Genomic DNA, 57,671 nt, shown 5'->3' with positions numbered 1-57,671 from the left:
TATAACCAAACGCAGCGAGCAATAATCCCATCAGCCCTGGTACTAGCGGTAAAAAGCTGATAAGAACAGTCAGTAACACGATCAGGTTAAACGTGAATGAGGCGACTGACTGTTTGTTCAATGTGCAGAGTTTAGCGTTCAATTAGTGTCCGTAGCGTTTTTGCCATTCAGCTTCAAGCGCGGTTTGCCAGCTTGGATGTGGTTCTGGAATCGATTTAAATAGCTTGGTCTTTTTGGCGGAGCCAGTGATGTGTTGCGGTGCTAATACCGTCGGATCACCCCAAATCGCTAAGTCACCTTTACGCGACTGTGCTTCTGGGCTTAACAGAAAGTTAATCGCCACTAATGCGCCTTCTTTTGCGGATGCATTCCAAGGTATTGATAGAAAATGAATGTTTGATAACGCACCTGCTTTCATCGCATACGCAACAGTCGTTTCGCTAAGCTTACCACTTTGTTGTGATGTCGTCGCTTCGTTAGGGTTAAATGATATCGCAATATCGAGTTCACCATCGTCTAACAACTGAATTGTTTCCGCAGCGCTGGCTGGGAACTGTTTACCCTGGCGCCATGCTACAGAATGAAACTTGTCGAGATAATCCCATAACGGTGCTGATATAGCAGTAAACGTCTTGGTGTCTACCGCTTTATATAATGGCCTATTATCGTTCGTTAATTCTAATAATGCGGCTTTTAGGAAACTGGTACCATGAAATGAAGGTGGTTTCGGGTAGCTCAGTTTATTCGGATGTTTAATTGCGTAAGCAAGCAGTTCGTTAAAGCTTGCTGGTGGCTTGGTTAATGTTTGAGTATCGTAAATAAACACCAGTTGGCCGACACCCCAAGGAGCTTCTAGCCCTAAGGTCGGTTCAGAAAAGTCGCTATCAACGGGTAACGTTTTATCAACATATTGCCAGTTTGGTAATTGCGTCGCGAATGAATCGGTGATCAGGTTATAGCGCTTCATTGATTTGAAGTTTTCACCGTTGACCCAGACCATATCAACACTGCCATTAGTGTTCTTTTGTGCGGTTTTTTCTGCGGCTAAACGGGTAATTGCTTCGGCGATATCACCGACTTTAACGTGTTTTAGACGCACGCCGTATTCTGTGTTCAAACGTTTATCTGTCCAGCGTAAATAGTTGTTTATTTCTGGACTACCACCCCATGCATAAAAATAGACAGTTTGTCCTTTGGCTTTTTCTTCAACGGCTTGCCAATCTAATTTAGCTGCTTGACTGAAGGTACTGACAAGTAATAAGCCAAGACCAACGAATAATTTACGCATGAAATATCCTTTTCTTAGATAAACCCACATTACAACCTGTAATGTACATGAATTTAATTATAACTGATTGTATTTATATTCATATATTAATATACCCAAGTAGCTTGGGTATATTGTCATCTTAGCCGTCACTGGGTATAGCTCTAAAAAGAACAGAATTATCTATGGCTAATTTTGGTGTAATATAATGCTTCATTTTGGGTAATAGTATTGAAAAGAAAAAGCATGACTAAATTTAAACCGGCGTTAGGGTTGAGTAATAACCATCTTCAATCAATGTTGTCTAGCTCAGGCCCTCGAACGTTTTTGGAAAAGCGACGCGCTACCCAATTACTTCGCCTAGCTAAGCAGCATATTATCACTACACCGCAAGGGGTGACGTTAGAAGGTTTTCTAACCCTACATAACTCGGCTACGCCATCCGCTAAAGGACTTGCCATTATTCTCCATGGTTGGGAAGGGTGTGCTGATTCGTTATATGTATTATCCAGTGGGCAAAAATTACTTGATGTTGGCTATGATGTGTTTCGGCTTAACTTTCGTGATCATGGCGATACCCACCATTTAAACCCTGAACTCTTTAATTCAGCTCGTTTAGAAGAAGTTGCAGAAGCAGTTAAATACCTGTGTGTAGAGTTTGGTGGCAAACATAATCTGTTATGCGGCTATTCGCTCGGTGGGAATTTTTGTTTACGCGTGGCTAACATCGCTAAGACGGCGAACATTAACTTACACCAAGCTATCGCCATTTGTCCGGTATTACACCCGCCTACCACAATGGCTGAATTAAGTTCTGGCTTTCCATTATATGAACAATATTTTGTCGCTAAGTGGAAACGTTCGTTAATCAAAAAATTGCGTCATCACCCGCAGTTAGGGTATGGCAGGGCATTGAAAAAACTAAAAACACTCGACGACATGAACTTATTTTTTGTTGATGGTTTTACCGATTTTGCTAGCCGAGATGACTATTTTGAAGCTTACTCAGTCATTGATAATGGGTTAAGTCAGCTGGCTATTCCAACCACGATCATTACCTCCGAAGATGATCCGATGATCCCCGCGAAGCACCTTAATAGCTTGCATCAATCAAGGTGGTTAAGCATCGAATTACAAGCCAAGGGGGGACATTGTGCATTTATCAAAAATTGGAAGTTTGAAAGTTGGGCTAGTGATCGTATTGCCGAGCTAGCAAGCTAACCAACGAAATAAATAACCGTATTTATGTGACTAACGGCTGTTCAGAACATGGATTACTTTCTCTTGAGCAATGCGCATTAATACTCGCCATAAAGTTAATTAATGAGGGAATATTGTTCGCGATCAGCGGTAGACCCGTATTGAGTAACGACACTGAAATATCGCGTTCTGGATCGGCCCACAGCAGTTTATTAATTAAACCTAAATGACCAAAGGCTTGAGCACTGTGTGAGCCCCACAGGCCTACTGGTTCGCCACCTAACATGAGTCCAGCGCTGTAGCGCATTGGGATCATCAGGGTACGGTCACATTCTAGCGAACCATATTCTCGGGTTAGTCGTCGCACTGTCATTGGCTGACAGATTTGTTTCCCCTCCCAAATACCATCATTTAATAACATTTGATAAAAACGTCCCATTTCTTCCGCTGTCCCCATTAAGTTAGCCGATGGAATGATGGCATTATGATATATTGCGGTATTACTTGCTTTTGCCACACGTTCAAACGAAGCACCCAAGGCGCGCTTAATAAAGTACGAAATCGGAAATACAGGCTTAAATCCGGTTGCATAATTATCTGCTAAATCACAGGCTTGTTTTGGTGGTAATCCATAACGAAAATATTTCATCTTCATTGGTTTTCGAACACGTAGATCGAGGAACGCTTGTATACTCATATCAGTGACTTTGTTGATTATACGCTCTAAAATATAACCACCAGTAAGCACATGATAAGCAAGCTTACTTGTTTGTGCTTCAGGGATCTTCATTGCACACAAGTGTTGCCAAATTTCATCATTATCTGCAAGTGAGTCAATATGAAGTGCGTCGGGCATCTTTTCCATGCCGCTGCGATGCGATAAAACCTGATGGATACTGATATGTTGCTTACCGTGTTGGCCAAATTCAGGCAGGTAGAAACTCACTGGATCGTGTAAATCAATCAGCTTATCTTCATTTAATAAATGGATCAAAAAGGCGGTGATGGCTTTGGAACCCGAAAAGTAACAAACTGGCGTTTCTGGCTGCATTAGCTTTTGGATTTTATCATCTGTTGCACTTGGCCCATTACCACTTGCATGACCAATGGCTCTGTTTAAAATAATTTTTCCCTGACGACGAAAGCACAATGAAATAGCTGGATGGGTCCCTGTCCGGTAAATTTCTTCAACGGAGCGCCAGATAGCTTCCACCCCTTCTACCGTCATGCCGACGGATACTGGGTCTACTTCATCGGTATGCTTGATGCTCGTCACTGTCGCCAGTGATTTTGGTATTCGGATGGTCTTGCCAATGCGTAGGTGTCTATTTACGCGAACTAAACTCTGTAATCCAAAATCGATAATCATATGACGGCCTAGGTATTGTGAATAAGTATTGGTGAATAGATAATGACGATAGAGTTATATTTTAGAATAAACAATTAGATCATTGTTTATTTCACTTTAATCATCATCGGCTGACCAATACTGCCAATTTGAAATACCAGCAGTTTAACCGAATTATAGGTGCTGATATTTTTAGCTATCATGGCGGTATTAATATCTTCGGCATATAAATTACCGGCTTTAAAGGTTTTTGCACCACCCTCCAACTGAACTGTCAATTCACCTTCCAGCACATACACATAAACAGGCCCCGGATGCATGTGTTTACCGCCCTCAAACTTGGCTGGCAGCGCAAGATGTTTAACGATCATCTCTTTGCCTTGCAAACCTGGTATTGGTGCTTGATAGAGTGTTTTCACTTGTGCTTTTGAGACATACTCTTTCGCGTTTACGGGGTTAACCATGCAGACACAGACTGTGATTACGAATAGGCTGGTTATAAAGATATTATCGGATAGGCGTGCTTTGATGTTCATGATTCGACCTCTCAATAAATGATTTTTGCAGAGATAAGCTGAGATCAATCCATGGACTTCTGGCTAAACTGCCACGCTGAAATAATGGTTTTAGAATACCTAAACCTTAGCAGTAAAGTGATAATAATCCATGTTCAGTTTAGATCTTCTGTGAATAGTAAATAAATGCGTCAGTTATACCAGTAAATACAATTTGAATAACTTTGAACTAGCACCTTGTTTGCGGTTATGAAGAACAATATACTCGATGAGATAGCGCTGATTATCATGTTGAAACAAACAACAAGTAAAGGTGTTTGATAATAAAGGAAATTATTAAAATATAACGGAGTCAGTATGGAAAAAAGAACACAAAATTATCTTGATGAGTATTTAGCAACATTAACTGATCCGGAGCGTAAACGTTATACCTCATTTAGTGCAGACTACTTCTGCGCGGATGAAATCAATGCCAACCTGTGTGCAGATTTAATTAGTAAGGGCATCAAAACCGCCACTTGCAGTATGAAGTATTGGTATGATTCTGGCGAAGAAACGATGCCACAAACAGGTCATCTACTTGTCGTGACAGACTGGCTCGGTGAACCAACGTCAATCGTCGAGATAACGGCGGTGAGTGAATGTAAATACTCGGAGGTCACGGCCGAATTTGCTTATGCTGAAGGTGAGGGCGATCAAACGCTTGATTGGTGGCGCGCTGCACATTGGGATTTCTTTGCGCGTGAATGTAATGAGATTGATATGGAAGCCAATGAAGACATGGTGCTGGTATTAGAGCATTTTCAAGTTGTGCATGGTGCGGCTGTAGTATGATAAAAACACTGATATTCACTCTTTTATTCATGTCACCACTGGTGACTAGCGCCAGTGATTTCTTCTCGCTGTCAGCGTTAAAAGCAGCGGATAAAAAGCCGTTATCTCCACTCCAATATGTCAAAGCAACAGATGACCTGTTGTTGGCTTATCGTCCTTATTTTCCGCAGCAAGCGCAAGCCGTGTTGATCTTTTTACACGGTGGCGGCGCACATAGCGGACTGTCATATAATCATATTGGTGTGGGTCTACGCGATGATTTTAATATCGCGGTGTATATGCCTGATATCCGTGGTCATGGCAGCTCTGAAGGCGCCCGCGGTGATGCGCCGAATAAAGAACAGGTCTGGGCGGATATAAATACCATAGTGCAACAAGCAAGACGCAGATATCCGCAACAGCCTATTTTTGTTGGTGGCCATTCAAGTGGTGCCGGACTGGCATTAAACTATTCTAGCTGGCAGCAACGTGCCGAGATTGACGGTTATGTGTTTCTTGCGCCTTATTTTGGCTATAAATCAGAAACTAATCACGATGACGATAAGAGTGAACGCGTGGGATTCTCTAGCGTGAAGACGGTTAAATTCATACTTAACACGGTGTCTTTTGGATTACTCGCGGGACACGATAAGGCCGTGATATTTCATTTTCCTGAGCAAGTATTGAAAAATAACCCAGAGATAGTGACGTTTAATACGGTCAATATGGCTAATGCATTAACGCCGAGTTCACCTGATTCACAGTTAGCTGATATCGGCCAATTTGGTTTATGGATAGGGGCTCAAGATGAAGCTTTTGATGCCGTAAAAGTAACCGCGTTTGCGCAAGAGCATGCAGGTAAAGATCGTAACGAAATAAAAATGTTACAGGATGAAAATCATTTTTCGATTATCTTATCCGGCGCTAAATACATTGGCCCTTGGCTTGTTCGGTCACGTTAGCAGTATTAGCGACATTAACGTAACCATATTCTTGTCTATAATACTAAGTTATGCACTTAAACACTTACTCACTTAATTTTGCACATCCAATCTTTTAAGGAGTCTAGAATATGGTACTACTCATTATTGGTCTGTTGTTGTTTTTGGGGATGCATTCTATTTCAATTTTTGCCCTGGATTTCCGTAATCGACAAATCGAAAAAAATCATCTGGCTTGGAAAGCGGGTTATAGCATTATTGCATTAATAGGCTTTTTTCTGATCGTGCAAGGTTACGGACAAGCCAAACTGGCACCGACGTTGTTATATGTAACACCGTCTTGGTTAGGGCATGTGAGTGCATTATTAATGTTGCCGGTTTTCATTTTGTTTATTGCGCCTTATTTCCCCGGGAAGATCCGTGCGATGACCAAACACCCCCAATTAATAGCCGTGAAACTGTGGGCGGTAAGTCATCTATTAGTCAATGGCATGTTGGCTGATGTGATCTTATTTGGGGCGTTTTTAGTTTGGGCAGTAGTGGATAGAATTTCAATGAAAAAGCGCACTTCACGACAGGTACATCATTTACCTCGAGCCCTTATGAATGATGTGATTATTGTGGTATTGGGACTTGGTTTTTACGGTGTTTTTGCTATGTATTTACATCAACGATTAATCGGTATAGCGCCGTTTGTGATGAATTAATTGATAGCCATATGATTAATTAAAGTAAAATTGTACCCAGTAATGAGTGTTATATAATACAATACTTCTCAATATTGTATTATAACTTGCATTGGAGCAACAAGGCATATACATTCAGTTAACAATTTCGCTGGATTTAGTAATGATGGTATTAACGGCTGTTTCGCGTATGGCTAATGACTATAATCCGTTGTGTAATAAATCAGTAATGGATTATAAGGCTATAAAATGCAGTTTAAAAATTTTTCTATTCGAGTCAAAATTGGCTTGATGTTTGCCACTATTTCCCTAATCGCGTTAGTGGTGAGTTTTTCCCTTAGTCGTGGGATGAATAAGATCCAAGGCAGTCTCGAAGATATAACCGAGACGTCTATACCTCATTTAGTGCTAGTGAATAATTTACGTGCCGATTTTATTACTATACGTAAAGAGCAATTTGTATTCATCGCTAACATTGATGATCCTTTGATTAATACTTGGTTGGAAAATTTTTCTCAACTTACTGCGCAGATTGATACACGTTTAACTGCTTACAAAGCCCAGTTGGCAGATGAGCAAGGTCTGCAATTGCTTAATTCAGTGACACAAGCCTGGCTTGGATATAAACCGCCTATTATGACATTCATCACTGCGATTAAAGCCGGTGATGTTATTAATGCCAATCGTATTGCTTATGACAGTTATCTAGATTTTCAAAATATAACTCAGTCAATGGATGAATTATTGGCGTTAAAATTAGCCAATATAGAGCGTGACCGGAAACAAAGTAACGACGTTGTCGATTCTGTTTATAAGGAAATGATGTTCGGCACGCTTGCGATGATCATTGCCTCTATTCTTGCAACGATATTGTTGGCGAGGCAGATTTGTCGGCCGTTAAATAAAACCCTTACTCTAGCGACGCATATAGCTGAAGGTGACCTGACTTACCATTTGAGTATTGACGATATTGGTGATGACGAAGTAGGAAAATTAGCGCATGCTTGCACTGTAATGCAAACCAATTTGAGTACATTGATTGTTGATATATCGAGTGCAACTTCGCAGTTAGCTAGTTCGATTGAAGAAGTAAGTACTGTGTCTGAGCAGTCTGCGAAAAACATGGCATCCCAACAAAATGATATTCATGCAGTAGCAACAGCCATCAATCAGATGCAAATAACCGTCTCTGAAATGTCTAAGCGTACAGAGGATGCTTCCGTGTCTGCACATACTGTTACAGAACGTTCATCTCGGAGCTCTGATGTCATGCAGCAAAATATTACTGAGATCTCGAATGCATCTTTAGTGATGGCGAAAGCGGGAGAAATGGTATCCAAATTAGAAGATGATTCACGCAGTATTAATATGGTGGTGGAAGTAATCAATAGTATTTCTGAGCAAACTAATTTACTGGCGTTAAATGCGGCAATTGAAGCCGCTAGAGCGGGTGAACAAGGACGTGGCTTTGCCGTTGTTGCAGATGAAGTACGTACTCTTGCTGGACGAACTAAGGATTCAACCGGAGAGATCTTGGGGATCATTAATCAATTACAAGCGCGTTCCAAAGCCGCTGTCGTTGTCACTAACGAAAGCTGTGATTTGATTGGGAATTGTGTAGACCGCTCTCAAGAAACGGGTACAGATCTCAACCTGATCATAGATAACATGACTGAAATTGCAGACATGAATAGACAAATTGCGGATGCTTGTCATGAACAAAATAGTACCGCAGAAGAGTTGAATCGTAATATTGAGAGTATTAATTTATCGGCGTTGGAAGTCGCGTCTGGGGCAGACCAAACCGCGCAAGCTTGTGTTGGGTTGAGTGAAATGGCGAGTAATTTACAAAAATCAATCGGTCAGTTCAAGTTAGCTTAATTCAATAGGGAATACTTGCCAAACCTACTTGCCAAAACTAATTGGCAAGTATTCTCAATTTTTTAGTTTTAATGCAATCAGCGCTGAAATGAATATAAATAACGCGGAGATCCACAAGCACATTTCCAAGCCATAAACTTGAAATATCCAGCCCGATAATACCGTACCTATCAGCCGTCCCATTGCGTTAGCCATATAGTAAAAGCCAACATCCATGGAGACGCCGTCACTGCTGGCGAAACTCACAATTAAGTAACTGTGCAGTGATGAGTTGATGGCAAACAAGCCACCAAAGATTAATAAGCCGACGATAATCGAGAATTGCACATAGAATTGATAATGCAGTGCAATGGCGATCAATACCGGAATAACAGCAAGATAGCCTGCCCAGAGAGCCGCTGAACGTGGGGAGGGGGTTTGACCTGTGAAACGAGGGGCGATTGATTGCACCATGCCATACCCGATAACCCAACTCGCCATAAAGCCGCCAACCCACCAATGGTCCCAATTAAAAGTTGTTGCTAAGAACACTGGCAGGGCAACCACAAACCACACATCTCGGGCACCAAATAAAAACAACCGCGCTGCAGAAAGTAAGTTTATCGAGCTACTTTTAGAAAAAATTTCGGTAAACTTAGGTTTGTTTTTGGCTTTGCCGAGTTCGGCTTTTAAACTGAACAAGCTCCACATCCAGACGAATAATAGCATTACCGCCATGAGCTGAATTGCGCCTTTAAAGCCAAATGTGGTGAGCAGTACACCACCCAAGAAAAAGCCAACGCCTTTTAACGCATTCTTAGATCCCGTTAAAACCGCGACCCATTGGTACAATTTGTTATTACTACCAACACTGCCTTTTGGCACCAACAGTTTAATGGCACTTTTGGCGCTCATCTTATTCAGGTCTTTGGCAATACCGGATAATGCTTGTGCGATCATCACATAAACAACTGTAAGCATATCAGCGGGTACGGTTAACATCATTAAGGCGACAATTTGCATCCCCAGACCAATGTTCATGGTTTTATTTAACCCCCACCGTGCGCCTAGCCAACCACCAATTAAGTTGGTGATGACACCGAATACTTCATAAAACACAAACAACATAGCGATATTAATCGGGCTGTAACCAAGCTGGTGGAAATACAGCACAACCAACATGCGCAATGCGCCATCCGTTAAGGTGAACGCCCAATAATTACCGGTAATGATCAGATATTGTTTTATTTGTGGGGAAATACCCGCTAACGCTTTTATCATTTGTCTGAACGACCGACCATACGTGCTAATTCAGCTGCGCGATTTGCATAACCCCATTCATTGTCATACCAAGCATATATTTTCACTTGGGTACCATTAACAACCATCGTTGATAAGGCATCAATAATGCTTGAACGCGGATCGGTTTTATAATCAACCGATACTAATGGGCGTTCTTCATAACCAAGGATGTCTTTAAGTTCGTTTTCTGCTGCTTGCTTAAAGTAACTGTTCACTTCTTCTGCTGTTGTTTCACGTTCTACTTCAAACACACAATCAGTCAGCGATGCATTCGCTAATGGTACGCGGATAGCATGGCCGTTTAACTTACCGGTTAATTCTGGGAAGATATTGGTAATTGCGGTTGCAGAGCCTGTCGTTGTTGGGATCAATGACGTTCCACAAGCGCGGGCACGACGTAAATCGGCATGCGGTGCATCAAGAATTGTTTGGGTATTCGTGATGTTGTGGATCGTGGTCATTGAACCATGTTTAATGCCTATTTTTTCGTTTAATACTTTAACCACAGGCGCTAAGCAGTTTGTAGTGCACGAAGCTGCTGTCACAATCGGGTGCAGGTCTTTGTTGTAAAGATCATCATTAACCCCCATCACAATGTTTAACACACCTTCTTCTTTGACTGGGGCGGTGACAACTACACGCTTAACACCTTGGTCTAAATAACCTTGCAGCAGCGCGGATGTTTTCATTTTCCCAGATGCTTCCAGTACTACGTCACACTGAGACCAGTCGGTATCGGAAATGGCTGTATTGCGAGTACAAGGGATAAAACGGTCGGCGATGATCATTTGATCGCCAAGAAATTCAGCTTGGTGTTCCCAGCGGCCGTGAATAGAGTCAAAGTTAAGTAAATGTGCGAGCGTCTCTGCATTACCTGCAGGATCATTAATTTGTACAATCTCAATATCATCCCAATTAAAGGCTGCACGCATTGCTAGACGACCCATACGGCCAAATCCATTGATACCGATTTTAATAGTCATTTCATTCTCCAAAATACAGGTTATTTCAATTTATGTGTTTATTTCATTACTGCGTAGATTACTCTTTTTATTAACGTAAGTTTAGTCACTAAGGCTTTGAATAGTTAAAAGAACCTTGGCTACGATTAATAATGGCGACGAGCGATAGCATGATAGGCACTTCGACAAGCACACCAACCACAGTGGCAAGTGCCGCACCAGAATGTAGACCAAATAACGAGATAGCAACGGCGACAGCGAGCTCAAAGAAATTTGAAGTGCCAATTAAACAAGCCGGACCAGCGATATTGTGCGGTAGTTTAAGGCGTTTGGCGGCGAAAAAAGTAATCGCAAAGATCATGTATGTCTGTAATGCCAGCGGAATAGCGATGAGTACGATAGTCTTAGGATCGTTAAGCAAAGTGTTAGCCTGAAAACCAAACAATAAAGCAACCGTGGCGAGTAGGCCTAAGATAGACCAAGGCTTTAGTTTCGCGAGTGCATGCTGAACTGCTTCTTTGTTAGTTGATTTATTTAATGTTCTACGTGTCAAGATACCTGCAATCAATGGCAGGACAACATAGAGCAAAACAGATAACAGCAAGGTTTCCCAAGGTACATTGATATCACTGACTTCCAGTAAAAATGCAGCGATAGGGGCAAATGCAAAGACCATAATAATATCGTTCACGGACACTTGCACTAAGGTATAATTTGCATCCCCTTTGGTGAGTTGTGACCAAACAAATACCATTGCAGTACAAGGTGCGACGCCAAGTAAGATCATTCCGGCGATATATTCTTGTGCAGAACTGGGGTCGACCATGTCAGCGAAAAATACTTTAAAAAATAACCAGGCAAAAATAGCCATAGTAAAAGGCTTAATGATCCAATTAATGAATACGGTGAGGAATAATCCTTTTGGATTTTTGCCGACATCTTTAATGGCTGAAAAATCGATTTGCACCATCATTGGATAAATCATTATCCAGATAAAGACGGCGACGACTAAGTTAACATGTGCAATTTCTAAATCTGCAATTAACTGAAAAACGTCAGGTCGCCAAGCGCCTAAAATGACACCTGTGGTGATAGCCAGTGCTACCCAGACTGATAAATACCGTTCGAATATACCCATGTTCGTTCCTACCCGCAGTGTTGCTGTGTTCTTTCAGGGCGTTTACCCATGTCGTTTAATCGTTGTATGTCTGCATTGATTAAGTTGTCATTTTGCTGTGCGCTAAGCGCTATAATTGATTTTTTCCATTCGGCTAATTCAGGGTTAATGGCATAAAAGACCCATTGTTTATACTTCCTATCAACTAATAAACCAGATTTACGGAGTTGAGATAAATTACGGGAAATGCTTGGCTGACTTGCTGTTATAGCGGTGATTAATTCACATACGCAAAGCTCTTTTTCAATATCAATTAACATTAAAATTCTGAGGCGGGTTTCGTCAGAGAGTATTTTAAAAAGTTGTGTCGGTTCCATATTGTCTCACTATATATGATTTTTGTTATGTACCAAGTATATGTACAACTCGTTATATGTGTCAATTGTTATATATGATTTTTGTTATGTTTATTTACGGCTTAGGTATGGATATTAGTTATATGTAATATAAAATTAATACCTTAGTAGTATAAAGAGATTGTTCTATGCCATAAATTATCTTAAAATTAGCAAACTAATTTAATGGTTAATATTTTAAATCAGCAACAATAACTACTATTGTTTTGTTCATGATAAATACTTTATTTGGATTTTCTCAGTAGCTCGCTCACTTCATATAGGCCATTGCTAATGGATACGACTCTTATACTTTTTATTGCCACTGCATTCAGTTTTGGCATGCTTGTTAATCTGACCGGGTTACCACCTATGGTTGGTTTCCTATTGGCGGGCTTTGCGCTTAATTTTTATGGTTTTGAAGCGACTGAAGGACTACAGACATTTGCGGATCTCGGTGTAACCCTGTTACTTTTCTCGATTGGTTTAAAGTTAGATATACGTACCTTGTTTAAGGCTGAAGTATGGGGTGGGGCAAGTGTGCATATCTTTGCCAGTATTGCTTTTTATGCAGTGGTGTTATTTATTTTAAAGCAGGTTGGCTTAACTTTCTTTACTAACCTAGATACCTTCTCGCTGGTGCTTGTTGCCTTTGCGTTGAGTTTCTCTAGTACGGTATTTGCAGTGAAAATCCTAGAAGAAAAAAGTGAAACAAACTCGTTATATGGCCGTGTCGCGATTGGTATTCTGATCATGCAAGATATCTTTGCCGTGGTATTTTTAACGGTATCAGTGGGTAAAATCCCGTCATTATTTGCTGTTCTACTACTGGCATTACCATTAATTAGACCATTGCTGTTTAAATTGTTAGACCGAGTCGGTCACGGCGAACTGTTGGTTCTGTACGGTATTTTCCTTTCACTTGTGCTTGGCGCAGGGCTGTTTGAATCAGTAGGCATGAAAGCCGACCTTGGTGCCTTGATTGCGGGTATGTTATTAGCGGGTCACGCCAGTGCCAAACAGATGGCAAAATCTTTGTTTAACATGAAAGAGATGCTGCTTGTTTGTTTCTTCCTCAGCATTGGCTTAGGTGGACTGCCGACGGTTGATCACTTGTTTGTTGCCGGTATTTTAGCGGTCTTATTGTTTGGTAAAATTGCCTTGTATTTCTTTACGCTGGCTAAATTTAAATTACGTGCGCGTACGTCACTATTTGTGGCGTTTTCGTTGGCAAACTACAGTGAGTTTGGTTTGATTGTGGCGGCGTTAGCGACTTATAAAGGCTGGTTATCGCAGGACTGGTTAATTATTACTGCATTGGCGGTATCGATCAGTTTTGTTATTGCCTCGTTACTTAATAAGTATGCTGATGATATCTATAGCCGCTTTACCGGTAAATTAGCGCGTTTCCAAGCATTAGATTTACACATTGATGATCGTCCTGTGTCGCTTGGCGATGCCGAAATATTAGTGATGGGTATGGGTCGAATTGGTGCTGGTGCGTATGATGAATTGAAAACGCAATATGGTGATAAGGTATTAGGCCTTGATTATAATAACCAAAAGACCTTAGATCATTGTGCACTCGGTCGACGCGTGATCACTGCCGATGCGCTTGATACTGATTTTTGGAATAAACTGGAAATGACAGATAACATTAAATTGGTGTTATTAGCGATGCCTGATCATCATGGTAATCATTATGCCGCAGAGCAGTTACATAAAATGGATCGTTGTAGTTTCCAAGTCGCTGCACTGGCACATTTTAAGAGTGATGAAGAGGAGCTGAGAGCACTTGGCGTGAATCCTGTTTATAACATGTATCAAGAAGCGGGCGCTGGTTTCGCTCACCATGTTTGGACTGAATTACAGCTACGGGTTACTGACACGCAGACTAAGTAAGCATATAACAGGCTATGATTAATGAGAGGACTGTAGCGAATGGGTGATGAGTGTGGGTGATAATGGTATTCAACTTACGGTTTATTTTGATGGCGCCTGCCCGCGTTGTGTGAAAGACCGTGATAATTATCTGAAATTGGCAGGTAGTAAAGCGAAGCAGGTATATTGGTTTGATATTACTGGCCAAGAGCAGGTATTGCTCGCGCTGGGTATTGATCCGATAAAAGCCTTAACCGAACTGCATGTTAAAACCAGTGACGGCCGCATCCTTTCTGAACTTGATGCTTATATTGAGCTGATGCTGCGGGTGTCGTTATTGCGACCTTTGGCTTACCTCATCGGCCTGCCACTGCTCAAACCTATGCTGGCTCGCTATTATCATTACTTGGTGACAAGAAGGCTTAAACGCACTGGTCGTTGGCCGCACTAACTTGATTTATTCTAAATACGAAGGTAACGAGCATGGCTTAATTTGTTGCTCGTCACCTTCGTCATCACTTGTGCGTTAAGTTGCCACTCACGTTAAACTACAAACTAAGCGTCTCCCGCATCAATGCGTTTTTGATTCGCACCAATCATGTTGTAAATATCATATCGCCAAAACCCAATCCATTCGTGCAATGCAAAATCAGTCAGTGCAAAGTTATACCCAAGTGGGATGAATGATACGGTTGCCGACATATAATCCGCTCTGATCGGGGTTGCACGTACACCAAAATGTTCAAAATACAATTGACTACGTTTGATGTGTAATCCTGATGAAATTAAGACGCTATTATCGAAATCACCCTTGCTGAGTATGTCACTGGTAAATTGTGCATTCTGCCATGTGTTAAGGCTGTTTGGTTCGGTGATAATATCAGCAGCATTAATGCCAATAGATACTAAGCGGTTTTTATAAACAGCGGCTTCTGTGTCCCCTAGTTTTTGCGTATCACCACCGCTGACAATGATTTTACATTGTTGTTCAGTGCCAATACATTCATTATAAAGTCTTGCCGCTGCGTAGATCCGGCTAAAAGCATGGAAGGGCGGTTCAATACTATCAACATTATTAATAGTATCACCAACTTTTTCGAGGCCAGCACCCAGCAAGATAATGGCGTTATTGTCCTGCCAATGGATCGGGGCTTGCGCCACATAATCTTGCTGTAATTTATCCAGTAAATATTTAGGAATGACCCCGATGCTGATAAGCACGGTAAGTAAAATTGTGCTGCATAATAGGACTGACTTGGCACGATGAAAATTAAAGAAACGTAATACTAAGAAGATAATAATAAGTAAAATTATAAGCAGCAGGCTCATTGATTGTCCTTGTTGAGGTACGAAAACACAGAATTTCATCGCAGTATAAAGTAATAAAATAATTTATCATTGTTTAAACTGCTGGTCGGATGCTTATAAATAATTGAAATTTAATATTAATATATACGCATTACTTTTATACTGCTCGCTATAAGCTTAACAAGAGATAGATTATGGAAGATTCAACACGGCAGGGGTATTTAGCGGCATTTGGCGCAGTACTGATCTGGTCGGGATTTATATTAGTGTCACGCATGGGCGGGATCAGCCCGTTATTGTCCTATGATGTCATTGCCATTCGTTATGCAACCTGTGCGGCGTTGGTATTACCGATTTGGTGGTTTAAGTTTCGTTTTAAGTTGTGGCAACCTAAGTTTATTATTTGCAGCCTGTTTGGCGGCTTAGGGTATGCGTTATTTGCCTTTCAAGGATTTGAAAACACACCGGGTTCACAGTCAGCAGTATTGTTACCAGGCTTGATCCCCGTGATGATTATTGTTTTGTCTGTGGTGATAAGTAAACAGGGGCATCCGTGGAGTAAGTGGCTGGGGGTTGGGATCATCACATCGGGAATTGCGGTACTCTTTTTACAAGAGTTCCTCGCTCAAGGGGAATTGTCTGTTGGTCATTTAAGTCTGGCTGGTGCGGCATTTTGCTGGGGCATATTTTCAGTATTACTGAGCCGTTGGCAGATCACGCCATGGCAAGCTACAGCCAGCCTCGCGATAATTACCTGCAGTATTTACATGCCGATTTACTTGATTTGGTTACCTACTAATATCAGCCTTGAATTGATTAACGCAGGATTGTGGCGCGATATGTTATTACAAAGCTTTTACCAAGGGTTCATGGCGACCATAGTTCAAATGCTGTTGTATGTGCGCGCGGTGCAGATTATTGGCGCTGCTAACATGGGGACTATGATGGCGATGGTGCCAGTTATTGCCGGTATCAGTGCGTTATTTGTATTTGATGAACCTGTTAAGTTAAGCCTTATCATTGCCATGGCAGCTGTGAGTATTGGTGTCTGGTTTGCTAACACGCAGTATTTTAACCGTAAATAGCATGTGGTGGGCTGAATTTTGATATATGTAACATGTTAAACTTAGGCTATTTAAGATGGTGTTAAGAAAATGAACCAGTTAATCACGAGGAATAAAGATGGAAATTAGCATCGACGCTATTAAGAATATGGAGATAGACATAGAGAATCTACCGCCGATAGCGGTACAAGAGAATATAGTTGAAGACATCGAACGGTTAATGGCTGAAGGTAAAAGTCAGGCCGAAGCGATTCACTTAGTATTTTCATATTCTAAAATGGGTAGCAAAGTTAGCTAAAATCGCGATGTTTACATGTCCATATTCGTGTCAGAATGACCTCAGCTGACACGAAGTTGCTCCTTTCCTTGTTAGAGTTTCTACTCATTCGTATTTTGTTCATGACAATTAACCATACATTTTATCATGTGATAAATGGGAGTGATTTATCATACAAAATAATTTACAGGAGTGAATCGAAAATGGCGGTCAGTATTACTTAGCCACTACGGGATTAATTCGCAGGATATTTTTCCTCTTTACGTAAAGTTAGGACATCATAACCTGAACTTGTCACTAATATTGTGTGCTCAGACTGAGCTGAGAGTTTCTTATCTCGAGTAACTACTGTCCAGCCATCTTTTTTGTTTTTGATTTTCGCTGTGCCTTGGTTCACCATTGGTTCAATGGTGAATACCATGCCTTCCTTGAGTAGAAAACCTTGGTTTGGAGAACCATAGTGAAGGACTTGTGGTTCTTCATGCATTTCTCTGCCAATACCGTGGCCACAATATTCTCTTACTATGCTGTAACCATAAGACTCAGCATAACGTTGAATAGCATATCCTACATCGCCAAGTCTGGCTCCTGGTTTTACCTGTTTGATACCAGCCCACATTGCGTCATACGTGACTTCAACAAGTTTTTTAGCTAAAGGAGATGCGTCTGGCATAACAAACATTTTGCTTGAATCAGCAATAAAACCATCCTTTTCCAAAGTAACATCTAAGTTGATGATATCTTTACTTTTCAGTATTTGAGTTACTTTAGGTACGCCATGACATACAACTTCATTGATAGATGAATTTAAAACATACTGATAGTCATATTGGCCCTTACTGGCAGGGCGAGCATTTAAATCATTAACAATAAAGTCTTCAACTTTGTTATTGATATCCATTGTTGAAATACCTGGCTTAATATAAGAATCCAGCATATGAAAAACTTGGGCCAGTAACTTTCCTGAATTACGCATTAGTTCTATTTCAGTCGTTGTTTTAATACTCACGGTATTATTCATCATTCGATCCTTCGACTGCTGTTAGATTTGAAATAGATACTTCTGCTGACTTCATAAGATCAGCGATGATTTGATTGAATGAAAGTTGAGGGTGAAGCTCTGCTAGCATGCCAATTTTCATCCAAAATTCGGCTTGTGAATTAATAGAACGTGACATAACTGAACTGGCTTTTCTTACTTCTGCATGAAGCTCATCTGATATTTTTACAATGCCCATTGATATATGATTCGTATATAAAACGTATATGTATTGTATGCCCGTACTCTTTGGTGAGTCAAGGTTAGTTTATAATACTCGAAGAATATTCCTGTTGGATTTGTAATAGAAACGTTATCCAAAGCTATCTTATTGGAGTATAAGCACTAAGCCGAAACTGCCCCATTGTGAGTTAGATTAACTACTCTACTGCAATGTATTCATATTTATTTTCCATACATTTGCTCATGTGAGGAATTTGTCATATCCCAACAGCACACGCGAACCCTATTGCTAGTTCAATTGTGATCCAGCCTTGGCTAGATTAGATATCATGCAAAGGCGCTCTACCTCCTATAGTGACTTGTGTCCCATATTGCAAAAGCATTTCAATTAGAATCGACGCGAAAGGGATATTCACTAAGACCGTGCAAAATGATCCATCCAGAATTACGGATTAAAATAGGTTTTAAAGGGGTAAAATAAGCGTTAGAGAGGACTTTTTTCCTGAGTAGTGAAATGAAGCTGCGCATTATCACCTTTATGTTCAGTAGGTCGCATATCGACGATTTTATCTCTAGATCAAGAAAGCCTACAACTAGGAGGCGGCATTTACTAAACAACCATAAACAGCTATAAACAAAATTATGCAAGTATATGTTTTTTGATTAAAACGGTACAATAACACCCTGTACCACAGGGTGTCGTATAAAAGAGGTATTAACACATGTATTCGTACGTAGCCAGACAACCGATCTTAGATACCGATAAAAATACGATTGGTTATGAACTGCTATTTCGAGATGGTCCAAAAAACTCGTTTCCCGATATGGATGCGGAACAAGCAACCAGTCGCCTGCTATCAGAGCAGTTTATGAATTCATGTAGCAATACGACTGGGAATAAGCTTGCTTTTATCAACTTTCCATACAGCAGCTTAATTAGGCTCATACCAACGTTATTCCCCAAAGATAAACTTATTATTGAGATTCTGGAAGGTTGCGAACCGACAGATGAACTGCTACAAGCGGTAGTAATTATGTCTAAAAAAGGCTACAAACTGGCCCTCGATGATTTTATCCCTGACTCTCGCTGGGAGCGTTTTCTACCTTATATCGATTTTATTAAGTTTGATATCCAAGTTTTCCCACTCACTGAGGCGAAGTCTTTTATTCATCATCATCTCAATTATAAGATCAAATTCTTAGCTGAAAAAGTAGAAACCTACGAAGAGTTTCAACAAGCGAAAAAAATTGGATTTGATTACTTTCAAGGTTACTTCTTTAGTAAACCAGAAATGTTACAACAACGGGTCATTGCACCATCAGAACTGGTCACATTGCAATTGTGCAAAGAAATTTCCACTTCTGAACTGAACTATGCTGCGATAGAGAAATTGTTAGCCAGTGATGTTACTTTGTCTTATAAACTTCTTAAATATGTAAATGCATCATCTTTAATTATCAAAACCATCACCTCATTTAAACATGCACTTATTTATCTAGGGCAGGATAAGTTACGCCTATTTATTTCTTTAATGACCGTCGCTCATGCCAACCAATATAAACCTCAGTATCTATATGTTCTGTCAATCCAACGAGCGCGGATTTGTGAACAGCTAGTTACTAAAGGATCATTTAAAGCAGAACCAAGCGAAGCCTTTTTAATGGGAATGTTCTCTTTGCTGGATGCGTTACTGGATAAACCTCTGCCTCTGCTTCTAACCAATTTGCCTCTCAGTGATGAACTTAAACTGGCATTAAACGATGGGAAAGGAGAACTTGGGAATCTACTTAATGCAGTAAAAGCTTATGAGAACGCCGACTGGGAACAAGTCAATCGTTATTGTAATGTACTCAACATTTCAGAAGAACTCTTCGCCAGTCAGTATGCAGAGTCTGTCAAATGGGGCGATGATTTCACCATCGACAGTTGATTGGATTAATCACTAAACTATGCAATTATAACCTTGTGAGCACTAATCTATATTCTGCTCACTGCGTATAACGCATGTTATGGTTAGTTAGAGTGAAGGGTTCCGCCAGCTCCCTTTACTCACCTTACAAAATATAATGCGTAGCACCTCGGTTAGTGTAAAAAATATAACACGTTTCTGTCCAGTTCTGGCTTGGTGCAATAACGCTAAGCCGAATTTACCCCAAAGTAGCTTAGAGTTGTTACTCACTAAAAATGTGAACGTTTCGGTTTTCCATAGATTTCATAATGCGAAAAATGGGGTAGGTTCATACACACAATATGTTCATAACAATTTGCCATTCATTTACGGGTTATATGAGGAATGGGAGTAGTTTGTCATATCTCATGATTTACAAGAATGAATCGGCCTTTGTGGTGAGAATGGTGTGTTCCATACCTCTGTATTTGATAGTCCGCTGTTCTCCAAGCCATTGATATAAAATTGGTAACATAAATAGTGAAGGGCATTATACTTGGATAGATTTAGAACTGGCTTGATTTAGGGTGGGGGTACTGAATTGGCTCTAACTTATTTTGTTATCTTCGTTTAGCTTGCTAAGCAATATCTGCAACAGATTTTAGGACAATAAAAAGGCTCAAGAAAATTTGAGCCTTTTAAAAAATCAGTATTTTAACTTTCGAGAATAGCTACACACCTTGCTTATTAAAAAATGCAACTGCGTCGTCTATTGTTTCAGTTGAAAAACCAAGACTCGCATCTACTGTGATTTTTCCTTCTGGTGTTTGCGTCGTTGTGAAACCGCTAATACCAAGTGCTCGTTCAAAAGCTACAGATTTTTTAGCAGTCTTTAAGTTAATAATCGTAATTTTTTTCAAACCAGATTCCTGTGCTATAGCATATGATCCTTCAGGTGTATTAAACCAATACACTTTCCAGAAGTAATGCCTGAGGTTTTTAGAACCATTTGGCTCAAATAACGATTCTCGAGACTCAGATTTAGCACATTCATTTACAATACTGTTCTTCTTTTTACACTCTGATAGAACATTTATATTTTTTCCACTAGTACGAATATTTAGAGGTACAACGCTACCAGTTTTAATATTAGCTAGAAGATATTCGAACGCTTCATCTTCAATAATGCCTATACTACCTGCAAGGCTACTGAAAGAATCCATTAAATTAGCAACAGAATCGGTTTCAGGATCTTTCTCTAATAAGATATAACCCGTTGAGGATACATCGCCATTTTGGTATCTAGCAATGTGATAGCCGTCCGCAGCAGAGAAGCTATTAAGTCCATCACGCGGATCAAAATTAAATGCTGATGAGTCCCTCGCAACAATAAATCCTCTCGATGTTGGGATAACACTATTACCTGATAGCTTACGCCCTGTAACAGTAACAACTTTAGCACCACGGCTATCAATCGTTGCATGTGCTAATGTTATCGCTTCAGCACCAGATCCTGCTTTGTTATACTTAACAACATACTCATTTCCACGAGTGTGAACTAAATAACTAAATTCGCCAGTAAGTGAGTTTGAGCCAACTCTCGTAATTTCACCTTCAGGGTCGAGATACATTATCCCGTTAACTTTAATTCCATCCCTAGAACGTTCGAAACTTATGCCTGTATCATTTGATTTTAAGCCTTCAATTTGATGATTAAGATCATCAATTGTTAGTGTTGGTTTAGCTTTAGGCACTGGAACTGGTTGCAAATTTTGATTAACATTTTGCTGTGATTGTAATGCGACTGTACTAGCCTTCATCTTTGCAATCATCGCCTGCATCATTTGATTACGTAGTTCTTGTTCTTGTGGTGTTAGCTGCTGTGGCTGACTAGTAGACATGCAACCTTGCAGGCTAACTCCCAAAGTTAACACACATATTACCTTTAATAGTTTCCGATTTAACACTCCGTATACTCCATATGTTATCTATAAAAGTTATCTCATATTACTCATCCGTTTACGCACGCAGAAACAAATATTCTACAGCATACTCATAACTATAACCTATAAAGCCACCACCTCATAATGAGTAGCTTAACAGCTAGTTAACTGAATACGTTAATGTTTTTAGTTTTTAGTTTTTATAAGCATCATTAAACGTGTACTTGATGTGTTTCCAGATAATGAACTAAAATAGCTGTTATGAACGCTACATAGATAAGTCTCTCTATTATTTTCTGCACATTGACCATGAGACTAAATTAGCTTTTACTGACATTTGCAATGACTGTTACTGGTGATGTTTTTTGGACTAGTATTTTTGCTGTTGCAAACCTGGGCTTATCCGCAGCAAATATGGCATTAGAATCTATCCCTGAGAACGTAGATACTCTAAATAACGTATCTAATAAATATGAAGAGAATGAAAGCGGGTCGGAGAAAAATAAGAAATAACTAAAGGCTATTTATTAAAACTAAAGGAATGGGGACGCTGTAATATGTAGTATCTCAGACGGGATGTTGAAAAATTCATTGGTAGTCGGCAGACAAGCTGATAAATTTATGATGCCTGCTTCTTTCTGATAGTGAGTTTCATGTAGTACGTAATGTAGGTTGGTAGAGTGTTATTTAAGATATTTTTGTTATCTGAACACACTTTGTTAGCGTATCAACGCTAAGCCAAATTTCCTCAAAACCCATCACTACCAATAGCATAAACAATATAGCTCAGGTAAGGTATTCATATCTAAATAAATGCAGGATGCAAAACTATGCCGTATATCAATATTAAAATCACTGATGAACAAGTGACAAAAAAACAAAAAGCCCAGTTAATCGCAGGTGCGACACAATTGCTGGTGGATGTATTAGGGAAGAACCCGAAAACCACAGTTGTTGTTATCGACGAAGTGAATACCGATAACTGGGGGATAGGTGGCGAAGTTGTGACTGAACTACGCCAAAAAACTAAATCCTAGCGACTCGGCATGCCATTGCTAAGGGTTTAGGTCTACCGTTAACCAAGTCGCTTAGCAATCGCCTCTATCGCCATAGTCACGCCAATGGGCACCGCAGCTTGATAAGAGTGCAATGCATAGACATTAACTTTATCAAGCTGATAGTCGGGTAACAACTCAGCTAATGCATGATTATGTTTAGCAAATATAAAGTCTGGAATAATACCAACACCAAACCCTTGCTCTAGCATACTCAAGCAAGTGGGTAGGGTATTGGCTTTATGATGGGTTTTAAAATTCAGTTCAAACCGTGGCGTACTATTCCTATTAGAACCTCCTTTATCACAGCGACTTTTCTTACAACTAAAGCTGTGATGAATCGACTTTTCTTGCCAGTGATTAGCTACGTAGCTGATGTTAGGTAGTGAGTGTGAGCTTACTTGGGGAGCACTATTATTCGCCAGTACCAATGCTTCAATATCGCTCTGGCAGGCTTTAACTGTTTGCAATGAACCACTGAGCACATCTCTAAAGTCACCAATGCGTTTTTGTTTGAGGTTGCTTATCTTCGACTCCCCAACGCGTATCGCAATATCAATACCTTCTTGCATTAAATCAGACCGCCCGTCATGACTAATCAGTTCAAGTGCAACGTCTGGGTACGCATGAAAGACTTCGTGCAATGCGGGTAAAACCAGATGATCCATTAATGCGTGCGGTGCAGTGATCTTGATTAAACCTTGCGGGGAAATTTGCAATTGTTGGGCGTCTTGCCATGCTTGTTCTGCTAGTTCGTACATGGTGCAACATTGTTGATAGAAGTGTTCACCTGCCGGCGTCAGGCTTTGTTTACGCGTTGTACGCTTAAGTAAGGTGACAGCAAGTTCGGCTTCAAGCTGTTTAAGATGTTGGCTAACCACGGATTTAGAAACGTCGAGTTTTTCTGCCGCTTTGGTGATTGAACCGAGTTTGACAACGTACATGAATACCGTCATTTGCTTAAGTTTACTCATCGATTAGGTATTCCTGTGATCGCCTGGTGCTGTTGGTTATTTAGTATTGTTCTGTTTATCTTAACAGTGTTTTCTGATTGGTCTGTTTTTGTTTGGTAATTACAGCGCTAAAGTAACAGCCATATACTTTATATACGTTATATAGCAACTAGACACTCATCGGAGAAAGCACAATGACACAATCACAATCACAATCACAAACACTATTAGCATGTAAAGCCGGTATCGCAGCATGGGAAAAGGCGTTTAATAATCAAGACGCAGCAGGTTGTGCAGCGCAATATGAAGAAGGCACAGTAATGCACGCACGTCCGTTTGGTACATTCACTGGGCGTGAAGAGATCCAAACATTTTGGCAAGGTATCATTGACCAAGGTTTTAGCTATGTGGATTACACCGACGTTGAATGGGTAGCGATGAATGATGATAGTTATGTATTAACAGCCAAATGGACAATGAACAAAGCGTTCGGTGCAGTACATCACGAGCAATGGCGCATTCAAGCTGATGGCAGCGCGTTATTAGCGGCTGATGATTTTGAAGTACAAGGCGAGCGCTAGGCTACTCTAGTTTGTGTATATTGAAGAGGAGTAGCGGTAGCAATATCACTCGTATTTTTGTTTTTTATTATAATGCTGGATCGAGTGTGCCAGCTGTAGCTTAATTTTTAACTCTGTTTAGGTTTCAGATAAGGTTTGGTATTTCGAATGCCACAAAATCGAGATAAACATGATCAATGTACAGCTGTTTTGATGCCAGTACTCTATGCTAATTGATTAGTGCTCTAACATTTTAATGTGCTAAACCCTTCCCGGTATACGTAAGTCAGCAATAAAAACGGTGTAATTGAATGATTTAGTTAGAGCTGTTATCATTACGGCTCTAACTATTGTTAGTGGCTTTTTGTAAGTGCTGAAATTAATGGTATGCACTATCGTGCTTAGCAGCATATTGATGATTAACCAATAAATCTGTTTTAAAGGGAGAGCTTGGCAGTTTAAATACTGGTTCAAGTTATTATAAAGGATGATTAACATGTCTTGCGTTTCAATGGAAACTTCTGGTGCAGAATTACGTCGACGCATCGCACAGTTTGATCTCGAGTTAAATCAAAAATTCTATACTGACTCTATCCAATCATTAATGGAAAAAAGATCCAAGTTTTTTGATCAACTGCTTATTGCACTTTGGTGTTCATTTGAGTTAGATGAGTCAGTTTTATCCATTAATGCGGTTGGTGGTTACGGCAGAAAAAGGCTTCATCCCCAGTCAGATATAGATCTGGCCATTATTAGCGATGGCAAGATGCCTAAAGACATCGAAGAAAAACTGTCTTGTTTTGTTACGAAACTTTGGGATTTAGGGATAGATATTGGTCATTCAGTTAGAACGTTTGAAGAGTCAATTCAACTAGCCGCAGAAGATATTACCATCGCGACAAATTTGCTCGACATTCGTCCATTGCAGGGGCCATCGTCTCATGCATCAATGCTCAAAGATACGCTGTTCCAAAACAAGATTTGGACAAGTAAAGCATTTTTCCATGCGAAGCTAACAGAGCAGGAAAGCCGCCATAAAAATGCAAAAAATACTGCATTGTACTTAGAACCAAATTTAAAAAACAATCCGGGCGGCATGAGAGATGTGCAAACCATACATTGGATAGCACAAAAGCATTTTTTAATTGATAACCCGAACACAATAGAGTCGACCGGATTTTTAACCTCAGAGGAAACCTCTGAGTTATTAGAGTCCTATGATTTTGTCTGCCGAGTACGCTGGGCATTACATTCTGTTGTTAACAGACCACAAGAAATACTCCTATTTGATCATCAATCGGCTGTCGCAGAGTTTATGCGTTTCGGTGGCGATGATAATACCCAGCATGCGATTGAAAGCATGATGGGTTACCTGTTTACTGCGATGACGCGTATACGTGAATTGAATCAAATGCTCAGTGATTCTTTCCAGTTTGATATTTTAAAGCACCAACCCAAGCAGCCTGAACGTATTATTGATGAATACTTTATGGTTCGAAATAACCTCATTGAAGCAAGATATAAAGAGATTTTTATCGATAAACGCCAAGTCTTAAGGCTGTTTTTATTGATAGCTAAACATAAAGATATTAACGGCATTGCGCCTGAAACACTGCGACTATTGCGACAAACTAGACGGATATTACTGGGTGAATTGAGCTGTTATCAAGGATGTAGAGAAGAATTCATTGCGCTGTTACAGCAACCTAATGGCTTAAAAACCTCATTCAGTTTAATGCATCGATATGGCATCTTAGCGTCCTACTTTTCCCATTGGAAACAAATCGAAGGTCAAATGCAATACGATATGCATAACGCCTACACCATCGATGAGCATACCTGTAAAGCGGTGCAAGCAATAGACAGTTTTAGTAGTGACTTTAATGATAAAAGCTTTATTTATAATGTAAATCAACAAATCAAAGATAGAGACTCGCTGATCTTGGCAACACTTTGCCATCACATTTCAGGTAAACAAGCAGTTGAAAATAGTCAACTTAGTGCCATTATTGCCAAAGAGTTCGCTGAAATACACCAATTAAAAAACTCCAGTATTAAACTGGTTTATTGGTTGGTCGCAAACCAAGATCTGCTTATTGGTACCATTCAAACCCAAGATATTACCGACCCTAATGTTATCAAGCAACTTGCTAAACAGGTTGGCTCTGTTGACAAACTCAATGCGCTCTATGTGTTTACCGTGGCGGATATGATCGCGACCAATGAGCAATATTGGAATGAATGGCACGAATGTCAATTAGAGCAGCTGTACCTATCAACCCGAGATGCGCTAAGACAAGGCATAGAGAATATATTCGAAGTGCGTACCCTGATCAGAGAAAACAAAAATGACGCAACCAGTAAACTAACCAACATGGGCTGGAGCGAACAAGACATAGCATCGTTATGGTCCACTTTACCCAAACACTTTTTTAGTAGTAACAGTGTTGATGAAATTGTATGTATTACCGAGCAAATTTTAAAACGTTCGGTGAAACAAGATATGATTTACATTTCCGATAGTTTATCGCCTAGCGCAACCTGTCTGATCGTTTATACCAAGGACAGACCTAAGCTTTTTGTGGATATATTTAATACCCTGGCAACGGCCAAGTTAAAGATCAAAGATGCGCAAATTATGCAAACTAAAGACGGTATGGTATTAGAAATAATCAAGTTACTTGATAGCAAAAATGAGCCAATAACCGAAAAAGATAGACTTGATAAAATAGTCATTCGAGTTGAAAAATCAATTAACAATGAAATATCCTACAACAACTTACCGACACCGAAGTTTGTAAAAAACTTTGAAAACACGGCAGTTGTAGAGTTTTTAAAATCAACAAAAAAGAATAAATCGCTGCTAAAAATCAACACCTTGGATGATCCTTGTTATATGGAGGAAATTTGCTCTGTATTCTCACAAAGTGATTTAACCATTCATTCAGCAAAGATTAGTTCTCTTGGTGAATCGACAGAGAACGTTTTTTTAATCTCCAAGAATAGTGGAGAGCAGATCACTAAGGAAGAACAAACACATTTAAATGAATTGTTGGTATGTCGCATTGCGTAATTCACGTATTGATTTTTTATTACCTTTATGTGATTTTTAAATACAGAGCTACAGAGCTACAGATCATTGAGGTATTCATTCTAAAGCAACCTAAATCGAATAGCGTTCTGATTCAAATTTCACCAAATCAATATAACGTCACACTGTGTATTGACGACAAAATTATGATGCTGGGTCGACAGTGCCTACCATCGAGTTATTCATTCTAAACCAACCCGCAATTGAATAGCGTTCAGATTCAGCGGCAAGTACTTCATGTGGGAAGCGCTCACTTTCAAATACCACCAAGGTACCTGCTTTTGGTGCAACACGTGCGATCACATTATCTGAATCTTGGGCATAGATAAGCAACTCACCGCCGGCATCGGGTGTGTTTAGATAGCAGACAGTGGAAAATACCCGGTTCGATTTGCCTTTGAATGCATCTAAGTGTTTTTTATAAAAATCACCCACTGCATATTTAGCGTAATGACATTCATAATCAAATAACCCTAAGAAAAAGTTGCGGTTCACTTCTAATCTAAGTACATCGATTAACGCCATAAAGTCAGTTTGCGCAGGGCTTGCACCCGTTAGCCATAACGTCTTATCTTTACGGACCTGTGTATTTAATTGCGAGTCTTGCTGACGACCAATACCAGCCGCTTTAAAGTTCGGCTGATTCTCAAGGCAATCCTGAAGCAATGCGTCAATAATACCTGCTGGAAAGGCATCGTCGATGACCGCATAACCATGCTCATGGATATTGTCTAAAATGGTATCCATAGTGGCACGAAAGTCATTTTTTACTGTTAGTTGTTCTGTTTCCACAATCGTCAATTATCTAAGGTGATGATGGCGCTATTATACCCAGTTTCATATACATAAATATGATAAAAAATAACAATCGTCACGTTAACTCGAGTGTAAAACTTAAGTAATTGAATTTGATAACTGAAATGCTAATAACAAGCTGCTACAGTGGGCGAATAGTAAATTATAGGAGTACTCAAATGGTAAAGTGGCCTGCAGTGATTAAATATCACGGTGAAGATGAACTTATTTATGTTGAGTCGTTAGTTGAATGGCAAAATGAGCCTGATTTATGCCTACCTCACTATGAATCAGAAGATCGATTAATCGATGCGAGTGGTGCTTTGTTTTCATTCCCTGTCGCGTCATCGCCTTCGGATACAGACATGTTTGTTTCTTTAGACTCACGAATATTGGTGCCTGAGTTTGTCGAATTAGTGCGTAAACATGCGGTGATTGAAAATTATTGCTGCTCTGCAAAGATAAATGCCAAGACCCATCAGCAAGTGGTTGCGATGGTCAAAGAAATCAATTCACTTTAGGTCGGAGATTTAGTCATGGACGAACATGTCGTTATTTTGATTATTGCTTTAATTGTATTGTTCTATGGCTTTATCTCAAAAAAACTCGCCCAATTTGATATATCTGGTCCTATGGTGTTTACCGTATTGGGACTTATCTGCTCGCCGTTTGGATTTGGCATTACTGCTGTTGAAGTGGATGCCGAATTTGTCACTGTGTTGGTGGAAATAGCGTTAGTACTGGTATTGTTTAGCGATGCGGCCTTATTAGATCTAAAGTTATTGCGACGTTCATGGCAGATACCTGCACGATTGCTCTTTATAGGTTTACCTTTGACGATTATCGCTGGTACTGCTGTTGCTGTATGGCTGTTTCCAGAGCAACCGATTACGTACATGATCTTACTGGCGTTGCTGCTTACCCCCACAGATGCTGCGCTGGGTAAAGCGGTCGTGACAGATCCGAAAGTGCCTAAAATTATTCGTTCTATTATCAACGTTGAAAGTGGTCTGAACGATGGCATTGTTTTCCCCATCGTCTTAACCGTGGTGGCATTGATAACCAGTGGGCTAACCAAAGCTAATGACTATAGCTGGATTTGGTATGTAGCCGAACAAATCGTCTTTGGCATGTTGGTTGGCGGTATGGTTGGTTATCTGGGTGCTAAACTATTGAATAAAGCAATCGAACATAACTGGATTCAAGAAAGCTATCAAAACCTGATCCCCATTGCCCTTGCAATTCTCGGGTTTTATCTTGCCGAAGCATTATTAGGTAATGGTTTTATTGCTGCTTTCTTTGCAGGTTTATATATTGGTAATACCAGTAAACAAGCACGAATACATATTGAAGAATTTGCTGAAAGCGAAGGGGAGTTATTTATACTTATTAGCTTCTTTTTGTTTGGATTAGCGTTTGTACCATTAACATTACATGATATTAGCGTAAACGTAGTTATCTATGCGTTATTGAGCCTGACGGTATTACGTATGTTGCCGGTGATGGTTTCATTAATGGGTACAGATTTGGACTTTGCAAGCCGTGTGTTTATTGCTTGGTTTGGACCGCGTGGAATCGCGTCTATTTTATATGTGTTGATTGTGGTGCATAACGTCGGTGATATTGGCGGTTTTGATATTGTTTACGCGGTTGTTACCTTAACTATTTTAATGAGTATCTTTGCCCATGGGTTTAGCGCACAACCTTTTTCAAATTTATACAGCAAAAAACATCGAAATGAAGCTTAACTCTCTTAGAGGTAAATAAACGAATGAGTATGATCACTCGATTACACTATTTTAATTGTGTAGTAGAAACCGGCAGTATCTCTGCTGCAAGTCGCGTTTTCGACGTTCAACCCTCTTCAATATCCAGACAACTTGCGGCGTTAGAGGCTGAATTAGGCATACGTTTACTTAATCGAACCACGCGTAATATCGGCCTAACAGAAGCAGGTTCGACTTATTATTACTATTCTCAGCGCATCGTCGCAGAACTTGATGAAGCCAATCGCGCGGTGAATGATTTACAACAAAGTCCCAAAGGCAATTTAAAAATCAGCATGACCGTTGGCTTTGGCGAAGCGTGTGTGCTGCCCCTGGTCCCCGGTTTCATGAAAGCTTATCCGGATGTTAATATTGAATTAGAACTCAGTGAAAGAGTGGTGGACTTAGTTGAAGACAACGTTGATATTGCCATACGAAGTGGGCGCTTACCTGACTCGAATTTAATTGCCAGCAAGTTAGCAGACAATGATTTTTTATTATGTGCAACACCGCAATATTTAGCTGACAATGGCACGCCAGAAACGCCCGATGATTTAATTAATTTTAACTGTATTTGTTATGGGTATAGTGGCTGGCGTGATTGGTTTTTGATGGATGACAAACCGCGAAAGCTAGCCATTACGGAAGGACTGATTGTGAACTCGGTTAATGGTCAAAAGCAGTTGGTATTAAACCATGCTGGTTTGGTGCTAGCGGCACGTTGGGCTGTGAATAATGAACTCAACAATGGCCGTTTAGTGCAAGTACTCGCGCAACACAGTTTCAGTCCTTATGAACGACTGAGCTCAACCTATGCACTGTACTTAAAACGCGATCTCATTTCTCCTAAAATCAGAGTGTTTTTAGATTATCTGAAACAACATTTGTAATTGTCTCTGTTGGTGACTAAAAAGTGCACCTTAACGCGACTAACGATTTAATTTGTCTGATTTTATCAAACTTAGACGGGATGATGCTGTCGTGCTGTTTATATAATTATACTGAACGCAGGGTTAAGTATAGTTGATGCTAATTCTGAGTTATAAATACGGATTAATGTTATCATTATGTTCTTTTTATTATCAGTTTGTTGTTATGCTCGCGTCCATGAAAAAAAACACCTTATTTAATTGGCAAAAATTGAACTTCCGGCACCGACTATTACTGATAATGACCTTGTCCGGCTTAGTCAAATTATTGATCTTATCGATTGCTGGTTTTGCTTATTTAAAGCATTGGGAAGAGCAGGAAAGTGGTGGGAAAGCACTCGGTATTGCTAAGTTTTTAGCCGCATCGCCTTCTGTTATTGAGGCGATTGAGGCGAAAAATCCAGAACTAATCAGAGAGAAAATCGAATTATTACGCTCATCTATTAATGCTACGTTTATTGTGATCGGTGATAAAAACAGTTTACGTTATGCCCATCCTATCGCTAATCGCCTTGGTCATAAAATGCAGGGTGAAGATAATGATAAAGCCTTAAAACAAGGTTTATCTTATATTTCGGTGGCCGAAGGCTCATTAGGTAAGTCGGTACGCGGTAAAACCCCCATATATTCTTACAATGGTGAGATTATAGGTGTTGTTTCCGTCGGCTATTTACTAACGAGTATCGAAGATAAAGTTGATCATTTTCTGGTATTTCTCATTGCGATGGCAATATTGGTGGTACTGACTAATGCACTGATCTCTAATTTTACAGCAAAGAAATTTCAGAATGCAATATTTGGTTTTGAGCCAGAAGAGATTGGTCGTTTATACATGGAACTTGAAGTGACACTCAGCACCATTAAAGAAGGGGTGGTGAGTATTGATGCGGATGGTTACTTACGCTCTATTAACCGTAGTGCCTGTGATATCTTCAAAGTTAAAGCGAAAGATGTACTACACCGAAAAATGAGTGAAGTATTACCTGAGAGTAATTTAACGGAAATTTTGATCAGTAAAGTCAGTGAGTATAATGTTGAGTTGATGATTAAAGGCCAAGCTATTGTCGCGAATAGGCAGGTGCTTATTGTTGATGAACGGGTTGTTGGCGCGGTATCGAGTTTCCGTCTTAAAGATGAAATTACAGAACTCACTAAACAGTTATCACAGGTGCGTGAATATTCTGATTTGTTACGCTCGCAAACGCATGAACATAGCAATAAATTAAACACTATCAGCGGGCTTATTCATTTGGGTAAAAATGAAGAAGTATTAAGCTTGATTGGACAAGAAACGGCACGTTATCAACACTTAATTCAATTCTTACGTGAAGCCATCCTCGAACCTATGATTGCCGGTGTATTACTGGGTAAAAGTGAAAGAGCCAGAGAGTTAGGGTTAATGTTAGAAATTGATGAAGGTTCACAGTTATTAACCTTACCTGAGCATATTCGCGCTGAAGACCTGGTCACTATATTAGGTAACTTTATTGATAATGGCTTTGATGCTTGTATCAGCAGCAATACGATAAAATCAGAGAGAAAAGTATCAGTGAGCATTTCTGATTTTGGTAATGAGATAATCATTGAAGTTGAAGATAATGGTTGTGGTTTACCAAAAGGCATCGCTCAACAAGAGTTAATTAAGCAAGGCGTATCGAGCAAATCGGAAAGTAATCGAGGTGTAGGTTTACACCTTGTTGATCAAATAATTAGCCAATATCATGGGCAATTAATGATGGAAAGCATAGATAATAAAGGAACACGAATGACGGTATTTTTACCAAAACAGCATACTGATAAGGATATTAAGAATGACATCAACTAATGCGATTAAAGTATTAATCATTGAGGATGATGTGGGTATCGCTGAGATCCACCGTCGTAATTTAATGAAAATTGATGGCTTAGATGTCATTGGTATCGCCACCTCGAAAGCCGATGCGGAAACCTTACTTGAGGTATTAACGCCTGATCTAATCTTATTGGATGTGTATTTACCCGACGGTAACGGTTTAGATATTCTGCGTGATTTACGCCAGCAGCAACATGCATGTGATGTGATTTTAATCACGGCTGATCGCGATGCGGATACCTTGCAAGCCGCAATGCGTGGTGGGGTGGTTGATTATATTTTAAAACCAGTGATTTTTGCACGTTTAGAAGAGTCATTAGATAAGTACCTAAGGCAGAAAAATCAGTTTGGTAACCTTGATGATTTAGATCAGCACGTGGTTGACTCGATGATCTCTGTTAGCGTTAAAAACCCCGCTGCATCGCGTTTGCCGAAAGGTATTGATAGTGTAACGTTGGATAAAGTGCGTGGCTTATTTACTGAACATGACGCTATTACGGCGGATAATGCCGGTGTATTGATTGGCGCAAGCAGAACAACCGCAAGACGTTATTTAGAGCACTTAATTAGTACAGGTGAATTAGTCGCTGATTTAAACTACGGCACGGTAGGACGCCCAGAAAGAACCTATAGCAAACAAGTTCGATAATGAAAAAAACAGCGCTTAAAGCGCTGTTTTTGGTTATTATTTTTTGTTTACCGAGGAAACGGTATTGTTAATCACAGTTATCGACAAAAGATGACTGCTTTGCTCTACGGCGGCTTAATGTCGTTAGTAGGATTGGTGTGATAAGTACCAAGGCTGATATTACAGTGAACGTTAAGGTGATAGGGCGTTCCCATAAGAAGCTTAGTTCACCATCACTGAGCATTAATGAACGGCGTAGGTTTTCTTCCATTAATCCACCGAGAATGAAACCGAGTAATAACGGGGCTAATGGGAAAGTCGCTAACCTTAAGAATATCGCTATCACCGCTACTATGATCATAATAAATACGTCCACAGTATTAAAGGAAACCAGATATACACCGGTGATTGAGAAGAAAATGATCATCGGCAGTAATACCGTTCTTGGCACGGCTAATAGTTTTGAAATATACGGGATCAGCGGTAGATTCAATATCATCAATACCACGTTACCGAAGTACATCGAGATGATCACCGACCAGAATATTTCAGGGTTATCGATAAACAAACGAGGACCAGGCTGAACACCATAAGAGATCAATGCACCCAACATAATGGCAGTTGTGCCTGAGCCTGGAATACCTAAGGTTAATAGCGGTACAAATGAACCACTTGATGCGGCATTGTTAGCGGCTTCTGGCGCCACTAAACCACGGATACTGCCTTTACCAAATTCATCGCGTTTATCTTTTGGCGCGAGATTACGCTCTAAACCATAACTCAAGAACGCGGCAATCGTCGCCCCAGCACCGGGTAATACCCCGACAAAGAATCCAAGAATCGAAGAGCGAATTGCCACTGGGGCAACTTCTTTTAGTTCTTCTTTGGTTACTTTCATGCTGCCTATATCAGTTAAGGCGCGGTTTTCTTCTGATGAAGTATCAGGGTCTGGTTTTAAGATGCTGAATAAAATTTCACCGAGGGCAAAGGTTGCCATGGCTAATAGTAAGAAGCTAAAACCATCCATTAAATCAGTCAAACCAAAGGTAAAGCGTTCAACACCAATGCCTTTATCGATACCGACTGTTGATAGCATTAAGCCTAAAATAGTCATCATCCAGGCTTTTAAAACCTGTCCTTTACCGGCAAATGCCGCAACAGCAGATAGACCGACTAGCATTAACGCAAAGTAATCAGATGATTGAAAACTTAATGACACTTTTGCTAAGGCGGGGGCTGCGATTAATAGCATAATTGCCGATAAGGTACCGCCAGTAAATGAGGCATAAGCAGCCAGTGCTAAGGCTTTACCTGCTTGGCCTTTTTTCGCCATCGGGTAACCATCAAATGCGGTGACGACCGTGGATGAACAACCGGGGGCGTTGATGAGAATGGATGAGGTTGAACCACCAAAAATTGCCCCGTAGTAAACACCGGCCATTAAGATCATCCCTGACGATGGGTCTAAACCATAGGTGATCGGGATCATCAAGGCAATCGCTGAAATAGGGCCAAGACCGGGCAACATACCAATAAAAGTACCAACAAAACAACCGACCATCACCATCATTAAGTTGGTTGGCATGATTGCTGTGGATAAGCCTGCTAAAATTCCATCTAACATAATTATCTTCCTACAAGCTTAAAAAGAGGTAACCAGGTTCAAGATAAATATCCAGAACTTTGGTAAGAAGTAACCAGAAAAGCGTTACAAAAGGGAAAGACGCACCAAGCAACACCGCTTTTCGGCGTTCGCCAAGTAGCCAAAATCCGATTAATAAGAACAAACTCGTCGCTAATACAAACCCTAACCAGGTTAAACCGATGCCGTAACCGACCATTAAAATGACAAAGGAACCTAATAGACGCCAATCTAAATCTTGGTCTGAACTTTGCTCTGCACAGCTATTATCTGCACATGGACGGGATGGCGACATAACGATCAGTAACAATGACATGACGATGCCAGCGAACGTTAATAGATAAGGCAGTGTCCGTGCGGTGAATGCTTCATATTCGTCACCAGGAAAAAGTTGAATTTGGGTCGTTTGATAACCGTAGATTAAGCAGGCAAGCAGGAATATTAATCCACTTACTCGGTCTCGATTTAATAATGATACAGGGGGTGATTGCATGAGATGCTCCAATAAAAAAGAAAGCCACAGTGACAAATTATTGAATACTGTGGCTGTATAACGGGGTGAATTAGTTTATTTAAGGAAACCTAATTCACGCATCAAATCACCCATTTGCTGTTCTTGTTGTTCTAGGAATGCATAAAAGTCTTTGTCTGCTCTATAGTTATCAATCCAACCATTACGATCGCGCACTGTTGCCCATTCGTCGGTTTTGTACATTTTGCTTAAGACTTTGTTCCACTGAGCAACCTTTTCGTCACTGATACCCGGTGAAGCAAAGAATCCACGCCAGTTAGCAAATACCGTATCGTTACCCATTTCGGTCAGAGTTGGTACATTTGGCGCTGCGGCTAAACGTTCTGGTGCAGTAATAGCCAGAATGCGTACTTGGCCACTTCTCGACATTTCCAGTACTTCGCCTAAACCGGTTGATAATAATGGTGTTTCGCCAGATAGCACGGCTGCCATCGCTTTACCGCCTGCGTCATAAGCTATATAACGCACTTTACGGGCATCAAAACCTTCACCTTTAAAGGCAGCTGCTACAATAAGGTGGTCCATGCTACCGCGCGCTGAACCGCCAGCAATTTTTACTTTACGTGGATTCTCTTTAAAATCAGCGACAACTTGTGACCAGTTTTGGTATTTCGAATCAGCGGCTACCACAATTGCGCCATAGTCGGCAATGGTCGTTGCAACAGGGGTTAGGTCTCGAAACGATTGTGGAAAGATACCGGTTAATGACCTGATCACAATCGGTGTTGAGTTAACCATTAAGGTGTCTTGTTGACGTGCCGCTGTTTCGATCATGTGGGCAATTGCTTTACCACCACCGCCACCAGACAGGTTTTGATAAGAGACTTTTCCAACTAGGTCCGCTTTCATTAATACATCGCCAGTCCCTCGAGCTGTCATGTCCCAGCCACCACCTGCACCGCCAGGCACAATAAAGTGAATTTTCTCTAAATCAGCGGCCCAAGCGGCTGATGAGAGTGTTGCAATACTTGCCACGATAAGTGATGAGGCTACACGCTTTCTAAATTGCTTTAGCATGGTTTCCATTCCTTGTGTTTCTTGTTAAATAGTTTAAATCGTTGAACAGTTAACGTCATGGGTTTAATGGTTAACGTTAATGGTGTTGAGGTTACGTCAATGTTAATGATGTTGCTGTGACAGGGGGGAAACTGTAAATAATGGCAATTAACGACGTTGTGGCTATTTTGTTCATAAAGTTCACTGTGGACTTTAGATTAAGAAAGGTAATAAAAAGCCGCCTAATCTATTTAAAATAATTAAGGCGGCTAGTTATGTTGTGCTGTGTTGTTATCTCTTGCGAGTGGAGTTAACTGATTGTAGTGGTTTCTACTGTGTTATTTTTATCTGTGATTGCCGTGTGACTTTGTGCCATGGTTTCTAGAATGGCGTCTTTTTCGACCCAAATATCATTCAAGTGTTGCTGAAAGCCAATTTTGAATGCACGGTCTTTTTGGTAATCGCCGCGCATCTTGGCATCAATTTCAGATACGCTAATATGTACATGTACGTCTTTTACTTCACCACATATATATTGCCAAAATGTGGGTGTTTGTTCTGGATAATAAATTGCAACATCAACCACTTTATGGATGTGATCGCCTAATGCAGACAGTGCAAACGCTAATCCACCTGCTTTGGGTTTTAGCAGATGCTTGAACGGTGATTTTTGCTTGTTATGTTTTTCTGTGGTCAAGCGTGTACCTTCAACAAAATTCATTACACTGACAGGGGTTGATTTGAATTTAGCGCAGGCTTTGCGTGTTATTTCGATATCTTTACCGCGTAACTTCGGATTTTTCTTTAGTTGCGCAGTGCTATAACGACGCATAAACGGGAAGTCTAGCGCCCACCAAGCCATGCCTAAGAAAGGGACAAAGATAAGTTCTTTCTTTAAGAAAAATTTTAAGAACGGGATCTTTTTATTTAATACACGCTGCAAGATCAGGATATCAACCCAAGATTGATGGTTCGCAATGACCATGTACCATTCTTTTTCAGACAGTTCGACATCAGCATTGTGCAGATGAATTTTTACTGGATGAATTAGGCGTTCGATCACCCCGTTAACCTTGATCCAATTACTTGCCAAGCAAACTAGCAATGAAGAACAAAGAGTCTGTAGTACTTTAATTGGCAGTAATTTGATTGGGCTTAAAATAATGATGGGGGTCGCCCAAAACAATAAATTTATAACCCAAAAGATAAACGCTAAACAGCCTCGTATAAATGACATCACATTCCTTACACAGTAAATACATACTTTCAAATAAGTGGATATACCCAAGCTACTTCAAGATACACAATCAGCAAACCGAAAGGAGAGAATATTCAAGGCATGAAGTCGACGATTTAGTTATTCTAAATCAAGACTTCATAACACCGAAGATTCCTTCTTTCGGCTTGCCCTGCGGGAGGCTAGCTGGAATAACAGTACAGCGTTACAATATTTGAAAATGGAATAACCATTATCTTCATATTGCGCCTTGTTCTGATCTCCCAGCTAGTCTCTGATATAGCATCTTGAAGTAGTTTGGGTATATTACTGCCCGAAGCGTCAGGTCTCAATATATAAATGTTCGTTTACGCTCAAAATAGCCTTATTTTACTAAACATCGGAGCAGTTAAGACTGGAATTAACGAATACGAGTGTTCTTGCTCTTATTTTCGATGCTAATTTTGGATGTAATATCTAAATATAGATATAAAATTAGACTTTAGTTGCCATTTATAAGCATTTTTACTATTGGAGCGGGTTACAATAAGGTATTGTTTGTTTAAATAAACAATACTGAGACGTGGGTATTTAACGCTGAATTTCAATACTGGCATTCGTTTCGCTCAATAATGATTTAATGGTTGCAAAGCAACATCAACGACTAAGGATACACATTTATGGAAACTGCAATTGACATACTATTAACACCCTGGCTTTGGATCTCTGTTGTGGTGATATACACAATTCAAAGAGGCATACTCTTTGTTCCGCAAAATAGAGGTTATGTTATTTATACGTTTGGGCGCTATAGCGGCACATTACAAGCGGGTCTTAATTTTATCGTTCCATTCGTGCAAAAGGTTGCTGCAGATCGTAACTTAAAAGAACAATCATTAGACATATCGTCACAACTCGCTATCACCAAAGACAATATTTCATTAGAAATTGATGGCATCTTGTTTATGAAAGTGATTGATGCGTCTGCTGCAACGAATAATATTACCGACTATAAATTAGCGGTTATTCAGTTAGCGACAACCACAATGCGTAATGCAATTGGCTCGATGGAACTCGATCAATGTTTCCAAAATCGCGATAAAATTAATGCGAGTATTTTGGCCGCGATGACGGATGCGACCCAACCTTGGGGTGTGCAGGTTACACGTTATGAGATTAAAGACATCACGCCTCCTACCTCGATCAAAGAAGACATGGAAAAACAGATGACGGCAGAGCGTGAAAAACGTTCCGTGATCCTGACTGCGGAAGGTGTTAAAACCGCGGCGATTACCAAAGCTGAAGGTTTGAAACAAGCAAGGGTTCTCGATGCTGAAGCCGCAAAAGCAGAACTGGTATTAGCAGCAGAAGCGAGTAAAGAGTCACAAATTTTGACAGCAACAGGTAAAGCAGAAGCAATTAGATTGGTCGCGAATGCCGATTCTGCCGCGTTAAGTGTGGTTGGTGCTGCAGCAATAACCAGTGAAGGGCAGCAAGCTGTACGTTTAACGCTTGCCCAAGATGCGATTGCGGCGCACAAAGCCATTGCCGCCGAAGGTTCTGTCATATTAACAGACGGTAAAACCAGCGAGAATATAGGTAATACGGTCGCGCAAGCGATTGCTATATCTAGCGCATTAAAATTATCGGAATAACACGCTGGGGTAACCACTGAATGGAGTTTAATAAATGGATTCATTAATCGATTACTTACAAAATAATCATGATCAATTACTTTATGTTATTGGTGCGATTGCGTTAGTCGTTGAACTGGGTGTGATTGGTTTAAGTGGTCCGCTGTTGTTTTTCAGTCTTGGTTGCCTCGCGACTGGCTTATTAGTTAACTTGGGTGTGATTGCTGGGTGGGAGCTCGAAGTCCTCTCTGTGGGGTTATTAACAGCGATTAGTGCGCTGCTTTTATGGAAACCGCTTAAGCACTTTCAAGGCGATAAATTCGTACCAGATACCAGTAGTGACATGATTGGACAAACGGTGCCAGTGAGTGAGACCGTCACTATTAATGGTGGTAAAGTGCGTCATTCAGGCATTAATTGGAACGCGCGCTTAAGTGACTCTGCGACGGTTGCAAGCAGAGATGTAGGTCAACGGGTTAAAATTGTTGCTGTGGATGGCAACGTTTTAATCATAGGGTGAATACTCTATGTCGTTATTTGCCATTGAGCTCATCGGAGCAGATAAGGTGCTCAATACACAAATCATAAAAAGCTTGTGCTTGCGGAGAGATGGTATGTCCAGCCAGTCGAAAAATACCTATCTGGCGCTCTAAAGGCGGGTCGATGAGAGGTAGCCACACTAAATCAGTTTCATTGTTAGGAAATGCTAACTTAGGCAGTGTGGTTATACCAATCCCAAGTTTTAATACCGAGAATAAAGAGGTAATGTTTTCTACTGAATAAAGTGCTTTTTCTATGAGAACCCTTGCTGGCGTAGGGTCTAGCAGGGTGCAAGTACCATTATGAATAAAGGGCTGTTCAAGCAATGCTCGCCATTCAATGCCATTGGCGTATTTCGTTATCGGATTATCTTTTAAACAGACTACACCAATTGGATCTGCAATCAATGGTGTGAAATTAACAGTGTCAGCATCTAGGTTGGCACAATTCCCCAACGCTAAATCAACTTCGCCTGCAAGTAACCTTGCTTCGACTCCTGCTGCATTATCATCAATTAAACTGATCTCGACATTAGGGTATTTCTTACAGAATCGTCCCAGCACGTTGGGGATGAGTTTTGCTGCAACGGATGGCACGCTAGCTATACGCACTCGCCCCTGCTGACCTGCTGCGGCGGCCCTTAGGTCGTTATCTAACGTTTTATAAATGTGCAGAAATTGCGTGATTTTTGGTAAACAAATTTGACCAAAAGGTGTGAGGGTTGATTTATTGCCAGATTCAAAAAGCGGTTGCTCTAAAGTGCGTTCAAGTTCTTTGATTGAGGTCGACAGTGCCGCCTGAGAGCGGTTAGCGCGACTTGATGCTGCACGAAATCCCCCTTCTTCTACGACTAAAACAAAATGCCTTAGTTGTTGTATTTTAATATCCATATCTTTAATGCCCCATAAACATATTAGTGATCACACTTTTGCAGGGTGATAAGTTTTTCTTATCAAACGAACAGAATTTACCGTTAGATTTATCAGGAGTCAACTGGCAATATTCACAACATTGAAACAAAGCTGTTACAAAATGGATGTGAACATGAAAACTCAAAGCTACCCGGTAAAAACTGAATTATTTGCGTCTAAGGCTCCCCTTGAGTGGGCGATTGTAAATAATGGCACGCTATATACGGCGCAGATCCCGATTGATCAAACTGGGGTTGTTGTTGAGGGTGGTATTGAAGCCCAAACCCGTCGAACGCTCGACAACCTGGTGCATACCTTAGAGTGTGCTGGTGAATCACTTAATTCTGTACTGCAAGTTTTAATCTACGTGACTGACCGCGAGTACCTTGCCACCGTTAATAAAGTATATGCCGAATATTTTAAAGCTCCTTATCCCAACCGCGCCGCAATCGTGGTTGCCGGGCTAGCCCGTGAAGAAATGCTGGTGGAGCTAGTGGTCTACGCAGCGGTAAAAACCGATCTAAACCCAAATTAAGCCTGAACTATACTAACGAATGTAAATAAATAAGACATTAACGCATAGCCGAAACAAGGAAAGTAGAATGACAACTCAAACACAGCACTCACTGCATACCGGTGGTAAATGGCAACCAGAAAACTCACTTTATATTGGCGGCGAATGGCAGTCGGGTGTTAGCACTATTGCCAATATCAACCCGTCTGATATCAGTAAAAACCTAGGTAACTTTGCTCAAGCGAGTACTGCGCAAGTTCAGCAGGCTATCTCGGCAGCAAAACATGCCCAGCCGACATGGGAAAAAACCCCATTAGAGCAAAAACAAGCGGTACTACAAGGTATCGGTGATGAGCTGATTGCGCGTTGTGATGAACTTGGTAGCTTACTCTCGAGTGAAGAGGGTAAGCCGTTTTTAGAAGGTCGTGGTGAGATTTATCGCGCTGGTCAGTTCTTCCAGTATTTTGCTGCAGAGGTGCTACGTCAAATTGGTGATAGCGCGGCTTCTGTTAGACCGGGGGTTACCGTTGAAGTAACGCGTGAAGCGGTCGGTGTTGTCGCCATTATTTCACCGTGGAATTTCCCAACTGCAACAGCAGCATGGAAGATTGCACCGGCTTTAGCCTTTGGTAACAGTGTTATCTGGAAACCTGCGAATCTAACGCCGGCAAGTGCGGTGGCGTTAACAGAAATTATTCATCGTCAAGGGCTACCTGCTGGCACATTTAACCTGGTACTAGGTAGCGGTTCGGTAGTGGGTGATGCCTTAATCAATTCAACCGAAGTGAACGGCGTCAGTTTTACTGGTTCGGTTGATACAGGTCGTAAAATTGCCGCGGCAACCGCGCCTAACTTTGTCCGTTGTCAGTTAGAAATGGGCAGTAAAAATGCATTAATCATTGCAGATGATGCGGATATCAATATTGCTGTTGAAGCGACTATCGCCGGTTCATTCTCTGGCGCAGGGCAAAAATGTACTGCTTCTTCTCGTCTTGTCGTAATGGACGGTATTCATGATGCGTATGTTGAAGCACTGATTAAACGTATGAGTGAGCTGAAAGTAGGTCACGCACTCGAAGACGGTGTATTCATGGGACCTGTTGTTGATGGTAAGCAATTAGAGGCTAACTTTGATTGGATTGATACTGCACGTCAAAGTGGTGGTGAACTGGCCTTTGGTGGTGAACGTTTAAGTCTAGAGCATGAAGGTTTCTACATGTCACCAACGCTGTTCGTTAATACTAAAAATGATTGGTCTGTGAATCAAGAAGAGGTCTTTGCACCGATGGCCTGCGTTATTCGTGTTGCTGATTTAGACGAAGCGATTGCAACAACAAACGACACGCGATTTGGTTTAACCAGCGGCATTATCACCCAAAGTCTACGTACCAGTACCTTGTTTAAACAGCAAGCGCAAACGGGCTGTGTGATGGTCAACTTACCGACTGCGGGTACTGATTACCATGTACCGTTTGGTGGTCGTAAAGAGTCTAGCTTTGGCCCTCGTGAGCAAGGTCAATACGCCAAAGAATTCTACACCGTGGTGAAAACAGCTTATCAACGCGCTTATTAAGCAGTGTTGAACGCTGTATTGAAAGTATAACCAAGTTAATAAAAGCAGATGGATAATGAGGAGTCGGCATGTATCACCAAAGGATTGTTATTGACGGATTGCAGTATTGCAATTGGGATCGAGAGTACTTCCAGACATTAAAAAACAGTGGCATTACTGCGGTTCACGCTACGATTGTTTATCACGAGACCGCGCGTGAAACGTTAAGCCGCTTTGCGGAATGGAATTTACGGTTTGAACAAAATGCCGACTTGATCATGCCGATCCATTCTGTCGCGGATATCGAAAAGGCGAAAGCATTAGGCAAAGTCGGCATTTTCTTTGGCGCGCAGAACTGCTCATCGATTGATGATGAAATCGGTTTGATTGAAGTGATGCGTCAACAAGGTCTGCTTATTATGCAGCTGACTTACAACAACCAGAGCTTACTTGCGAGTGGGTGTTATGAGAAAAATGATAATGGTATTACTCGTTTTGGTCAGCAAGCGATTGCTGAAATGAACCGGGTTGGCATGATCATCGATATGTCACACAGTGCAGAGAGTTCGACACTCGAAGCCATTGATTTGTCGTCGCGTCCTATCTGTATTAGTCATGCCAATCCAACGTTTGCTTTTGAAGCACTGCGTAATAAATCGGATACGGTGATTAAATCGTTAGCAGCGCGTGGCGGCATGCTTGGATTTAGCTTGTATCCCTTTCACTTGCCCAATGGCAGCCAATGTACTTTAGAGGATTTTTGCCAAATGGTGGCTAAGACTGCCGATATGGTGGGGGTTGAGCATCTTGGTATTGGTAGTGACCTTTGCCTTAATCAACCACAAGCCGTGTTGGAGTGGATGCGTAATGGTCGTTGGTCTAAAGCGATGGATTATGGCGAAGGCTCGGCAAGTAATTCAGGCTGGCCGGACTCATTACCTTGGTTCTGCGGCAGCGCAGGCATGGAAAATATTTATAACGGATTAATGCGCTATGGATTTTCAGAATCTGAAGCGGGACAAGTACTGGGGGAAAATTGGTTTAACTTCTTACAGCAAGGATTAGAGCCTATTTCGTAATGTCATCACCCATATATGGAAAACCAGCCCACTATTTTAATCATAGAGTTGGTGGTAAACACACCTTTGCAGCTGCAAAGAAAACCTCTGGAGTCAGAGTATGTCAGATTTAACCAAACGCGCGAAAGCGACGGACCTAGATAGTGCTGGTAGTCATACCGCAAGCGCGTCTAAATTGTCAAGTGATAGCGCAGTAAGTGGAAATAATTCTACAGCGGATAAATTGGGTTTTAGTAACCCAGCTTTTTGGTACAGCGGCAGTTTTATCGCTGCGTTCGTATTCTTAGCATTATACGATGAAGCCTTGTTATCCAGTCTGGTGAATACCGGATTTGCATGGTCAGTAAAGGTCTTCGGTCCTTATTGGCAATTATTGTTGTTATTAACGTTTTTTATTGGCATAGGTTTAGCTGCAGGTCGTACTGGTAGAGTCGTGTTAGGCGGGATTGCGAAACCTGAGATGGATGGTTTCCGTTGGATGGCAATTATCTTTTGTACCCTGCTTGCTGGTGGTGGTGTGTTCTGGGCCGCCGCTGAACCGATTGCCCACTTTGTGAGTCCTCCGCCTTTGTATGGTGCACAGGAGAATGTTCAGCAACAGGCTGTTAATGCATTGTCACAATCGTTCATGCACTGGGGTTTTCTTGCTTGGGCTATTGTTGGTAGCCTGACATCTATCGTCGTAATGCACCTTCACTATGATAAAGGTTTACCGCTTAAACCGCGGATCCTGCTTTATCCTGTTTTTGGTAAACGCGTACTAACGGGTCACACTGGCGCCTTGATTGATGCTTGTTGTATCGTTGCGGTTGCTGCCGGTACTATTGGTCCAATTGGTTTCCTTGGCTTACAAGTGAGTTATGCACTCAACTTTCTGTTTGAGATCCCAGACGGCTTTACTACGCAGCTAATCATCATCTTGTTTGCCATTGCGTTATATACGTTATCCGCGCTAAGTGGCTTAAACCGTGGTATGCAAATGCTCAGCCGTTACAACGTCATATTGGCTTGTGTGTTGATGGTTTATATTCTTATTTTTGGCCCAACTAATTTTATCTTTAATGGCTATATCCAGGGCGTGGGTAGCCTGGTCGATAACTTCATTCCAATGGCAACGTACCGTGGTGATGAAGGTTGGTTGAGCTGGTGGACAGTATTCTTCTGGGGTTGGTTCTTAGGTTATGGCCCGATGATGGCTATCTTTATTGCCCGTATTTCGCGTGGCAGAACCATTCGCCAGTTAGTGACAACCATTAGTATTATTGCGCCGCTAACAACGTGTTTCTGGTTCACTATCGTCGGTGGTTCGGGTTTAGCATTTGAAATTGCAAACCCAGGTTCAGTGAGTTCTGCATTCGAAGGCTTTAATTTACCGGGCGCACTGCTTGCGGTGACAACACAATTACCATTTCCGATGATCACGTCGATTCTGTTTCTTATCCTGACCACAATATTTATTGTGACGACGGGTGACTCGATGACTTACACCATCAGTGTGGTTATTAGTGGTGAAGAGGAACCAAATGCCTTTATCCGTGCTTTCTGGGGCATCATTATGGGGGTTACCGCGTTAATCCTTATTTCACTTGGTTCAGGGGGGATCTCTGCACTGCAATCTTTCATTGTTATTACTGCAGTACCTGTTTCTTTAATCTTATTGCCATCACTTTGGAACGCGCCACAGATCGCGATGAAAATGGCGAAAGAGCAAGGTTTATAGGTTGTAGTTCGGTCAGTTTATAGATTGATCATAGCGAAAACAATGTGAAGCAAGGCGGTGAGCAAGCCGCCTAATTAAAACTCTTATAATTAAAATGGAAGTTAATAATATGGATGCTCGTCCTTCAACTTGCGGTGGCACTTATATGCGTGATCCTGAAACCGTCATGGCGCCAGAAAGACTCGGTGCAATGCATCAAAATCGAATTAGTTTTGTGCGCAGTTTAGTCCGTAAAATGGCGCAACAAAACTGGCAAGTCACTAAGCATGATTGGCAGTTATCACCACAAGGTTTTGGCCATGTGATTTATAAACTGACAACGTTAAATCATGTTTATCACTTAGTTGTTTTTTGTGATGAGATCGCGGATGAAGAGCGTAATGATCGTGTTATCGCCGAAAAGTGGGACGTGACGTTTGCCCTTGTTTATGGTGATGTCGATGCTGATTTACTGGCATGCTTACGTGCAAATGTGCCGTTACAAGAAGCAGGGCGGAATCCAAATAAGGTATTGGTATTAGCCAGAGCAAATAAAAGTGTCCGTGTATTTGAACATCTAGTGTCGCACCTTGCCAAAGGCCAGCAGCCAAATGCCAAAGAACTCGCTGAAGTTGGTTACATCCTGCGTACGACTGCTGTTTATGGTAATGGCAAGTTTGGTATTGCTGACTTTGGCTGGCTTGAAACGAATGATGACTTTAGTCAGTCCTTCAGTGCGCAGATGTGTGCTGTGTATATTTTACGTGAATTCAGCTTGGATTGGGTTCATTACATCGCCAATCAGCAAGGTGGTGAGCAGGCGGTTAGTTTAGATGTTGAGTTACAACGCTACCTTGGTATCGGAAATGCAACAGGGCTCGGTATGGCGCCATACTTAATCAATCATCCCTGTGTTGTTGATAAGTGGTTATCATCTCGAGAGTCTGCGCTAACAGCGGTATTGAACAGTGCGGTTACGGTCAATAAACTCGAGTCATTACAACGTTTATTACAAAAAGCCCTTTGTCATTTGGATCAAATCATCACCATTAATGAACATCAAGATGGCCTTAATACCACTGCAATAGCTGAGCTGGATGATTTATTGAGTAAGTTGGAAAGCGTGCTATTACAGAGCACGACCTGGCAGGTATTAGTTGATTACAGTAAACAATATAGTTTAGAAACCCAAGAGATCCTGTTGTCATGTTTAATGGAGATTTATCCTGATTTAGTGGATAGTTATGAAACCAAGATGAATTGTGATGAAAGCTTAAATCTACCAAGCGGTAAACGTATTGAAGATTTATTAGCGGTATTGGAAAGTCGTTATCGTTGGGCAATTGACATTGATTTTAAGCAACCAGAAAACAACTATTGGTTTTGGTATCGTTCACAGGACAAGGAAGAACCACGTTTAGGCGTTAGGGGTGAAGAACCAGGCGAAGACCGTGAATTACCGCTGGATATTGCTCGTCAAGCCTATCGCCTTTATCACGCATTGTTGATCTGTAAACCAAACATGCAGTTGGCTGAATTTTTAGTACTATATCCCCAATATCGTGCGATTTCGCGTCGAGTTTGGACGCTCGGTAATAAAGATATGGGCGAGATCCAGATGAACGTATTACACAAAACAGCACTGCCAATGCATTTATTGCGTTGTAAATTAGCGGTATTTGGCGCAACTAAGTTTGACCCTCGTTCAGAACGTTGGGTGCGGGTTACCTTTTTTCAAGGCGCACCTTTGCTTAATGAAATTCATGATGGTGAGTGGTTGTTCCCGTTGTTACCGACCCATTCATTAAATCAAGTCGTAGCAGAAGGAGATGCGTCATGATTGTTTCACATAATGAATTAACTGGCGTTGTTAACAAAGCCTTTCTTGGCATGCGCCGTACCTGTGGTGAAGCCGATATTATTGCCAATATGGTTGCTGGTTTGCAGATGGTCGGCTTGAATGGTATTGGCCATTTCAACAATGCAGCACGATTTTTGACGGTCGAAAAAGATTGCCCTGTTGATATTTTCACCACCAATGACGGTAGTTTAGTCGTTGATTTACATGGCTGTAGCTTAGCTTGTCACTTGCCTGTGGTGATTGACTATGCGATTGAGAAAATGGTGGGTAAAAAGCACCTGACGATTGAATTGAAAAATTGTCACAACCGTTGGCTTGCGTATAACGAGCTGGTGAAGCTAGCGGCTAAAGGACTAGCCTGTAAAGCACAATGGAATAACGGTTCGTCACCACAAAATACCCTGTATATCTTGAATCAAGGTTGTGTGTCTCCGGAATTGTTTTTATCTGACCATCTGGACTTCGCGGAGAGTGCATTACATGATATGACCATTCAATTATCAGTGAAAAGTTTTGATATTGCGGGTTACTCGGCGGGTTACACAAGACATATTAAGTCTTCAGAACTAAATCGTGCACTACGTGATACCTGGAATGACGGCATTCTGGTTGATGATGCGGAGTGGGAAACGTTGAAACAAACCGCCACAGCACTCTTGGTTGAAAATAGTGAACAATCGCTTAAGGGTGCTGGAGAACTGGTTTAGCATGATGAAACGCCAACTAAAAATTAGCTCATTAACTTTGCTCGTTTTTTAGTTTACAGAATAACTGTCTATTGGCATCGCCGAGGCAGTTGATGAATTTCAACACTCGGTGATAACTGTTTATAGATATTAAGTATATCCATTAAACAGCTGTCAAACGCGGCGATCACGCTAGGGTCAAACTTGCTACCGGATAATTCTCGGATTTTATTAATGGCGATCTCAATTGGGATCGCCTTTTTGTAACAACGAGGATGGATCATGGTATCAAAGGTATCAACAACGGCAACAATACGCGCTGATAATGGGATGTCATGATATTGTAATTGGTTCGGGTAACCATTGCCATCCCAGTGTTCGTGTAAAGTTAGCGCAATATCATGAGCGAGTTTAAGCGTGGCTGATTCTGCATCTTGCAAAATCTTTGCGCCAATCACTGGCGCTGTTTTCATCATGACCAACTCTTGCATTGTTAGTGCGGCGGGTTTTGATAAAATCTGTTCGGGAATACCTATCTTACCTATATCGTGTAATTTTGCGGCAGCGCGTAACTCTTTGGCTTTGTCTTTTGACATGCCCATGTTTAAACCAATTACCTCACAATAACGTGATACCCGTCGAATGTGGTTTGGCGATGAATCATTCTTATATTCGGCTGCTAGGCCAAGTCGAGTAATCGTTTCAGCATTGGTTTTTTCTAACATTAAGTGCAGCTGTTCATTTTCTTTACGTGATGCAATCAAACTATCAATCATATTGTTGAAGGCGTATTGCGTTTGCTGCAGTTCTACAAACGTGGATTCAGCTATATTTGTTTTAATAAATTGACCGCAACGGATATTCTCTGCAATTATTTTTATTTTTCGCAGTGAGTCGGTAATGTGATTAATAAAAAAGAATGAGGTGAGACAGGCAATAATACTGATCACGAGGCCAAATAAAATATTCAACTTCTGATTATCAATTAAGTCACTGAGAAAGAATTTTTCTGGCATGTAAATCGCAATGATCCATGGCCATTTATGATGGGTAAACTCTTTAAATAAACCATGATAGGTATTGTTGTCGAAGTCAAATGTGACGGCTGTTGCAGTATCTCCGGTCGAAAACAATTGAGTTTTTTCTTGCAACGCTTGCCATGCGGTTAAGGCGATTGGATTGTTAATTTCATTGATGCGTGGAAAGCGTAAACTTTCATTTGCAGTGTCTTGAATGATCTTTTGGTCGGGATAGGCGATGATTTCACCGAGTCGATTGGTGACAAAGGCGGTGCTGTGTTCGCCTAGGTCAAGGTTATCGAAAAATGATGAAATAGTGGCCAATGATACATCGACGCCAATGACACCTATTAACTGCTTATTTTTGTTATAAACCGGCATTGAACTGGTGATCCCAGGTTTACGTGAAGAAAAGAATACATAAGGGTCCGTCCAAGATAACGCATCGTTATCCAGGGCTTTATTAAACCAAATTCGGTCTCGTGGGTCGTAAGATTCGTTAATTATTGTTTTTACGGAAAGCTGTGCAAAGTTATTATCATGAGTGTAGAGATGTGATGAATTTAATGCATTATTAGTATCAAATGTAGTTAATTTAGTATCAAAGGTAATTAATTTTCGTGAAAATAATGGCTCTTTGAAACCTTGCTCGCGTTGTACATGGACGAAGGTGCCGTTGGTATTGGCAAAGTAGATCCCTGAGATATGTGGTGATTGTTTTAATTGCTGGAAAAAATATAAACTGAGATCATCGGGGCGATTAATCGATAACACATCTGAACGGAGCAATTCACTGGTTAATAAGGTTGTTGCTTCTGCTGTATCAAGAAATCGTTTCGAGTTATCAATAATATTATCAGCATAATCAATCATTAACTTGTGAGCATGTGCATTAAATGAACGCTGATTTGAGATGTAACTTGAAAGTAATAATGTGGTAAGCGTGACAAATTGCAGCAGAATTATACCGCTAATAAGGGCTTTTTTTATGGTAATACGCAATGGTAATTCATCCTTGAATTATGCATAAATATGAGTTTAAGCTCTATTATTAACACTGGTATTTAATAGAGTCAAGATCCCTTAAAGGATCACACTTGGTAGTTGTTCAGTGTATTAATCACTTCTTCTGACTGACGTAAGGCTCTTAATTCGGTAAACAAGTCGACCGCTTCAGGATACTGCTTACGTAGATAGCTAAACCATTGTTTTATTCTGTTGGGTAGATACTTTTCTTTATCACCACGGATCTCTAATTGGCAGTAGTTCTGCAATAAAACCACCACATCAGCCCAAGGCATTGGTGCTTTGTTGTATTTAACTACCTCACCTAAATTCGGTAAGTTTAATGCACCACGACCGACCATTAAATCGTTACAACCAGTCACCTCTAAACAACGTTGAGCATCGGCATGACTCCAAATTTCACCATTGGCAATCACTGGTATTGAAACATGCTGCCTGATTTCGGCAATCGCTTGCCAGTTAATCGCGGCTGCACGATAACCATCAGCTTTGGTACGGCCATGAACTGTTAGTTCATTGGCACCTGCTTGTTGCACTGCATCGGCAATTTCTAACTTTTGATTACTGTCTTCCCAACCTAAACGGATCTTGGCACTGACGGTATGTTCTGCGGGTACGGCATCACGTACTTGTTTAACGATTTGATACACCAATTCTGGTTCACGTAAACATGCCGCGCCACCAGATGACTTATTAACTTGTTTCGCCGGGCAACCAAAGTTGATATCTAAACCGTGAGAACCAAGGTCAATCGCACGAACAGCATTTTCTGCCATCCATTGTGGATGTTGCCCTAATAATTGAATTCGTACAGGAGTACCGGCTTGTGTACGGCTACCATGGTTTAATTCGGCACAATAACGGTAAAAAATCTTCTCTGGTAATAGCTGTTCGACGACGCGAATAAACTCGGTTACACATAAATCATAACCGCCTTGTGCGGTCAGTAACTCGCGCATCAAATTGTCAACAACGCCCTCCATTGGGGCTAAAACTACGCGCATGTTATTGTCCTGCGTTGGCAAAATGAGCGATTAAAACAGAATTAACCACAATTGCCAAATATATCGTATAATAATTTCTTCAAAAGGGCGTTAATCTTAATACTTGCTTGCATATCAACAAGCAGTTACATAAAATTTATCGCCAATATTATTTTTATATATGAGCACATGTTTTATACCCAAATTATTTGGTGATATGACATAGTTACCCAGAAACTTGGGTATAGTTCATCAAACTAACAGGTTGAAACATGAACCAAGAAACACTCGGGTTTATTAAAAACAGTATTAAATCAATTCCAGATTACCCGAAAGAAGGCATCATCTTCCGTGACGTAACAAGTCTTGTTGAAAATGGCCCTGCATTCTCTGCAACTATCGATTTACTTGCCGAGCGTTTTAAAGATGCTGGTTTTACCAAGATTGCTGGTACTGAAGCGCGTGGCTTCATTTTTGGTGCGCCGCTTGCTAAAGCGCTAGGTTTAGGCTTTATTTTAGTGCGTAAGCCAAACAAATTACCGCGTAAAACTATCGAGCAAAGTTACCAACTTGAATACGGTACAGATATATTACAGATCCACGTTGATGCTGTAGACGCTGGCGATAAAGTACTTATCGTTGATGACTTATTAGCGACGGGTGGCACTGTTGCTGCGACTGTATCTTTAATTCGTCAGCTTGGCGGTATTGTTGAAGAGGCTGCATTTGTTATCTCATTACCCGATCTGGGTGGTGAAGCTGTATTAAATAATCTTAATGTTAATATTACCAAATTAGTTGATTTTGACGGCGAATAGTCCGCTACAATGTTAACCATCGTAATAAATATGATTAGCTGGTGGCCGACTGCCAGCTATTTTCAGTCCCGAGCATATTAGTGCTTATCAATATTAAGTAATCATTGAACTGTTATGAGTTATCAAGTTTTAGCGCGTAAATGGCGCCCGCATAATTTTCAGCAAGTTGTTGGTCAACAACATGTGCTGACCGCTTTAGTTAATGCGCTAGAGCAAGACCGCTTACACCATGCTTATTTGCTTAGTGGTACGCGTGGTGTTGGTAAAACGACCATCGCCCGTATTTTCGCCAAAAGCTTAAACTGTGAGAAAGGCATCACCAGTACACCTTGCGGTGAATGTTCAACCTGTGTTGAGATTGACCAAGGCTGTTATGTGGATCTGCTTGAAATTGATGCTGCTTCACGTACCAAGGTAGAAGATACCCGTGAGCTACTTGATAATGTGCAATATAAGCCTGCTCGTGGCCGTTTTAAGGTGTACTTAATCGATGAAGTACACATGCTTTCTAAGCACAGTTTTAATGCGTTATTAAAAACGTTAGAAGAGCCCCCTGAATATGTGAAGTTCTTACTGGCGACAACTGATCCACAAAAACTACCCATTACGATCTTATCGCGTTGTTTACAGTTTCATTTAAAATGCCTAACGACTGAGCAGATTTCTCAGCAGTTAGTCCACATTTTATCGCGCGAACATTGCCAGTATGAATTGTCAGCATTGAATTCGATTGCCAAAGCAGCCGATGGCAGTATGCGAGATGCGTTGAGTTTGACCGACCAAGCGTTATCACATGGCGCTGGTGAAGTCTTATACCAGACAGTGCTAGATATGCTGGGCACGTTAGATCACAGCCATATGCTGCAGCTACTGCGCTTAATTGTCAGTGGCGATGCTAACAAGTGTATGGCTAAAATTGCTGAAGTCAGCTCGTTAGGACCAGACTTTGACCAATTACACGTTGAGTTAGCAAGCTTGTTACACCGCATTGCTATGGCGCAAATTTTGCCGTCGTCTGTGGTTGATACCGAGCATGCCGATAAAGTGAAAGCGTTATGTGACGATATGTCTCCAGAAGATGTACAGTTATATTATCAAATCACCTTAACAGGTCGTAAAGAATTGCCGCTTGCTCCTGATCCACGTAGTGCGTTAGAAATGACGATATTACGTATGTTAGCGTTCCGTCCACAAGGACGTTTACAAGCACCTGAGAGAGATGTGACGCCAGCCCCTGTCGCAATCGCGCCTGCGGTGACTGAAACGATAATAGCTGCGCCTGTTGAGCAAACCGTGGTTTCTCAAGCTCCTGTGCAAGCTACAACGCCAGCTGTAATGCCAATAGCTGCTCCAGTTCCGGCTCAGATACAACAGCAAGCACCTCAGCAAGTACAGCAACCTGTACCAGAATCAATGCCGCAACCAGTAGCACCAGCTGCAGAGCAGCGTGATGAAGCTGTTACGAATTTAAACCTAGAGCAAAACGAGCTATTACAAGCAGCGCAAGCGATGGGTCATGTTGAGCCGAAAACAGTTACACCGCAAAGTGTTGAACAACAAACCGCTGACCCACAGAGTGTTGAGCCGCAAAACTATGTTACTCCGCAAATTGAGTCACCAAGTGTAGCGCCACAGGATTATGCTGCGCCTCAGCCGATAAATACGGCACCGGTAGCGGAAAACAGTGTTGACCAAGGACGTAAAACCCGTAATTTTTTACGCAGTCGTTTAGGTACAACTGCAAAAAAGTCGGCAGCGGCGAAGAGTGAACAGGCTCCATCGTCGTATGTACCGCCGAAAAAAGCGGTAACACCTGTTATACAGCATACACCCGCTATGCAGAGTCGTTTTAACGCACCTGCAAGCCAACCTATGCAACAGCAACAAGCACAGCAACAGTCTGCACCTGCATGGCAAGAGTTACCACCGCTTGACTCCTATCAGGACCAAGGCAACTTTCAAGGTCAAGGTAATTATCAAGACCAAGATCAGGGTGGTTATCATAACCAAATGCCAGAACCTAGTGCTTATCCAGCGCAAGGTTTTGCTGAGCCAGCTATTCGTCAAATAGACCGCTTTAGTCAGGTTAAGGTTGATATTAATGATTTGTCACCGGCTTTTCAGGCGCAGAAGTCAGGTAAATCAACAGCAACTGCACCGTTAGACAATAAGCTACGTGATGAGAATGATCCGTGGTGTTGTTACATTAATCAGATGAGTTTAGGTGGCCGTGTGCGCCAATTGGCGCTGCACAGTGTGATGGAGCAGGAACCTGGTCGTATTACTTTGACCATGAATCCAGACCAACGCTATTTTGCCAATGACAAGTCGCGTCAGCAGTTAAGCGACGCGCTGCAGCAAGTATTATCAGAGCCCGTTGAGCTAGTGATTAACTTTGGTGAAAACTTAAATAAATCAACGCCAGCGCAACTTGAAGAAATAATTTATCAACAACGCTTAGCGAATGCGACTAAAAACTTGTATGATGATAAGTATATTCAGTTCTTTATGAACCGTCTCGGCGCTGTTATTGATGATAGTTCAATTGTGCCGTTATAAAGATTTAGCAACCTTGAATTTTTTTCAATAATACCCATATAGTATGGATATTCAATGCGAAGCAATCGGTATTTATTTATTGTTGTTCGCAACAGTCAGATATAAAGAGAGTTTAATATGTTCGGTAAAGGCGGAATGGGTCAGCTAATGAAGCAGGCTCAACAAATGCAAGACAAAATGGCTAAAGTACAAGAAGAGCTAGCTAACATGGAAGTAGTTGGCGAATCTGGTGCTGGCATGGTTAAAATCACTATGACTGGTAGCCATAACGTACGTCGTGTGCAAATCGATCCAGAATTGATGGAAGACGATAAGGAAATGTTAGAAGATCTTATCGCTGCTGCAATCAACGATGCTGCTCGCCGTGTTGAAGAAGAAAACAAATCGAAAATGGCTGACGCTACTGGAGGTATGAAATTACCACCAGGTATGAAAATGCCTTTCTAATTCTTTGATTAGAAAATAGTTAAACAATATTTAATATCTGTTAGCTAAAATACAGCGATAAAATGGCAAGTAACCTTTCTTTATAAGAACCGGTACTTGCCATTTTTTATAGCTGTTATTTTATAAACATCACATCACGATATAAACAGGCCAACCTAACAAACCTGTTAGCCCTTCTTTATATTCAAATCGCTCTAATCGTTCTGGGCTCACATCTTGTAAGCGCAGTTCACGATAGTTTTTAGCAAACGTTAATGTGCGCAATAAACCGGATGTAAAATATTTACCAAGTTCAAGCTTTATGGTCTCGGCAAGTTGTGATGGCAACTCGGACAATGTTAGCTTAATTTGTTGGTCTATATGTTCAATCGAGAACCAGACGTCTTCCAGTTCAATTTTCGCTACGCGTTGCTTAAGATCCGGTCTTACTTTAACGGGACCAAAAAATAGACGGTACAGAACCACTTCCGCAAACACGCTTTCGAGGCTTAAAATATCTAAAGGATCGTAGGTTGTTTGCGCGTAAAACTGCTTTAACAAACCGACAATAGACTCTTCACGGTTAAACTCTAACAGAGCGTCTTGATAGCTCTGCCAGCCTTGCCATTCATCAGCATCACTTGGTGTTGAGATTTTATCGAGTAGCATAGGGTCGATATCGCCATATACTGATTTACCGTCTAGCTTATACTTGCTAACACGACTCAGCATGCTCCAACCTTTCTGGAAAGATTTTACAATGCCGTTTGGTGCAATGATCAGTTTAAGTGCTTGCGCCAGATCGTGATTACTGAGCGACATCAATCCCAAGCTCGCTACCCCGATCACATCGAAAGCAGCGTTCTCTAGCAGATGCATTTTATGTTTATTATAAAATTTATCAGCCAGCTTAAGGCTCATCAATACAGCCTTGCTTTTAATTTCGGCAAGTTGTGCTTCATCTAATAGCGCTTCTGCTTGCGCATAATCTAATACTTTAGTTAAAAAAGGACCTTGATTGCTGTCTCTTAGTACAATTTGCATTAATGGAGTCCTTAATCAAGAAAACTAAACATGTCATCAACTTCAGCGTATTCATCATTTACTTCGTTTTTCTCTTTTGCTTGAAGTACTAATTCATTGACGAAACTGTCGATGATAGCCACCCAGCTTGAGTTTTCGCTACGCAGTAAATTCTTAATTGACTTTTCAACATCTGGAGCCAGTTCACGGATCAGAGCTAATAAGCTGCGTGGATCATCAAGGCTTAAGCTGTGCGCCTCTTCTTCTGCACTACGGTCGGTAAAACCAACGGTTTCGCCATCATCTTCATCATCATAGTTATCAGTAATGTGGCTGTGATGATCTGCTTCTACCGCGGGTGCTAATAGATATTCAATAAACGGGATCGAGAGATAAAAAAGACCGGCTTGGTCTTCAGCAATGCACTCTAAAATAGCCGCTTGTTTCGCTTCACTATCTTGGATACGGATAAGATAGGTTAAAAATTCAAACGTATGCTGGATTAATTCATCAACGTTGTTTTTAACTTTTTCTTCCCAATATAGCGGTTGCTGGCAAACAATATCGCGGATCTGCTCAGGGGTCATCAGTTCAGACATGATAGAAGGGCAAGAGATATCATGATGACTGTTAATTTGCGTTAAGGTCACGATATCCATCTGCTCGATAACTTCAATCAAAACTTCATCGGTCATGGTGCTAGCCATTAACTCAAATTTCTTACTCGCCTGTTGCGGTTCTACATCGGCAAGTTGTTTGATTTCGATTACGGCTGTTTCAATTAAGCTGTTCATTATCGCTCTTCCTCTTCCTCATCAAATGGGTCGTAATAAGCTTCTTCTTCTTCTTGATCTTCGATGTAGTCATCATCTTGCTCTGAATTTGTCGCGGCTGACTTGTTGTCATTCGCCAACAAGAATAGGACGATACAGCTCTCTATTAATAAGGTCTCAGAGTGATTTTTTACAGCTAACACAAGTGGTAAGTCGGCCTTATTAAATGCGACAGTGGTTTTAAATTCATCCCACTCAGGCTGAATACCTTCTTTGACCCAATGAGCCCACTTGTTTTTTGCTTCCGGTGGGAATTTAACCTGATCATAAAGCGCAATAGGCAAGTACTCAGGAACAGACTCAAGTAACTTTGGATCAGCTAATAAAACAGCTTTAATTTGGCTAGTAAATTTCGCAAGTGCATCTGGCGTATCGGGATCGTTATAAGATTCGATATTGCTATATGCATTTTCTTTTAATTCATCAATACGTGATAGATCTAGTGCTTTTGTCATGAGTGCTCAGAAATTAACTTATAGGATAAAATTGATCCCACAGCTCGC

At 41.0% G+C, this 57,671-nt stretch carries 53 protein-coding genes (1 of these 53 running past the window's edge); 29 read left to right on the top strand and 24 right to left on the bottom strand.

What is annotated here, in order from left to right:
* A protein-coding gene (locus PE36_RS09895; protein ID WP_006031869.1) for an ABC transporter permease crosses the window boundary here: on the bottom strand, positions 1–142 show its start. Its footprint begins 1,610 nt before the window's first position; the window shows 142 of its 1,752 coding nt (coding positions 1–142); its start codon is at positions 140–142; its stop codon lies beyond the left edge, outside the window.
* A complete protein-coding gene (locus tag PE36_RS09890) occupies positions 143–1,288 on the bottom strand; it encodes an ABC transporter substrate-binding protein (protein WP_006031868.1) in 1,146 nt (381 codons plus the stop codon).
* A 225-nt stretch (positions 1,289–1,513) separates the two neighbouring features.
* Between PE36_RS09890 and PE36_RS09885 the strand changes: the two genes are divergently transcribed.
* A complete protein-coding gene (locus tag PE36_RS09885) occupies positions 1,514–2,488 on the top strand; it encodes a YheT family hydrolase (RefSeq protein ID WP_006031867.1) in 975 nt (324 codons plus the stop codon).
* A 22-nt stretch (positions 2,489–2,510) separates the two neighbouring features.
* Here PE36_RS09885 and PE36_RS09880 read toward each other — a convergent pair whose 3' ends face one another.
* Positions 2,511–3,836 carry an EstA family serine hydrolase gene (locus PE36_RS09880; RefSeq protein ID WP_006031866.1) on the bottom strand — a complete coding sequence of 442 codons (1,326 nt, stop codon included), beginning with the start codon at positions 3,834–3,836 and terminating at the stop codon, positions 2,511–2,513.
* A gap of 86 nt (positions 3,837–3,922) precedes the next feature.
* The gene (locus PE36_RS23740; RefSeq protein WP_052298077.1) at positions 3,923–4,351 is read right to left on the bottom strand and encodes a cupin domain-containing protein; all 429 of its coding nucleotides are present in this window, start codon (positions 4,349–4,351) and stop codon (positions 3,923–3,925) included.
* Positions 4,352–4,687: 336 nt separating this feature from the next.
* On the opposite strand from PE36_RS23740, the gene PE36_RS09870 reads away from it, so the two are divergent.
* The 4 genes from PE36_RS09870 to PE36_RS09855 all read left to right on the top strand — a co-directional run bounded on the left by PE36_RS09870 (position 4,688) and on the right by PE36_RS09855 (position 8,651).
* On the top strand, positions 4,688–5,164 hold the full coding sequence (locus PE36_RS09870; protein WP_006031864.1) for an ASCH domain-containing protein: 477 nt from the start codon (positions 4,688–4,690) through the stop codon (positions 5,162–5,164).
* On the top strand, positions 5,161–6,105 hold the full coding sequence (locus PE36_RS09865) for an alpha/beta fold hydrolase (RefSeq protein WP_006031863.1): 945 nt from the start codon (positions 5,161–5,163) through the stop codon (positions 6,103–6,105). Before PE36_RS09870 ends, PE36_RS09865 begins: the two co-directional genes overlap by 4 nt.
* A gap of 110 nt (positions 6,106–6,215) precedes the next feature.
* Positions 6,216–6,791, top strand: coding sequence for an NnrU family protein (locus PE36_RS09860; protein ID WP_006031862.1), 576 nt, complete (start codon positions 6,216–6,218; stop codon positions 6,789–6,791).
* Between the two features lie 228 nt (positions 6,792–7,019).
* Positions 7,020–8,651, top strand: a complete 1,632-nt coding sequence (locus tag PE36_RS09855; RefSeq protein WP_006031861.1) for a methyl-accepting chemotaxis protein — start codon at positions 7,020–7,022, stop codon at positions 8,649–8,651.
* Between the two features lie 54 nt (positions 8,652–8,705).
* On the opposite strand, the gene arsJ is transcribed toward PE36_RS09855, so the two are convergent.
* The 4 genes from arsJ to PE36_RS09835 all read right to left on the bottom strand — a co-directional run bounded on the left by arsJ (position 8,706) and on the right by PE36_RS09835 (position 12,388).
* Complete coding sequence (gene arsJ, locus PE36_RS09850; RefSeq protein WP_006031860.1) at positions 8,706–9,911, bottom strand: organoarsenical effux MFS transporter ArsJ; 1,206 nt, start codon at positions 9,909–9,911, stop codon at positions 8,706–8,708.
* Positions 9,908–10,915 (bottom strand): ArsJ-associated glyceraldehyde-3-phosphate dehydrogenase, encoded by a 1,008-nt coding sequence (locus PE36_RS09845; RefSeq protein ID WP_006031859.1) that lies wholly within the window; start codon positions 10,913–10,915, stop codon positions 9,908–9,910. Before PE36_RS09845 ends, arsJ begins: the two co-directional genes overlap by 4 nt.
* 88 nt (positions 10,916–11,003) lie before the next feature.
* Entirely contained in the window at positions 11,004–12,032 is a 1,029-nt protein-coding gene (gene arsB / locus PE36_RS09840) for an ACR3 family arsenite efflux transporter (protein WP_006031858.1), read from the bottom strand.
* 8 nt (positions 12,033–12,040) lie between these two features.
* Entirely contained in the window at positions 12,041–12,388 is a 348-nt protein-coding gene (locus PE36_RS09835) for a metalloregulator ArsR/SmtB family transcription factor (protein WP_006031857.1), read from the bottom strand.
* Positions 12,389–12,700: 312 nt separating this feature from the next.
* On the opposite strand from PE36_RS09835, the gene PE36_RS09830 reads away from it, so the two are divergent.
* The gene (locus PE36_RS09830) at positions 12,701–14,308 is read left to right on the top strand and encodes a cation:proton antiporter (protein WP_006031856.1); all 1,608 of its coding nucleotides are present in this window, start codon (positions 12,701–12,703) and stop codon (positions 14,306–14,308) included.
* Between the two features lie 46 nt (positions 14,309–14,354).
* A complete protein-coding gene (locus PE36_RS09825) occupies positions 14,355–14,738 on the top strand; it encodes a thiol-disulfide oxidoreductase DCC family protein (protein ID WP_006031855.1) in 384 nt (127 codons plus the stop codon).
* A gap of 104 nt (positions 14,739–14,842) precedes the next feature.
* Here the strand turns inward: PE36_RS09825 and PE36_RS09820 are convergent, their stop codons facing one another.
* Positions 14,843–15,616: a YdcF family protein gene (locus PE36_RS09820; RefSeq protein WP_006031854.1), complete on the bottom strand. Its 774-nt coding sequence runs from the start codon at positions 15,614–15,616 to the stop codon at positions 14,843–14,845.
* Between the two features lie 173 nt (positions 15,617–15,789).
* Between PE36_RS09820 and PE36_RS09815 the strand changes: the two genes are divergently transcribed.
* Positions 15,790–16,680 carry a DMT family transporter gene (locus PE36_RS09815; RefSeq protein ID WP_006031853.1) on the top strand — a complete coding sequence of 297 codons (891 nt, stop codon included), beginning with the start codon at positions 15,790–15,792 and terminating at the stop codon, positions 16,678–16,680.
* Positions 16,681–16,777: 97 nt separating this feature from the next.
* Complete coding sequence (locus PE36_RS09810; RefSeq protein WP_006031852.1) at positions 16,778–16,957, top strand: YoaH family protein; 180 nt, start codon at positions 16,778–16,780, stop codon at positions 16,955–16,957.
* 214 nt (positions 16,958–17,171) lie between these two features.
* On the opposite strand, the gene map is transcribed toward PE36_RS09810, so the two are convergent.
* Both map and PE36_RS09800 read right to left on the bottom strand, forming a co-directional pair.
* Positions 17,172–17,957 (bottom strand): type I methionyl aminopeptidase, encoded by a 786-nt coding sequence (gene map / locus PE36_RS09805; RefSeq protein WP_043994404.1) that lies wholly within the window; start codon positions 17,955–17,957, stop codon positions 17,172–17,174.
* Positions 17,950–18,174, bottom strand: coding sequence for a ParD-like family protein (locus PE36_RS09800; RefSeq protein WP_006031850.1), 225 nt, complete (start codon positions 18,172–18,174; stop codon positions 17,950–17,952). The genes map and PE36_RS09800 overlap by 8 nt, the downstream gene beginning before the upstream one ends.
* Positions 18,175–18,880: 706 nt before the next feature.
* On the opposite strand from PE36_RS09800, the gene PE36_RS09795 reads away from it, so the two are divergent.
* Entirely contained in the window at positions 18,881–20,089 is a 1,209-nt protein-coding gene (locus PE36_RS09795; RefSeq protein WP_006031849.1) for an EAL and HDOD domain-containing protein, read from the top strand.
* A gap of 689 nt (positions 20,090–20,778) precedes the next feature.
* Here the strand turns inward: PE36_RS09795 and PE36_RS09790 are convergent.
* Positions 20,779–21,981 carry a hypothetical protein gene (locus tag PE36_RS09790; protein WP_052298076.1) on the bottom strand — a complete coding sequence of 401 codons (1,203 nt, stop codon included), beginning with the start codon at positions 21,979–21,981 and terminating at the stop codon, positions 20,779–20,781.
* Between the two features lie 839 nt (positions 21,982–22,820).
* Between PE36_RS09790 and PE36_RS09785 the strand changes: the two genes are divergently transcribed.
* Positions 22,821–23,027, top strand: coding sequence for a 2-hydroxymuconate tautomerase family protein (locus PE36_RS09785; protein WP_006031846.1), 207 nt, complete (start codon positions 22,821–22,823; stop codon positions 23,025–23,027).
* A gap of 38 nt (positions 23,028–23,065) precedes the next feature.
* On the opposite strand, the gene PE36_RS09780 is transcribed toward PE36_RS09785, so the two are convergent.
* Positions 23,066–24,019, bottom strand: coding sequence for a LysR family transcriptional regulator (locus tag PE36_RS09780; RefSeq protein ID WP_006031845.1), 954 nt, complete (start codon positions 24,017–24,019; stop codon positions 23,066–23,068).
* A 173-nt stretch (positions 24,020–24,192) separates the two neighbouring features.
* On the opposite strand from PE36_RS09780, the gene PE36_RS09775 reads away from it, so the two are divergent.
* Both PE36_RS09775 and glnD read left to right on the top strand, forming a co-directional pair.
* On the top strand, positions 24,193–24,579 hold the full coding sequence (locus tag PE36_RS09775; protein WP_006031844.1) for a nuclear transport factor 2 family protein: 387 nt from the start codon (positions 24,193–24,195) through the stop codon (positions 24,577–24,579).
* 475 nt (positions 24,580–25,054) lie between these two features.
* Positions 25,055–27,631 (top strand): [protein-PII] uridylyltransferase, encoded by a 2,577-nt coding sequence (gene glnD, locus PE36_RS09770; RefSeq protein WP_043994403.1) that lies wholly within the window; start codon positions 25,055–25,057, stop codon positions 27,629–27,631.
* Between the two features lie 162 nt (positions 27,632–27,793).
* On the opposite strand, the gene PE36_RS09765 is transcribed toward glnD, so the two are convergent.
* Positions 27,794–28,396 (bottom strand): 2OG-Fe(II) oxygenase, encoded by a 603-nt coding sequence (locus PE36_RS09765; protein WP_198138597.1) that lies wholly within the window; start codon positions 28,394–28,396, stop codon positions 27,794–27,796.
* Positions 28,397–28,623: 227 nt separating this feature from the next.
* On the opposite strand from PE36_RS09765, the gene PE36_RS09760 reads away from it, so the two are divergent.
* The 5 genes from PE36_RS09760 to PE36_RS09740 all read left to right on the top strand — a co-directional run bounded on the left by PE36_RS09760 (position 28,624) and on the right by PE36_RS09740 (position 33,640).
* Complete coding sequence (locus tag PE36_RS09760) at positions 28,624–28,965, top strand: DUF4144 family protein (protein ID WP_006031841.1); 342 nt, start codon at positions 28,624–28,626, stop codon at positions 28,963–28,965.
* Positions 28,966–28,980: 15 nt separating this feature from the next.
* Positions 28,981–30,192 carry a sodium:proton antiporter gene (locus tag PE36_RS09755; RefSeq protein WP_006031840.1) on the top strand — a complete coding sequence of 404 codons (1,212 nt, stop codon included), beginning with the start codon at positions 28,981–28,983 and terminating at the stop codon, positions 30,190–30,192.
* 23 nt (positions 30,193–30,215) lie between these two features.
* The gene (locus PE36_RS09750; protein WP_006031839.1) at positions 30,216–31,100 is read left to right on the top strand and encodes a LysR family transcriptional regulator; all 885 of its coding nucleotides are present in this window, start codon (positions 30,216–30,218) and stop codon (positions 31,098–31,100) included.
* Between the two features lie 217 nt (positions 31,101–31,317).
* Positions 31,318–32,964 (top strand): sensor histidine kinase, encoded by a 1,647-nt coding sequence (locus PE36_RS09745; RefSeq protein ID WP_232286561.1) that lies wholly within the window; start codon positions 31,318–31,320, stop codon positions 32,962–32,964.
* Positions 32,951–33,640 carry a response regulator gene (locus PE36_RS09740; RefSeq protein ID WP_006031837.1) on the top strand — a complete coding sequence of 230 codons (690 nt, stop codon included), beginning with the start codon at positions 32,951–32,953 and terminating at the stop codon, positions 33,638–33,640. Before PE36_RS09745 ends, PE36_RS09740 begins: the two co-directional genes overlap by 14 nt.
* Before the next feature lie 67 nt (positions 33,641–33,707).
* Here the strand turns inward: PE36_RS09740 and PE36_RS09735 are convergent, their stop codons facing one another.
* From PE36_RS09735 to PE36_RS09720, 4 genes are all read right to left on the bottom strand, one after another.
* Positions 33,708–35,243: a tripartite tricarboxylate transporter permease gene (locus tag PE36_RS09735; protein WP_006031836.1), complete on the bottom strand. Its 1,536-nt coding sequence runs from the start codon at positions 35,241–35,243 to the stop codon at positions 33,708–33,710.
* Positions 35,244–35,253: 10 nt separating this feature from the next.
* Positions 35,254–35,754 carry a tripartite tricarboxylate transporter TctB family protein gene (locus tag PE36_RS09730; protein ID WP_006031835.1) on the bottom strand — a complete coding sequence of 167 codons (501 nt, stop codon included), beginning with the start codon at positions 35,752–35,754 and terminating at the stop codon, positions 35,254–35,256.
* Between the two features lie 75 nt (positions 35,755–35,829).
* Positions 35,830–36,810 (bottom strand): tripartite tricarboxylate transporter substrate binding protein, encoded by a 981-nt coding sequence (locus PE36_RS09725; RefSeq protein WP_043994401.1) that lies wholly within the window; start codon positions 36,808–36,810, stop codon positions 35,830–35,832.
* A gap of 289 nt (positions 36,811–37,099) precedes the next feature.
* Positions 37,100–38,026 (bottom strand): acyltransferase, encoded by a 927-nt coding sequence (locus PE36_RS09720; protein WP_006031833.1) that lies wholly within the window; start codon positions 38,024–38,026, stop codon positions 37,100–37,102.
* Between the two features lie 659 nt (positions 38,027–38,685).
* Between PE36_RS09720 and PE36_RS09715 the strand changes: the two genes are divergently transcribed.
* Positions 38,686–39,660 carry an SPFH domain-containing protein gene (locus PE36_RS09715; protein WP_006031832.1) on the top strand — a complete coding sequence of 325 codons (975 nt, stop codon included), beginning with the start codon at positions 38,686–38,688 and terminating at the stop codon, positions 39,658–39,660.
* Between the two features lie 34 nt (positions 39,661–39,694).
* Positions 39,695–40,159 (top strand): NfeD family protein, encoded by a 465-nt coding sequence (locus tag PE36_RS09710; RefSeq protein WP_006031831.1) that lies wholly within the window; start codon positions 39,695–39,697, stop codon positions 40,157–40,159.
* Positions 40,160–40,172: 13 nt separating this feature from the next.
* On the opposite strand, the gene PE36_RS09705 is transcribed toward PE36_RS09710, so the two are convergent.
* Complete coding sequence (locus PE36_RS09705; protein WP_006031830.1) at positions 40,173–41,069, bottom strand: LysR family transcriptional regulator; 897 nt, start codon at positions 41,067–41,069, stop codon at positions 40,173–40,175.
* A gap of 154 nt (positions 41,070–41,223) precedes the next feature.
* On the opposite strand from PE36_RS09705, the gene PE36_RS09700 reads away from it, so the two are divergent.
* The 6 genes from PE36_RS09700 to PE36_RS09675 all read left to right on the top strand — a co-directional run bounded on the left by PE36_RS09700 (position 41,224) and on the right by PE36_RS09675 (position 48,502).
* Positions 41,224–41,625 (top strand): RidA family protein, encoded by a 402-nt coding sequence (locus PE36_RS09700; protein ID WP_369751263.1) that lies wholly within the window; start codon positions 41,224–41,226, stop codon positions 41,623–41,625.
* A 67-nt stretch (positions 41,626–41,692) separates the two neighbouring features.
* Entirely contained in the window at positions 41,693–43,177 is a 1,485-nt protein-coding gene (locus tag PE36_RS09695; protein WP_006031828.1) for an aldehyde dehydrogenase family protein, read from the top strand.
* A gap of 68 nt (positions 43,178–43,245) precedes the next feature.
* Positions 43,246–44,235 carry a membrane dipeptidase gene (locus tag PE36_RS09690; protein WP_006031827.1) on the top strand — a complete coding sequence of 330 codons (990 nt, stop codon included), beginning with the start codon at positions 43,246–43,248 and terminating at the stop codon, positions 44,233–44,235.
* A 100-nt stretch (positions 44,236–44,335) separates the two neighbouring features.
* Positions 44,336–45,955: a BCCT family transporter gene (locus PE36_RS09685; RefSeq protein WP_006031826.1), complete on the top strand. Its 1,620-nt coding sequence runs from the start codon at positions 44,336–44,338 to the stop codon at positions 45,953–45,955.
* 109 nt (positions 45,956–46,064) lie between these two features.
* Positions 46,065–47,774 carry a hypothetical protein gene (locus PE36_RS09680; protein ID WP_043994400.1) on the top strand — a complete coding sequence of 570 codons (1,710 nt, stop codon included), beginning with the start codon at positions 46,065–46,067 and terminating at the stop codon, positions 47,772–47,774.
* Entirely contained in the window at positions 47,771–48,502 is a 732-nt protein-coding gene (locus tag PE36_RS09675; protein WP_006031824.1) for a DUF3726 domain-containing protein, read from the top strand. The genes PE36_RS09680 and PE36_RS09675 overlap by 4 nt, the downstream gene beginning before the upstream one ends.
* A 68-nt stretch (positions 48,503–48,570) precedes the next feature.
* Here the strand turns inward: PE36_RS09675 and PE36_RS09670 are convergent, their stop codons facing one another.
* Together PE36_RS09670 and dusC are read right to left on the bottom strand one after the other, a co-directional pair.
* Entirely contained in the window at positions 48,571–50,502 is a 1,932-nt protein-coding gene (locus tag PE36_RS09670) for an HD domain-containing phosphohydrolase (protein WP_006031823.1), read from the bottom strand.
* Positions 50,503–50,591: 89 nt separating this feature from the next.
* Positions 50,592–51,530, bottom strand: a complete 939-nt coding sequence (gene dusC, locus PE36_RS09665) for a tRNA dihydrouridine(16) synthase DusC (RefSeq protein WP_006031822.1) — start codon at positions 51,528–51,530, stop codon at positions 50,592–50,594.
* Positions 51,531–51,781: 251 nt separating this feature from the next.
* Here dusC and apt point away from each other — a divergent pair, with 251 nt between their 5' ends.
* From apt to PE36_RS09650, 3 genes are all read left to right on the top strand, one after another.
* Entirely contained in the window at positions 51,782–52,327 is a 546-nt protein-coding gene (apt, locus tag PE36_RS09660; protein ID WP_006031821.1) for an adenine phosphoribosyltransferase, read from the top strand.
* Positions 52,328–52,441: 114 nt separating this feature from the next.
* The gene (gene dnaX, locus PE36_RS09655) at positions 52,442–54,886 is read left to right on the top strand and encodes a DNA polymerase III subunit gamma/tau (RefSeq protein WP_006031820.1); all 2,445 of its coding nucleotides are present in this window, start codon (positions 52,442–52,444) and stop codon (positions 54,884–54,886) included.
* 117 nt (positions 54,887–55,003) lie between these two features.
* A complete protein-coding gene (locus PE36_RS09650; RefSeq protein ID WP_006031819.1) occupies positions 55,004–55,333 on the top strand; it encodes a YbaB/EbfC family nucleoid-associated protein in 330 nt (109 codons plus the stop codon).
* 129 nt (positions 55,334–55,462) lie between these two features.
* On the opposite strand, the gene PE36_RS09645 is transcribed toward PE36_RS09650, so the two are convergent.
* Genes PE36_RS09645 through PE36_RS09635 form a run of 3 tightly spaced genes read right to left on the bottom strand, consistent with a single transcriptional unit; the run spans position 55,463 to position 57,623 of the window.
* Positions 55,463–56,356 carry a hypothetical protein gene (locus PE36_RS09645; protein WP_006031818.1) on the bottom strand — a complete coding sequence of 298 codons (894 nt, stop codon included), beginning with the start codon at positions 56,354–56,356 and terminating at the stop codon, positions 55,463–55,465.
* Positions 56,357–56,367: 11 nt separating this feature from the next.
* The gene (locus PE36_RS09640; protein ID WP_006031817.1) at positions 56,368–57,129 is read right to left on the bottom strand and encodes a hypothetical protein; all 762 of its coding nucleotides are present in this window, start codon (positions 57,127–57,129) and stop codon (positions 56,368–56,370) included.
* On the bottom strand, positions 57,129–57,623 hold the full coding sequence (locus PE36_RS09635; protein WP_006031816.1) for a hypothetical protein: 495 nt from the start codon (positions 57,621–57,623) through the stop codon (positions 57,129–57,131). Before PE36_RS09635 ends, PE36_RS09640 begins: the two co-directional genes overlap by 1 nt.
* Positions 57,624–57,671: the final 48 nt, after the last annotated feature.

It is taken from the genome of Moritella sp. PE36 (genome assembly GCF_000170855.1).
Taxonomy (GTDB): domain Bacteria; phylum Pseudomonadota; class Gammaproteobacteria; order Enterobacterales; family Moritellaceae; genus Moritella.
The sequence above is the reverse complement of the archived record's forward strand: the minus strand, read 5'-3'. Positions and strand labels throughout refer to the sequence as shown.

What these genes read in the sequence shown, in the direction of transcription:
- PE36_RS09825 (WP_006031855.1), top strand. Translation starts at nt 14,355, where the DNA reads ATGAGTGTGGGTGATAATGGTATTCAACTTACGGTTTATTTTGATGGC.
- PE36_RS09710 (WP_006031831.1), top strand. Translation starts at nt 39,695, where the DNA reads ATGGATTCATTAATCGATTACTTACAAAATAATCATGATCAATTACTT.
- PE36_RS09775 (WP_006031844.1), top strand. Translation starts at nt 24,193, where the DNA reads ATGACACAATCACAATCACAATCACAAACACTATTAGCATGTAAAGCC.
- PE36_RS09650 (WP_006031819.1), top strand. Translation starts at nt 55,004, where the DNA reads ATGTTCGGTAAAGGCGGAATGGGTCAGCTAATGAAGCAGGCTCAACAA.
- PE36_RS09705 (WP_006031830.1), bottom strand. Translation starts at nt 41,069, where the DNA reads ATGGATATTAAAATACAACAACTAAGGCATTTTGTTTTAGTCGTAGAA.
- PE36_RS09640 (WP_006031817.1), bottom strand. Translation starts at nt 57,129, where the DNA reads ATGAACAGCTTAATTGAAACAGCCGTAATCGAAATCAAACAACTTGCC.
- PE36_RS09765 (WP_198138597.1), bottom strand. Translation starts at nt 28,396, where the DNA reads ATGGATACCATTTTAGACAATATCCATGAGCATGGTTATGCGGTCATC.
- PE36_RS09720 (WP_006031833.1), bottom strand. Translation starts at nt 38,026, where the DNA reads ATGTCATTTATACGAGGCTGTTTAGCGTTTATCTTTTGGGTTATAAAT.
- PE36_RS09635 (WP_006031816.1), bottom strand. Translation starts at nt 57,623, where the DNA reads ATGACAAAAGCACTAGATCTATCACGTATTGATGAATTAAAAGAAAAT.
- PE36_RS09735 (WP_006031836.1), bottom strand. Translation starts at nt 35,243, where the DNA reads ATGTTAGATGGAATTTTAGCAGGCTTATCCACAGCAATCATGCCAACC.
- PE36_RS09695 (WP_006031828.1), top strand. Translation starts at nt 41,693, where the DNA reads ATGACAACTCAAACACAGCACTCACTGCATACCGGTGGTAAATGGCAA.
- PE36_RS09690 (WP_006031827.1), top strand. Translation starts at nt 43,246, where the DNA reads ATGTATCACCAAAGGATTGTTATTGACGGATTGCAGTATTGCAATTGG.
- PE36_RS23740 (WP_052298077.1), bottom strand. Translation starts at nt 4,351, where the DNA reads ATGAACATCAAAGCACGCCTATCCGATAATATCTTTATAACCAGCCTA.
- PE36_RS09890 (WP_006031868.1), bottom strand. Translation starts at nt 1,288, where the DNA reads ATGCGTAAATTATTCGTTGGTCTTGGCTTATTACTTGTCAGTACCTTC.
- PE36_RS09830 (WP_006031856.1), top strand. Translation starts at nt 12,701, where the DNA reads ATGGATACGACTCTTATACTTTTTATTGCCACTGCATTCAGTTTTGGC.
- PE36_RS09755 (WP_006031840.1), top strand. Translation starts at nt 28,981, where the DNA reads ATGGACGAACATGTCGTTATTTTGATTATTGCTTTAATTGTATTGTTC.
- apt (WP_006031821.1), top strand. Translation starts at nt 51,782, where the DNA reads ATGAACCAAGAAACACTCGGGTTTATTAAAAACAGTATTAAATCAATT.
- PE36_RS09845 (WP_006031859.1), bottom strand. Translation starts at nt 10,915, where the DNA reads ATGACTATTAAAATCGGTATCAATGGATTTGGCCGTATGGGTCGTCTA.
- PE36_RS09835 (WP_006031857.1), bottom strand. Translation starts at nt 12,388, where the DNA reads ATGGAACCGACACAACTTTTTAAAATACTCTCTGACGAAACCCGCCTC.
- arsB (WP_006031858.1), bottom strand. Translation starts at nt 12,032, where the DNA reads ATGGGTATATTCGAACGGTATTTATCAGTCTGGGTAGCACTGGCTATC.
- dnaX (WP_006031820.1), top strand. Translation starts at nt 52,442, where the DNA reads ATGAGTTATCAAGTTTTAGCGCGTAAATGGCGCCCGCATAATTTTCAG.
- arsJ (WP_006031860.1), bottom strand. Translation starts at nt 9,911, where the DNA reads ATGATAAAAGCGTTAGCGGGTATTTCCCCACAAATAAAACAATATCTG.
- PE36_RS09745 (WP_232286561.1), top strand. Translation starts at nt 31,318, where the DNA reads ATGAAAAAAAACACCTTATTTAATTGGCAAAAATTGAACTTCCGGCAC.
- PE36_RS09810 (WP_006031852.1), top strand. Translation starts at nt 16,778, where the DNA reads ATGGAAATTAGCATCGACGCTATTAAGAATATGGAGATAGACATAGAG.
- PE36_RS09740 (WP_006031837.1), top strand. Translation starts at nt 32,951, where the DNA reads ATGACATCAACTAATGCGATTAAAGTATTAATCATTGAGGATGATGTG.
- PE36_RS09760 (WP_006031841.1), top strand. Translation starts at nt 28,624, where the DNA reads ATGGTAAAGTGGCCTGCAGTGATTAAATATCACGGTGAAGATGAACTT.
- PE36_RS09800 (WP_006031850.1), bottom strand. Translation starts at nt 18,174, where the DNA reads ATGGGCATTGTAAAAATATCAGATGAGCTTCATGCAGAAGTAAGAAAA.
- PE36_RS09725 (WP_043994401.1), bottom strand. Translation starts at nt 36,810, where the DNA reads ATGCTAAAGCAATTTAGAAAGCGTGTAGCCTCATCACTTATCGTGGCA.
- PE36_RS09675 (WP_006031824.1), top strand. Translation starts at nt 47,771, where the DNA reads ATGATTGTTTCACATAATGAATTAACTGGCGTTGTTAACAAAGCCTTT.
- PE36_RS09880 (WP_006031866.1), bottom strand. Translation starts at nt 3,836, where the DNA reads ATGATTATCGATTTTGGATTACAGAGTTTAGTTCGCGTAAATAGACAC.
- map (WP_043994404.1), bottom strand. Translation starts at nt 17,957, where the DNA reads ATGAATAATACCGTGAGTATTAAAACAACGACTGAAATAGAACTAATG.
- dusC (WP_006031822.1), bottom strand. Translation starts at nt 51,530, where the DNA reads ATGCGCGTAGTTTTAGCCCCAATGGAGGGCGTTGTTGACAATTTGATG.
- PE36_RS09870 (WP_006031864.1), top strand. Translation starts at nt 4,688, where the DNA reads ATGGAAAAAAGAACACAAAATTATCTTGATGAGTATTTAGCAACATTA.
- PE36_RS09795 (WP_006031849.1), top strand. Translation starts at nt 18,881, where the DNA reads ATGTATTCGTACGTAGCCAGACAACCGATCTTAGATACCGATAAAAAT.
- PE36_RS09685 (WP_006031826.1), top strand. Translation starts at nt 44,336, where the DNA reads ATGTCAGATTTAACCAAACGCGCGAAAGCGACGGACCTAGATAGTGCT.
- PE36_RS09730 (WP_006031835.1), bottom strand. Translation starts at nt 35,754, where the DNA reads ATGCAATCACCCCCTGTATCATTATTAAATCGAGACCGAGTAAGTGGA.
- PE36_RS09780 (WP_006031845.1), bottom strand. Translation starts at nt 24,019, where the DNA reads ATGAGTAAACTTAAGCAAATGACGGTATTCATGTACGTTGTCAAACTC.
- PE36_RS09820 (WP_006031854.1), bottom strand. Translation starts at nt 15,616, where the DNA reads ATGAGCCTGCTGCTTATAATTTTACTTATTATTATCTTCTTAGTATTA.
- PE36_RS09785 (WP_006031846.1), top strand. Translation starts at nt 22,821, where the DNA reads ATGCCGTATATCAATATTAAAATCACTGATGAACAAGTGACAAAAAAA.
- PE36_RS09865 (WP_006031863.1), top strand. Translation starts at nt 5,161, where the DNA reads ATGATAAAAACACTGATATTCACTCTTTTATTCATGTCACCACTGGTG.
- PE36_RS09680 (WP_043994400.1), top strand. Translation starts at nt 46,065, where the DNA reads ATGGATGCTCGTCCTTCAACTTGCGGTGGCACTTATATGCGTGATCCT.
- glnD (WP_043994403.1), top strand. Translation starts at nt 25,055, where the DNA reads ATGTCTTGCGTTTCAATGGAAACTTCTGGTGCAGAATTACGTCGACGC.
- PE36_RS09815 (WP_006031853.1), top strand. Translation starts at nt 15,790, where the DNA reads ATGGAAGATTCAACACGGCAGGGGTATTTAGCGGCATTTGGCGCAGTA.
- PE36_RS09885 (WP_006031867.1), top strand. Translation starts at nt 1,514, where the DNA reads ATGACTAAATTTAAACCGGCGTTAGGGTTGAGTAATAACCATCTTCAA.
- PE36_RS09750 (WP_006031839.1), top strand. Translation starts at nt 30,216, where the DNA reads ATGAGTATGATCACTCGATTACACTATTTTAATTGTGTAGTAGAAACC.
- PE36_RS09860 (WP_006031862.1), top strand. Translation starts at nt 6,216, where the DNA reads ATGGTACTACTCATTATTGGTCTGTTGTTGTTTTTGGGGATGCATTCT.
- PE36_RS09700 (WP_369751263.1), top strand. Translation starts at nt 41,224, where the DNA reads ATGAAAACTCAAAGCTACCCGGTAAAAACTGAATTATTTGCGTCTAAG.
- PE36_RS09855 (WP_006031861.1), top strand. Translation starts at nt 7,020, where the DNA reads ATGCAGTTTAAAAATTTTTCTATTCGAGTCAAAATTGGCTTGATGTTT.
- PE36_RS09645 (WP_006031818.1), bottom strand. Translation starts at nt 56,356, where the DNA reads ATGCAAATTGTACTAAGAGACAGCAATCAAGGTCCTTTTTTAACTAAA.
- PE36_RS09715 (WP_006031832.1), top strand. Translation starts at nt 38,686, where the DNA reads ATGGAAACTGCAATTGACATACTATTAACACCCTGGCTTTGGATCTCT.